Here is a 57,671-nt window from a genome sequence, read left to right on the forward strand (position 1 = left end):
ATCAGCACTTCGCCGGCCCGAGGTCCCTCAAGCTGAACCGTCATCACCTCAAGCGGCTTACCGGCCTGCACCGCGACTGCTGCTCTTACGTCCATCGAAATTCCTCCAAAATCAATAGTCTATCCGTGATATCTCGTTTGATTTATCAGCTGGCAGTTCTTGCCCACAAATCCAGTATTTCCTGCCTCATGAGCAGGGATTCCTCCCAACGATCGGTGCTGTCTTCACCGTCCCTTCCGGTGATGGCATAGGGCTTCGGTCCCAGCTCACAGGTGAAGGCAAGCGTTGCGTCCTTATCGGCCCGGTTGCGCCAGCTCTTGAAACCATAGTCCCACCAGCCGAGGAAAAGATCGACCCAGGGTCTGTGATGCGGGAAGGAGATTTCGATCTGAACCTGTTCGCGTGAGGCAACGCGGCCATGAAAGGCCCAGGAGCTATCCAGGATCCGATGAATAAGCGCATGGTTCTCCTCCGATACAGGCCAGGAAAACTCTCGCCCGACGAGGAAATGCGAGATATCGCCGAGTAGCCGCAGGTTCGGCAGCCGGTCGAGCAGATCGAGCGTGAAGAACAGGTCGGTCGTCATCCGGTCGCGGTGGGTCTCGATCCAGACATCGATGCCGGCCTCTTCCGCCAGCCGCTGCCAACCTTCCAGCAAGGGGATGCAATCTTCCAGCCGACGCAGTCGCACGTCAGGCTGCAGGCAGACGTGATGGACATTGAATTCAGCAGCGATTTCCAGCGCCGGCTTCAGATCGTCGACGGTCTTGGGGAAACATTGCCCCTCCGCCTGCAGACCATGCTGTTTCAGAAGGCCGGCAATACGGGCAACGACATCGCGGTCATACCAATGGGTGCTGATGCCATCGAAGCCGGCAGCCGCAATCTTTTCGATATTCTCCTCCAGAGAAAGCTCTGGATAACGCGCGCTGCGTCGCTCCATGGACCAAAGCGACTGGAATATGAGCAAATTCTGCATAGTTCCTCCCGTAGCAGTAGGTTGCTCAGATCACGAATTCCAAGTGTTCGCCAGCCGATGCGATGATGGGTTTTGATCATCGGTGCGTTTCATTGCAAAGCGGATGTATTCGCCCGAACACGGGCCGCCGGCATGATGGTTTTTCATCAAAATACTCCCGGACGCCAACCAGCTCCATCGGTAACTCTTTCCTAGCGGTCACTTGGGCCGTCGTTTCCTGGGAGGAGAACATGTTGAAGTTTTTAAGCGCCGGCGCGCTCGCGCTCGTGCTGTCATCGCAAGCCCATGCCGCCGATCGGATCGGTGTCTCGATGGGCTACCTGACAACCAATTTCCGAACCTTGATCGCCAATGGAATGCAGGACTACGGCAAGACCAAGGGCCTCGACCTGCAGGTGGTCGACGCCGCCAACGACGTCAACAAGCAGCTCGATCAGGTGCGCAATTTCGCGGCCGGCGGTGTGTCGGCCATCATTGTCGACCCGGTGGATTCTGACGGAACGTTGGCGATGAGCAAGATTGCGGCGGATGCCGGTATTCCGCTGATCTACGTCAACATCCAACCGACGGACCTGACGACGCTTGCAAAGAAGCAGGCCTTTGTCGGATCGAATGAAACCGAATCCGGCACGCTGCAGACGAAGGAAGTCTGTCGCATACTCGGTGGCAAGGGCGACGTCGTCGTCATGGTCGGCGATCTCAGCAGCCAGGCGGCGCGCCAGCGGACGCAGGACGTGCATGACGTCCTGAAATCGAGCGACTGCAGCGGCATCAAAGTCGTGCGCGAGCAGGTGGGCAATTGGAGCCGGGTCGATGGCGCAGATCTGGTCTCGAACTGGCTGACGTCAGGGCTGACCTTCGATGCGGTTATTGCCAACAATGATGAAATGGCGCTCGGCGCGATCTCCGCAATCAAGAATGCAGGGGGCTCGACCGACAAGACCATCGTTGCAGGTATCGACGCGACGCCCGACGCGCTGCAGGCAATGAAATCAGCCGACCTCAAAGTCACGGTATTCCAGGATGCGAAGGCACAGGGCCGCGGCGCCGTCGATACCGCACTCAAGGCCATCAAGGGCGAGCAGATCGACCGGGAAGTATGGATCCCCTTCAAACTGGTCACAAAGGAAAACATGGTGCAGTTCGAGAGCCTGAACTGACGAAACGGGCATCAGCAACGAGGAGCGCAGCTGCCGGCGCCGGGGAAGGAGGAGCCATGGCGTTCCCCTTCCCATCCCTCATTGAGGCTCGACGAACTTCTCATCGCCGTGAGCAAATTTCATCAAATCAATGCTGTCGTTTCCAGTCGACACCGCTGACACTGACTGCATCGTTTCATTCACCGGGAGGCACATCATGGACGACACGCTCTACGGCACGCGCGATAAGCGCGGCGACTGGAAGCCAAAGAAGCTTTTGCAATACCCGCCCGTCTTCATCTGGCCGGCCAAACCGATCGCATTCCTGAAATGGTTCTTTGGATACCCCGGGTATCTGATGCCCTGGAATGTCGTCTATGCCGTCGTCGCAACGCTGCTGTGGCTTTACGCGACGCCCTCCATGGAAACCATGAGGACGCTGGCGCCGGGCTGGATCGCCTATCTACTCGTGCGCAATGCCGCTCTGGTCTTCGTGTTTTTCGGCGCCTTCCACCTGCGTCTCTACATGCAGAAGAAGCAAGGCACGAGCTTCAAGTACAATAGCAAATGGCCATCGAAGGATAATTCGGCGTTCCTCTTTGGCAACCAGACCACCGACAATGTGATCTGGACCTTTGCGAGCGCCGTGCCTTTCTGGACGGCCTTCGAGGTGCTGACCCTCTGGGCCTTTGCCAATGGTATCATTCCCTATGTGGATTTTGCCGAACACCCGATCTATTGCGCGATCATCATGCTGTTGATCCCGGCCTTCCGCGATCTGCACTTCTACCTCGTGCATCGCCTGATCCACTGGCCGCCGCTCTATCATGCGGTCCACAAGCTGCATCATAACAACGTCAATCCAGGTCCGTGGTCAGGTCTGGCCATGCACCCGGTCGAGCATCTCCTGTATTTCTCAGGCGTTCTCATTCATTGGATCGTGCCGTCCAGTCCGGTCCATGCGCTGTTCCATCTGACCCATGCCGCGCTGGCGCCGGCGCCGGGCCATGCCGGCTTCGACAAGATCGTCATCGGCGAGGAAACGGGCATCGATACCCATGCCTATGATCACTATCTCCATCACAAATTCTTCGAATGCAACTATGCAGACGGTGTCATTCCGCTCGACCAATGGTTCGGCACCTTCCACGATGGTTCGAAAGAAGCGGAGGATCGGATGAACAAGCGCTTCATGGAGCGCGCCAAGAAATATGCCGAGAAACAAGCGCGCCGCTCCGGCACAGCGGGCTAGAGCAGAGCAAAATCAGAGCCGGCCGGATCACGCCGCCGGCACAATGATCTCACGCGCTTGCCGAAGTCATATTGCGCTCCATATGCGCCATTTCGGCTCTCCCCCGCCACCGGCCTTGCCGGCCGTCGATGGCGGGAAATGCCGGAGCCTGCGGCCCTCCTTCGCAGGCTCCGGCCTTGTCATTTCCGCTTTATCACCGAGCAGTGACAATCGGGGCTCCTATATTCTCCGCCGTATACGTCAGAAACGGCACCGGATCCTGACTGACGGGCACATCGATGATCCCCATTCGCAATAGAATAGTATCCAGCGCCCGCCTTGCCTGTGTCTCAGGCGCTTGATCGAGCACGAGCGTCATCAGCCCCGACGATATGAAGCGGCGGGTTTCATCATTGAGCTCGTGCCCTATCCACACGCATTCACTCCTTCTCTGCCCCTGAAAGCGCTGAAGTACCGAGCCGACACCGAGATTGGCGCCGCCGGCGTTGTAGACGCCGACAATATCGGGGCAACGTCGCAGCGCCTGTGCCAGCAACTCGGCGGATTGCACGTCATCATCACGACCGAACACCACCTCTGAAAACGTCAACTTTGAGCGGCCCTCGGCACCGAGATAATCGGAAAAGCCGCGAATACGCTCCCTGTGGATCTGATAGGCCCAACTGTGGCAGACGGCGATGATGCTACCGGTAACGTGTTGGAGCATGCGCGACATATAGAATCCGGCGGTTCGGCCCGCGGCATAATTGTCTATACCGACGAACACGTCGTCCCTGCCGGTGAGGTAGGAGACGATCTGCACCACTTCGACACCGGCTGCCCGAACCTTGCGCAAGCTCTCGCGAATTGCCGGGTGATCGACGGCGGCAACAATCAGACCATGCCGGCGAATGCTGCTGTCAGCCACATGCGCCGCAAACTTCTCGGGATCGCTCTCTTCCACGAAGGTCCGGTTGACGGTGATCGAGCTGTCCAGCGAGGCGGCAATCCGCTCGAAGGCACGATTGAGCCTGCTGAAGAACGGCGACTCCGGCCTGACCAGGATGACCTCGATGCGGATCGTGCCGCGATAGAGGCTTGGAATGTTCCCCTTGTAGCCCAGCCGCTTGGCAGCCAGCACCACTTTCTCCGCCGTCTGCGGCTTCACGCTGCCGCGTTCGTTCAGAACACGTTCCACGGTCGCAAGGCCGACACCTGCGGCCGCAGCAATGTCCACGAGACGTGCCTTCTTCATTCCGCTCCTCCTTGATGAAAAATGATCATAATCAGCGTGGAATGTGAAGGGCAATTTCGCGCATGCTTGAAACCAGTCGGGGAGAGAAAACGAAGCGCGATCAAGGCGCAACATCATATTTTCCCAACATCTGACAATGGCGTTGACGGCTTTGGCCGAATGTAATGGGAGGAAGAAATGACCAACTGGGTTGACGCGTGCGGTGCCGATGAAATCGATCAGGAAGATGTCCTTCGCTTCGATCACGCCGGGCGAACTTTTGCGATTTATCGTAGCCCTGACGACGAGTATTTCGCCACCGATGGCCTTTGCACCCACGAAAAGATCCATTTGGCCGATGGGCTCGTCATGGATGACACCATCGAATGTCCAAAGCACAATGGTCGCTTCAGCTACAAGACGGGTGAGGCGCGGGGGGCGCCGGTCTGCATCAATCTGAAAACCTATCCGGTCAAGGTGGAGGGCGATCGCGTCATGATCGGAATCGGAGCATGAGTAGCGAGCCCGGGATCATCATCGTCGGCGCCGGCGAGTGCGGCGCACGCGCAGCTTTAAGCCTGCGCGAAGGAAGCTACCTGCATCCCGTCACCATCATCGGCGAGGAGGTTCATCTGCCCTATGAGCGACCGCCACTTTCCAAAAAGATCTTGCTTAATGAAGGAGAACCTCAATCTCCAGCCGTGCTCGACGAGCTCGCGCTCCAGGAGCGGAATATCCGACATATTGGCGGAACAACGGCGACGGCTATCGACACCTCTGCAAAAAAACTGATCCTTTCGGATGGCCGGGCATTGCCTTACAGCAAATTGCTGCTGACGACGGGCGCAACGCCAAGGCGATTGCCGAACGTTCCAACCAGCAGCCGGATCGTTTACCTGCGAACGATCGACGACGCGCTTGCGCTGCGTCCCTGGATCCGCGCCGATATGCATGTCGCCGTGCTCGGCGGCGGCTTCATCGGGCTGGAGGTCGCCGCTTCGGCGCGCAGTCGCGGTGCCAAGGCAACGATCATCGAGGCGCAGGAGCGCATTCTCAAACGCGGTGTAGCCGAGCCGATCGCCGAAACAATGGCGTCTCTGCATCGCCGCAACGGCGTCACGATCCAATGCGGCGTGAGCGTCCTCGATATCGAAGCGGACGAGCAGCGCGTCGCCATTTCTCTGTCCGACAGAGAAATGATCACGGCAGACGTACTGGTCGTGGGGATCGGCGCGCAGCCCCGCATCGAGCTCGCCGCTCAGGCAGGGATTGCCGTCGATAATGGCATTACCGTCAACGAACGTCTGGAGACATCGGTTGCAGATATCTATGCCGCCGGCGACTGCTGCTCCTTTCCACATCCCCTTTATGGCGGCCGTCGGCTGCGCCTGGAGGCGTGGCGCAACGCGCAGGATCAAGGCATTCTTGCCGCCGCCAATCTCTTAGGCGCCAACCGCAGCCACGAGGCCGTCCCCTATTTCTGGTCGGATCAGTTCGATCATACGCTCCAGATCGCCGGTCTTGCCGATGAGGGCCGCTCCGTTGTTCGCAGAGACCTTGGCGAGGGCGCCTTCATCCTGTTTCATCTCGACGGCGAGCAACGGCTGGTCGCAGCAAGCGGCGTCGGGCCTGGCAACAGGGTCGCCAAGGATATCAAGTTGAGCGAGATGCTGATTGCCAAGCACCTGATTTTGCCTATCGAGGCACTGGCTGGGGGCGTAAACCTCAAGTCCCTGCTACCGCGAGCAGCCTAGCGGCAGCAAGCGATAAGGTCAGCGCTGTACAGTGCTGCTGAACCCTGCACGACCATGCGGAGCAAAGCCATACGGATAGCTACCTTGCCGATTATCTGACTGCGCCCTACCCTTGGCTCATGCAGAATCGCTTCTCCTTCCACCCAGCGACCGCTGATCGCTTGTCCGATATAGAAGCGGTCTTCGACGACTGCTCCGGCGGCAGAAACTGTCGCTGCGCCTACTGGTATCTTCCGAACGCTGACTACAAGGCGGGATGGGGCGAGGGAAATCGCGCTGGTTCCGAAATCTGATCCATTAACCACCCCCGCCGCGTGTTCTCGCCTATCAGAAGGGCGAACCGGCTGGATGGTGCGGTGTCGCGCCACGTGCAGTATTCGACCGCCTGCGGCGTTCCAAGCCCTTTGCTCCCATCGATGACAGAGTGGTGTGGTCGATCAATTGCTTCATCGTCCGCAAATCATTCCGACGGCAGGGGCTCTCGCGCCTGCTGCTGAAACATGCCGTCGAGTTTGCAATGGCTCAGGGGGCCGAATGTCTCGAGGCATATCCCGTCGATCCGTCCATTGCATCAAAATCAAGCGAACTTTATCCGGGGACGCTATCGATGTTCCTCGATGCCGGCTTCGTAGAAGTTGCAAGACGGCTGCCTTCAAGGCCAGTCGTGCGCTTGGAATACCGCCGAACACGTCGACTGGAGATCGGAGGCGGTCGCTTTGCGACGAGGCATTGTAAACCCGCGGCTGGGTTGGAGCCCGATAGGGCCGCATCCGTGAACGATCTGTGCGCAGACAATGTTGCATCGAGCACCAGATAAACCTAGCACTCGATGTCGTGGAAGCCGTTCAATTCGCAGGCGATTTGGTCAGTGACGGCCGCTTTGCCATCATTCGCGAAACGGCGCTCCATTGGTCAGAAGCACTTCAGCTATCAAAAATCCTCCCAGGCCGGGCTTGCTGCTGCCGAGGTTTTTCCGAAGGCAGAGCGAAGTCTCTCGCCCAATGCCCTTTGGCCGGAAAGCTCTGGCCCTGCCTGCGGGATTGCGGCTGGTCGAGCGGTGCCGGTGGTCATGTCGGCTGTTCTGCGTGGCGAACCGCTGATTGAAACCACTCTTCCCGCGTCCAGCTTGAATTGCCCAAGCCTTGCCGAAAGCGAGGAAACCTCGCTGGCGAGCGTATGCGTTGCCGCATTGGATTCCTCGACCATCGCAGCATTCTTCTGCGTCGCCTGATCCATCTGGTTGACCGCCGTATTGATCTCCTGAAGGCCCGTCGACTGTTCCCGGGCCGATTGCACGATCGCCTGAACGTTGCGATCGATCAGTTGGACCTCCTGAACCATAGCCTGCAGCGCCTCTCCGGTCTGGCCAACCAGGCTGACGCCTCTCTTGACCTGATCTCCGGACGAATGAATGAGAGCCTTGATTTCCTTGGCAGCCGTTGCGGAGCGCTGCGCCAACTCCCGGACCTCCTGGGCGACGACGGCAAAACCCTTGCCGGCCTCCCCCGCGCGGGCCGCCTCGACACCGGCATTGAGAGCGAGCAGGTTCGTCTGAAACGCGATATCGTCGATCACACCGATGATGTTGGAAATCGACTGAGAAGACTGCTCGATGCCGTTCATGGCTTCGACGGCACAGTGAACGATCACGCCGGACTGCTCGGCATTGCCTTTCGTGCGGCTGACCAAGGCAGCCGCCTCTTCTGCACGTGTCGTCGAATCCTTGATGGAGGTGGTGATCTGCTCAAGTGCTGCCGCCGTTTCCTCAACAGAGGCGGCCTGCTGCTCCGTACGTCTCGCAAGATCGTCTGCGCCGGTGCGGATTTCCTCCGAGCCGGATTGGATGACGGACGCATTCTCCGAGAAGGAGACTAGGGCAGCTTGAAGTTTTTCAACGGAGGTATTGAAATTGCCGCGTATTTCGTCGAGAGCCGAAGTGAATGGTTGGTCGAGCCGCACGGTCATATTTCCATCTGAAAGCTGGACCAGCCCTGCAGCAAGCTCGCTGACGGCGAACTTCACTTCCGCTTCCTGAGCATTGTTGATGCGTGCACGCTCGGCGCGCTCGGCTTCCTGCGCGGCACGGCTAGCTTCCGCCTCGGTCTCCAGGCGCACCTTGTCGCGGTTGCTTTCCAGCAGGATGTGCAGCGAGCGCGACAAGTCGCCGATTTCGTCGCGCCTCTCACGGTCCTTGAGTACAACGTCGAGATCCCCATTGGCGATACGATCTGTTTCGCCGATGACGTTCTCTATCCTGCGAACGAACCTGCGTGCGATCAGCCAGCCGGCAAGTCCCAAGAGAATGGCCGCGATCGAGGTGACTGCAATCGCATTCCTCACGACGCTATTGACCTGGGCGAAGACCGTGGCTTTCGGAACGACCACGATCGCGTACCACGAGGTGGTGTCGGTTAGTTTTACCGGTTCGGCGATTGCGAAATAAGTCCCGCCGTCAGCGCCAGTGATTTCGCGCTCAGTGCCGGGATTGGCAATCAGCTGATCCCAACCCGCGGTCTCTGCACCGCCATCCTTGATGTTCTTTCCGATAAGTGCCGCGTCAGGGTGGCTGATCATCCCGCCTGCGCCGGTAACAAGGCTCATGAAGCCCGTTCCCATCGGTCGAATGGCGGAAATGGCTTTCTGGGCATCGTCTAGAGCCATATCCAGACCTGTGACCCCCACCGGCTTCCCATCGATCATGATCGGCTTGGCGATCGAGGTCATCAGCACTTGCTTACCGTCGATCGCATAGGAATATGGCTCGATGATTACGGTCTTCCGCTGACTGAACGGAAGCTGGTAATAGTCGCCGGCGCCCGCGACGGTGTAGTCGACAAGCGGGACGTTGGTGACTTTGCTGCCGCTGCGGACCCAATAAGGAATGTAGCGGCCGGTGGCATCATTGCCGTCCTTGCCCGCGAAGTCCTTGTCCTTGCCATCGAAGGCATTCGGCTCCCAGCCTGTCCAAACACCGAGAGCGCCGGCATTGCCGTCAAGCAGGTTCTTCAGGATTGCATCGGCGGTCGTCCGGTTCGCATCATTGGCGATCCGCATGGTGGACAACACCGTCTCAAGCGAATTGACGACGGCGATTGCCGCCCCGAGGGTCTTTTCCGATCCCGCCGCGGTCGTGCTGGCGATCTGCTGCATTTCGCCGAGGCTGGATTGGCGAATATTGGTATATGCGGAATCAATCAGGATCGCGGAAGCTGCCACCGTTGCGACCACGCCGCATGCGGCGACTGAAAAAATATTGCGGCTAGTTGCAGATTTCAAAATCATATCACCACCTTGTCGGGTGGCGTTGCGATCACTCGGCGCGCCCCCACGTGCCTTTGAAAGTAACAATATTCTGCAAGCGGCAGACAACAATCAGGACCGCTCGCTCATGGGAAAGCTAGATGTTCTTGATTAAAAATGCGTGTATCGAAATATCTCCCAAGCCGTGCGCCTCACCATAACTTCTGGTCCCCAAGAAATTCTGGCAATCATTTGCAGAGAATTTATGTTTTGAACGAATAGAAGCTAAAACGGCATGTATTGCACCGCACAATTAGTGAAAAATATCACAATTCAAGCGCCCGGATCGGACCTGTCGCCACATGTCGCGTGGCGCCGACCATAAAGTCATCTGCAATGGATTGTCGCGCGACGGGATGATCATGCAAGGGATCAGCAAGCCGCCGGCAAAAGACCTCCGGATCAAGCAAATTTGTCTTGAGTATCAAAGCGTCTCCATGGCAGTGAGCGGCGGCAAATTTCGGGAGTATCCATTTTATGAAACTGTTCTACAAAGCCGGCGCCTGCTCGCTCGCACCGCATATCGTCGCGCGGGAAGCTGCCATCGATCTTGACGTTATCCAGGTCGACCTCGCCACCAAGAAGACGGAGCAAGGCGAAGACTATCTCGCCACCAACCCGAACGGCTACGTGCCGGCTCTTGTGCTGGACGGAGGCGAGTTGCTGACGGAGTCGCAGATACTCGTGCAGTATCTGGCCGACCTGAAACCCGAGAGCGGCCTGATGCCGAAAGCCGGTGAGATGGACCGCTACCGGGCGCAGCGCTGGTTGGCTTTCATTTCGAGCGAACTCCACAAGACATACGGCCCACTCTTCCGGCCCGATACGCCCGACGCGACCAAGGACACAAACCGCGCACATCTCGCAAAGCGCCTCGGCTATGTCGATGCCAGCCTCGAAGGAAAGCCCTACTTGCTCGGCGATCACTTCACCGCCCCCGACGCCTATTTGTGGACGGTGCTGGGCTGGTCCGGCCGCGTTGGCGTCGACCTGTCCGCCTACAAGAACATCAATCGCTTTATCGAAACGGTCGCAAGCCGTCCGGCCGTGCAGGCCGCCCTGAAAGCCGAGGGGCTGATCTGACGATCCGTGGAAGCTTGTTTGTCAGGCTTCCCTTCAGGCTTGGCACCTAACACACAAGGAAGCCCGCCTGCAAAGGCGGGCTTCACGCCAGCTCCTATCCTGCAGGCGTCCCGATTTTCCCGCAGCAATCCGCGCTCAATTTCTGCGCGGCGATCGCTTCCATCGTCATCACAACTGTTTGCGAACTTTGCCCACAGTCAGCCGGCCGGCGCTGCCATCGGAGAGCTTTACGGTTCCCCAGGCAGACATCAGATCTGCTGCCCTTGTGACCTCGATCCGCCCGATGCGGCCATCCGAACATTTGACCGGAAGAGTAATCGTTGGGCGCCGGTCCCTCAGATCGTCGCTGCCGGATGCGATGGTCGTGCCCTTGAAGATCTCGCCTGAATCCATTTTGGCTTTCGCTGGAAGAATGATGTCACCGCGTTTCTCGCCTTGTTGCCTCACCGGGCTAGAACCCGCAGTTCGCAGCGCACGCGCAATGCTCGGCGCCAACCCGCCTCCGCTCATGAACCTTGTATAGTCATCATAGGAAATGGCGCCTCGCGCATAGGCGGTCAACATTCGACGGCAAAATTCGCGACGCACACTCGCCTCCGGCACGCGCAAAAGCTTCGCCAGCTTCTCCTGCACATCCGGCTTGATAGCCCCGTGACTACATTCTTCTATGTTCCAGTTGAGGGCCGCCGGGTCGCTCAAACTGTTCCTGCCATAGTCATATGTGCTCTTGTTGGCGACGACCGATTGAGCTTTTGCTGCCAAGGGAAGAGCCATCATTGCAATGGCCGCCGCGATCATAAGTCTCTTCATTCCACCCCCCGTTTGTCGTCCCGAGATGGTGAAGTGCCCCATGCGGATTGGGAAGCACCCTCGCCGAAAAGTTGAAAGAGAGACCGGGATATCCACCGTTTATGGAACTTTGCCTTTAATGCTGTCACCGGGGCCCTCGAAGAGGACGACCCGCTCAGCTGCCCGGCTCGACAGAGCTTCAAAATCCGAGCGTGCGGAACCCAACCGCGCTTTTTGACGTGCCCGCTATCAAAAGTGCCGTATATCCAGATAGGCAATGGCTTACGCAATGCCGCCCTATACGTTTCGCCGACGAGGTTATAGAAGTACCTCCGCGCAACGGCTGAAGCCGACAAGCGCTCCTGGAGAGGCCAAACAGATGATCGATCTCTTTGCTGTTCGGGCCGATACGCCCGGTGTCGAACATGGCATCCACCTGAACAACGCGGGCGCCGCGCTGATGCCGCGGCCCGTCCTGGACGCCATGACAGGCCATTTGCGACGCGAAGCCGAAATCGGCGGATACGAGGCTGCGGGCGAAGCGCAGCGGGCCCTGGATGGCGTCTATGCCAGCGTTGCGAATTTGCTCGGCGCCCGAGCGGAGGAGATCGCGCTGACGGAAAATGCCACGGTGGCATGGCAAATGGCCTTCTACTCCTTCACCTTCAAGCCGGGAGATCGAATCCTCACGGCGCGCGCGGAATACGCGGCCAACTATGTGGCTTTCCTACATGCTGCAAAAACGCACGGCGTGACGATCGACGTCGTGCCAAACGACCATAACGGCGTTCTTGATCCCGAAGCGTTGGAAAGCATGATCGACGATCGTGTTCGTCTGATCGCGATGACCTGGGTTCCGACGAATGGCGGCCTGATCAATCCAGCGGCGGAAGTCGGCCGCATCGCCCGCCGCCATGATGTGCCCTATCTGCTCGACGCCTGCCAGGCGGTGGGGCAAATGCCGGTTAATGTCCAGCAACTCGGCTGTGACATGCTGACGGCTCCGGGCCGCAAATTTCTTCGCGGACCGCGCGGCACCGGCTTCCTTTATGTAAGGCAATCATTGCTCGAACATCTGCATCCGCCGGTGATCGACCACTTTGCCGCGCCCTGGGTCGAACCCGACCGGTACGAGCTACGCGCCGACGCAAGGCGTTTCGAGACCTGGGAGAACAACTATGCGGCGCGCCTGGGCCTCGGCGTTGCAATCGACTATGCGCTTTCCTTGGGGCTGGAACATATAGAGGCGCGCTGCAAGTCGCTCGGCACGCTCTTGCGCGCAGAATTGAGTCGATTGCCGGGGGTTCACGTGTATGACCTCGGGCCAACACCCGCAGCGATCATATCTTTTTCCATAGACGGCCACGAGGCCGAAACCGTCAGAAACATTCTTGCCGAGGCTGGAATTCATGTCAGCCTATCAAAGGCTTCAAGCACACTGTTGGATGCGAAGGCTCGCGCCCTGCCGACGTTGATCCGGGCTTCACCCCACTATTACAACACCGAGGAGGAGATCCTCGCACTCGTCGAACGTTGCCGCCGGCTAACCAGTTAGACCAGGCATCAGCGTTTCAGTTGGCATGCAAAAACCGCAATTTGGGGTAGCCTCGGGCCTACGGGATTTCACTCTCCGTCCGGCGAAGGCAAAAACACAACCTTCACGCCATTCACGAGCGGCAAAAACCCCGCCTGGCGTGTGAAAATGGGACAAATCGTAAGATTTTCCATCCATTTAAATCACTCACACTTCAACAATCATTGCTAAATGAACGTCTCGTAATATATTCATTTAGAGCGGTTGCCACGTTCTGGTAATTTGCGACCGCGCCCGTACGCTACATGAGGTTGCGTTGTCGACGCGCAAGCTCCGATGCGAGCGGGCCGGTTCAAACTGGACAGCGGCCACATTTTGCTGGGCCGGCTTGGGAGGGCAAGGCCATATGCCGGAAAACCGAGTGGACCGGTCGCAGCGAATTCCACACGAGCCCAAATCTGCCAACCGTTTCGAGGCGGCGGTTTCACTTTGGGATCTCGATCTCAGACTGCTCGACTCCTCCAAGGGGTTTCAGGATCATACTGCCCTCGCATCAAAAAAAGACCTGACCTTGTGGGAAGCTTATCCCGCGCTTGCCAAGCCGGTTCCTGCCGCCCTGATCAGGCAGGCGATCGACACCGGCGAACCCCGCACAATCCAGATCGACACGCCGAAACAGGGAAAATGCAATCTCCTCGTTTCCCTTATCCATACGGGGCTCCTCGTCATCGAAACCAAGGCGGCAAGTATCGGTCCGCCGTCAGAAGACAACGAGAAAGCGCAACTCATCCATCAAGCAACGCATGATGTCCTGACCGGTTTGCCGAACCGTCGTCAGTTCAGTGCGGAACTCGCGCAATTGCTTCCGGCAAGCGGCAAGATCGGGCCTGCGCTCATGCAGCTCGATCTCGACGACTTCAAGCCGGTCAACGACACTCTCGGCCATGGCGCCGGCGATATCGTCCTGAAGCTCGCGGCCGAACGGATCAAGGAAACGCTTGGCCAGGGCGGCACGGTATATCGCCTCGCCGGCGATGAGTTCGCCATCATCCAGGTCAGACCGCAGCAAGCCTTCGAAGCCGAGCAGTTGGCCGACGCGCTGGTCGCAGCCTTCAAGAAGCCGTTCATCGTCAACGGCATCTCCCTGTTCGTCGGCGTCAGCGTCGGGGTCGCGATCGCGCCGCGCGACGGCAATGAAGACGAGCAATTGATGAAGGCGGCCGACGTTGCCCTTTATGCCGCCAAGAAGGAGGGCCGCCGGCGGGCGCGAACCTTCGACCCGACCATGCTGATCGTCGTCGAGCAAAGGGAGTTGCTGCGGCGCAGTCTTCGCGTCGCACTTCAGCGCGATGAGTTCTTCATCGAGTATCAGCCTCTGATCGAACCGCCATCCACCGTCGTAGGTTTCGAGGCACTGCTGCGCTGGCGGCATCCCACCTTGGGCATCATCCCGCCGGCTGCATTCATTCCCATGGCGGAAGCCGATGGCCTTATGCGCGAGATCGGCCAGTGGATGCTGGAAGAAGCCTGCCGCGAGGCGCTTTCATGGCCGGAGCACTACACGCTTGCCGTCAACCTTTCGCCGGCTGAATTCTTGACACCTGGACTTACCGATCGCGTATCGCAGACGCTCGACATCGTCGGCTTTCCCGCCGAGCGTCTGGAGTTGGAGATCACCGAGGGCGTATTGCTGGAGCGAACCATCAATAACCTCGACACGCTGAACACACTGAACGTGCTCGGCATACAGATTTCGCTCGACGACTTCGGCACCGAATATTCCTCTCTTAGCTACCTGAAGAATTTCCCCTTCGATACGATCAAGATCGATCGCTATTTCATCAAGGACCTTATGCAGGACACGAAAAGCCAAACGATCGTACGTTCCGTCATCAGCCTCGCGCACGGCCTGGATATGCGGGTCACGGCAGAGGGCGTTGAAACGCCGCAACAGGCTGGATGGCTGTTGCAGGAAGGCTGCGACCGCCTCCAGGGCTATTGCATCAGCCCACCGATGCGGGCCGAACGGCTCGAAGAATTCATAAGACAAGGCGGACGTTCTCAATCGACGGCGACAACCTTCGATGAGATTCACATCAGGCCATAATCCTCGAAACGCTTTCCATCCAGGAGCCTCTCAAGTGGACACCACGGAAATGCAAACGGATAACGCGTCTCAGCCATTGCTCGAGCTCGAAATGGACATGGCATCCTTTGCGGCGGACTGGAGGCACTGCGATCAATGCGCCGCCTATGTAGCCCGCATGGTCAGCCATGATCGCCACGATCCCACCCGCCATGCCAATTTGCTTTCTTCCGCGTTGAACGAACTCTTCGAAATGTCGTTCCATACGCGCGAGTGCAGGGGCGCGCTGACCTGCCGTTTCTATAGGAATGGCTCGATCGAACGGATCGAGTTGACATTTCCCTGCTCGGACGAGCAACGCGGCTCCTATGAGACAATCATCGAACGCGCCAGGGTCGGCCAGGCACTTGCACATTATCTCGATGTCATTACCGATGACGCCGCACGCGCAGAGCATGCGATCCTTCTCGGTTTGCTGGTCAACTACGATGCCAGCGTCAGACTGCAGAAGCAGGATAGGGGCATGCTGACCCTTGTGGTGGACCTTGCGCTTGAAAGGCTCCTCAATTGAGCAACCATTTTCCCAATCGTTTCACCGCACAATTCGACGCCAACAATCAGGAGTTCTCCCTTTCCGGAGTGCTGAGGCCACATTCGGTCGCCGAACTTGCCGATGATCTCGCTCTCCTGCGCACCGGCGTCGAGACCGTAAACGGCATCTGCTACATCAATCTGAAGCGCGTTACGCATATGAACAACACGGCGTTTCGCGCGCTGACGCATGTCCTGCTCGATGCAACCCGCTCGAGGCCGGATCTCAAGCTGACGGTCGTCGCCTCGAGCGTCGTGACATGGGCGTCTCGGCTCTTTCGTCATTTGAGCGATCTCTCGCCGAATATCACAGTCGATATCTACGACTCCGCCTTCTATCCGGGCCAGACTTTCGTCGAAAACCAGAGCTTCATACCCATCCTCAGAACACAGACGAAGATGACGTGGCGGCACGAGCGCGAGATGCTGCCGCGCCACGGCCTTCGCGAAGGCATGAACATCGCCGATATCTGTTGCGGCATCGGTGATTTCGCGATGTTGTTGAGAAAGGACTTCAAACCGGCCCGGATCGTCGCCCTCGACCACTCCATCCCCAGCCTGGACTATGCCCGCAAGGTGGCGGAGGACTTCGACGTCCAGGATATCGAATACACCTATGGCGACGCTTCACAGATGCTGTTCGAGAGCGACCAGTTCGATTTCGTGACTTGCAGGCATTCGCTGCAGATCTTCGATCGCCCCGACGTCCTGCTTCGGGAGCTTTATCGCATATGCAAGCCTGGCGGCCGGGTCTACATCACCAACGAGAAGAACTCCCACTGCCTCGGCGAGCCGAGAGCCGAGAGCATCCAATGGACCTACACCGAAGTGGCCAAGCTATTCGCGCACTTCGATATGGATGTCGAAATGGGCCCGAAAGGCCGCCGCATGCTGCTGGATGCGGGCTTTACGGATGTGAAGATGGAAAGCTTCATGGTGACTAATCTCGATGGCGATCCGCAGGACTTCGCCGACATCATTACGGCATGGCAGAATGTCTACGCCGACGAGATGGCGGTTCGACGTGGCGACGCACCCGAATTCATAGAGAAGTTCAAGCAGGGCTTTGCCGACCACATCTTCGCCGCTCTTCACCCCCGAGGCTATGCGGGCTGGCCGATCTGGGCCACATCGGGACAGAAACCACTATGATGGAAACTTCCTTGGCCAAGAGAAAGCTGGGACTGCGCTCATTTCGCGCCAAGTTTCTGATCGTTGTCGGCGGCGCCGTTCTATTCGACTTGATGGTCAGTGGCGGCCTGGCGCTCTGGAACGTTCAGCGTCTATCGCGCAATGCGACAACCGAAGTCGGCCAAGGCCTTGAGAAGGCAAGCCAAGATTACATCCGTTCCTATGCGGATTCCACCGCCACGCAGGTCGGCCTCCTCGTCGATCAGGTCCACTCCGACGTGAAGGCGCTCGCAGGGGTATTGCAGGGCCAGATCGACAACCCCACGAGGAGCGGAGCGATCGGCTCCGCCATGGACAAGGCCTCTCCCGGCGCCGTAACGGTCACCTATGATCCGACTGGTCAGTGGGCTCAAAATGCTCCCGGGACACCATCGGTCGTCAGCGTATGGGGCTACATGCTGGACAAGGATCATCGCCCCCTGCCCCAGGTCCAGGCCGACATCGAATGGAGTGCGGTGCTCAATCTCGTTGCGCCATCCCTGCTGCACAACGGCGCATCGAAGCTGCAAATGTATTACATCGGGCCGCGGGAGCGCCCGATCTTCCGAACGGCTCCCTATACGACCCAGGCGCAGACCTTCGACCGGCTCTACCCGGGCCACAACACATCCGACTTTTGGACTTTCTTCTTTCCCGGTCTTTATGAATCCTGGCAGCAATGGGCCGCAACTCCATCATCGCGACCAGTTGCTGACTATATTACCCAAACCGCGCCCTACACCGACGCGATTACAGGCAAGCTCATCGTCAGCTTCTTTCACCCGCTATGGACGCCGGATCGGCATGGCATCGCCGGCGCTGCCGGGGCAGATATCACTCTCACCCAGCTGGCGGAGATCGTCGAGAATGTCAAAGTGGCCCAAAGCGGCTTCGGCTTCCTGACAATGTCGAACGGAAACGTCGTCGCGATCAATCCGGTCGGCGAAAAGATCATCGGCCTGCGTGCCTCGAACGATGCGGCCACCAAGGGTGTGACCGGCCTCGATCGATCATTGCGCAACAGCGTGCAAAAGGCGATCACGACACTGCCGCTCGATGCAGACGGCGCAATACAGCATATTTCCCTCGACGAACAGGGTGAGAAGGTTCCCTATCTTGTCGTCGTCAAGCAACTGCATCCGACCAATCTCTGGGTGGAAGGGCCGGTGCAGCGTGAAATCATGTCGCTTGGGATCGTGGTGCCCGAACGCGAAATCTACGCCTCGCTCATAGCAGCCAAAGAGGAGATATCGCGCGCCACCAATCGCATCCTACTCTACCAGATCATGGCGGTTCTGGTCTCGCTGATGATTGTCACGGCAGCGGTATTTGCCGCTTCGAAACGTGTCACCGGCGGGATCAGCGCGCTGGCGAGCGCCGCAAAGCGCATACAGGCAAAGGATTACTCTGTCAGGGTCGACATCTCGACCAAGGACGAAGTTGGGGAGGCCGGTATCGCCTTCAACCGCATGGCCGAGGATATCAGCTTCCATACCGAAAATCTCGAGAAGCTCGTATCCGATCGAACCAAGGAAATCGAAGCGGCGAAGGAAGAGATTTCAACCCTGAACGGCCAGCTGAAAAGCGAAAACCTGAGGCTGGGCGCAGAGCTCAATGTTGCGCGACAAATACAGCTCATGGTGCTGCCGCGCGCCAAGGAGCTCACCGCCAACAAGAACCTGGAAATCGCGGCTTACATGCGCCCGGCCGATGAAGTCGGCGGCGACTATTACGACGTTCTGCAAAATGGAAACAATCTGAAGATCGGCATCGGCGACGTCACCGGTCACGGGCTTGAGAGCGGCGTACTCATGCTGATGGTGCAATCGATCGCTCGCGCATTGCAGGAAGCCGGTGAAATGGATCCGGCAAAATTCCTGACCGACCTCAACCGCGCAATTTTCAAAAATATCGAGAGGACCAAGACGGACAAGCACCTGACCTTGTCGTTCCTCGACTATGACGGCAAGCGGCTGACGATCTCCGGCCAGCACGAAGATATGATCATCGTTCGTCAGAACGGCAAGGTTGAACGGATCGAGACCGGGGATCTCGGTCTTCCTGTCGGTCTCGAACCCGATATAGCCCCCTTTATCGATACACGCGAGATCCCCTTCGAAAGGGGCGATATGGTTGTCCTCCACACGGATGGCGTCACCGAAGCGGAGAATTCAAAAGGCGAATTGTTCGGCTTCGAGCGGCTTCTGGAAGATGCCCGCCGCCTGCATGGCGGCACGGCCGAAGAAGTGGTCAAGGGCATACTCGACGACCTCATGACCTATATCGGAACCCAGAAGATTCATGATGATATTACTCTTGTCGTGATGCGACACAGGTGAGAGATGACAACTGCAACCTTCGGCCAACAACATCTGGTTTCGTTCAATACGGCCAATGCCTTGCGAATCTGCCTGTTTGACGGGCCGCTGCATTTGGCCTGGCGCCACTCCGCCATGACTTCAGACTTCATCGCCGAAACCATGTCGCTCGGCTTCCGCTCCTCAGAGCGGCAATACAAGACGATCCGGCACGACATCGGCTATCTGACAAACGAGCTCATCGAAAACTCGATCAAGTTTCGCGCTGCAGGCGAGATCATGATCGAAGCGCTGACGGACGCTCATAGTTTCAGGATGCGCATCGCAAACCTGATCGACCACGATGCAACTGCCCGCTTCCAGGAATTGTTGCAGAAGGTGACGAATGGCGATCCCGGCGACCTCCTTATAGAACAGATCGAGACCAGTGTTCTTGCGGGCGACAATGCGTCCGGGTTAGGACTGTTGACTTTGATGAGTGATTACCAGGTTCAACTGGCCTGGCACTTCGACCAAGGCGGTCCGCACAAGCGGACAAAACTTCAAACCTATGCCGCGATGGCAATTTCATCATCGTGAACCCGCGAGAGGCCGTTTATGGAAATCAAAGAAGAAGCGTTCCGCATCTGGTCCGAAGGTAGCACCCTATATTTCGACGGGACCATGCGTTTAGCCGGTCCAGACGCCTATGCGCCGGTCTATGATCTGGCCAGACAGGTTCTTCACGGGAACGGCGGCAAGGCAACCTTCGATTTGACCGGTTTGCAGTTCCTGAACTCGTCCGGGATCAACTTGCTTGCCAAGCTGACGATCGAAGCCCGAAAGCACGCCGACATCCATCTTACGGTATGCGGATCGTCGCAAATCCCTTGGCAAATGAAGTCCCTGCCGAACCTGAAGAAGCTTCACCCACGACTGGACCTGCGCTTGACCTAGAGGCGACCGTTTGAAAGCCAAGCGAGAAGTCGTCTCTCAGACCCAAGCGTCTCACGCAGCGGAAAGCACCTAAAAGGGCTATATCGCCTAGCGCCAAATGTGGCACAGACGAGGTTTTCCGGCGCCCCCAGCACGACTTTGCCATTTATCACAGCCTTGTGGCGCAGCCGCAGCTGCGTCTGCCGGACTGAGCATGCGCTCATTTTTCAGCGTCACCCGGATTTTACGCCACAGCGGACATATACTAACCAAGAAATGGAAACAATAGATCAATCGAGTTTAAATTGAAAAGAAAATCACAAAAATACTTCAAGTACCAAAGAAAAAATCTGCAACTCAGGTTAGTTTACTGCAAGTATATCAGTCCATTGAGTACATATAAAAATGGACAGAATGCAAAGTTTCCGCATTCTCTGCTAACGACAGCATAGTTAAATATTAGTAAACTATAATCTCAAGTTGCAGCAATGACCTCTAATTGTAATCGCATCTAACAAGGACAGAAATTCTGTTTTCCTTGAACACTCGGCTTTGTGTCTAATTTCCGGGAGGGTTTGATGGGCATAGCGTTCAAATCTGCGAGTATATCTCCAACAAATACGAAAAAGCGGACAGTTCTTGTTGCCGGCGGCGCCGGATTTCTTGGTTCACATCTGTGCGACCGGCTTCTGCAGAGTGGTCATGAGGTCATCTGCGTGGATGATTTCTCAACTGGGCGGATAGATAACATCAGACATCTGCTTCGTTATGATACATTCAGCTTCGTCCGCCACGACGTCATTGCATCGCTCGATATCCCCGTCAATGAAATCTACAATCTAGCCTGTCCGGCATCGCCGCCCCACTATCAGGCGGACCCCATTCATACGATGAAGACATGTGTCTTCGGCTCGCTCAATCTTCTGGAGCTCGCCACACGTCACCAGGCACGTATCTTCCAGGCGTCTACCTCGGAAATCTATGGAGACCCGCAGGTACATCCGCAACCGGAGAACTACTGGGGCAACGTCAACTCCTTCGGTCCCCGCTCCTGCTATGATGAAGGCAAGCGCTCCGCCGAAACGCTCTTCCGGGATTTTCACGCCCAGTACGGCGTCGACATCAGGATTGCGCGAATATTCAACACCTATGGCCCACGCATGCGTCCCGATGACGGCCGGGTCGTTTCCAACTTTATTGTGCAAGCCCTCAAAGGCCAGGATATCACCGTCTATGGTGATGGATCCCAAACGCGATCCTTCTGCTACGTTGCTGATCTGATCGAAGGCTTCATCCGCCTGATGGGCAACGAAACGACCATTCACACGCCCGTCAATCTCGGCAATCCGGCGGAATTTACCGTACGCGAGCTCGCCGAAAAGGTCATCACCATGACCGGCTCGTCGTCGCATGTCGTCTACCAGCCTCTGCCGATCGACGACCCGCGCCAGCGGCGGCCCGATATTACCGTTGCCAAACACGAACTTGGATGGGAACCATCCGTCGCTCTGGCAGATGGCCTGGAATCCACCATTGCCTACTTCGAGCGCCAGCTTGTGCGTCCCAACAGCGAGCTTTTCGAGGTTGCGTGATGTCCAGGCAAACAATACTCGTCGTGGGTGGCGCCGGCTTCATCGGCAGCCATACCGCCAAGCACCTCCATAACCAAGGCTTCCAGCCGGTCGTCTATGACAATCTGTCGACCGGCCACCCCTCCTCGGTGCGTTGGGGGCCTTTGGTGGAGGGAGATATCCTCAACATGTGGCGGCTGGCGGAAACGATCCTCCAGTACAAGCCCGCAGCGATCATCCATTTCGCCGCATCGGCCTATGTCGGCGAATCCGTAGAAAATCCCGCGAAGTACTATGCGAACAATGTGAACGGCACGCTGTCAGTGCTGGAGGCATGCCGCCGTGCGAATGCGGACAAGCTGATTTTTTCGTCGAGCTGCGCAATCTACGGAATTCCGGATCACCTGCCGATCCGCGAAACCGAGACACCGCGCCCCATCAATCCCTATGGCAGAACGAAGCTGATCGCCGAACATATGCTCGCCGACTATTCGTCTGCCTATGGGCTCAACTATGTGGCCCTGCGCTACTTCAACGCCTCAGGCGCCGATCCGGAGCGCGAACTCGGTGAGTGGCACAATCCGGAAACGCATCTCATTCCCCGCGCCTTGCTGGCAACAGGCGGGGCGCTTGAGACACTGGATGTTTTTGGCAGCGACTATGATACGCCCGATGGCACATGCGTCCGCGACTACATCCATGTAACCGACCTTGCCAGAGCGCATGTCCTGGCGGTGGAATATCTTCTGTCTGGCGGAAACAACCTTGCCGTCAATCTCGGAACCGGACGCGGCACATCGATCAAGGAGATCATCCGTGCGATCGAACACGTCTGCGGCCGCCCGGTTCCCGTCGCCATGCGCATGCGCCGTGCCGGCGATCCGCCTGCCCTTTACGCAGCTTCGGATCTTGCTGCCGAAAAACTCGGCTTCCGCGCGCTTCATTCGGACATCGAAACGATCATCCGCACAGCAGCCCCTTTCTTCGGATTGGAGGTGCGGGCATGACCTCGATCCGGACACGTGCTCTTGCCACCCAAGACCAGCGATTGATGACCCGAATTCTGCAAGGTCCTCAGCGCCTGGAGTATATTGCTTGCGCCACACTGTGGCTCGCCGCGCTCGGATATTTCTGGAGCTGGTGGCTTATACCGACTCACCATGTCGACGCGATAGGGTCTGTTCTGCTTACACTGGTGCTAGCCTGGGTGACGATCATTCCGACCTATTTCATAGCCGTCTTCTTTCGCGCCAAGAAGCCTATGGGGCAATTGCAATTGCCTGCGGGGAGCCGCATCGCAATGGTGGTTACCAAGGCGCCCTCCGAGCCGTTTACCGTCGTCGCACGGACGCTGAACGCGATGCTGATGCAGGACGTCCCTCACGATACCTGGCTTGCCGACGAGGACCCATCGCCGTCGACGCTTGACTGGTGCCGCAAACACGACGTCCAGGTTTCCACTCGCAGAGGGCGCGAGGACTACCATCGCAAGAGCTGGCCGCGGCGCACCCGCTGCAAGGAAGGCAATCTTGCCTTCTTCTATGATCAATACGGCTACGAGCGGTATGACTTCGTGGCACAGCTCGATGCCGATCACGTGCCGGAGCAAGGCTATCTCTTCCAGATGCTTCGTCCCTTTGCGGATCCGGCGATCGGTTATGTGTCTGCGCCAAGTATCTGCGATCAGAATGCGCAGGAAAGCTGGTCAGCCCGTGGCCGCCTCTACGCCGAAGCCAGCATGCACGGGTCACTTCAGGCCGGATTCAATTGCGGTCTTGCGCCGCTCTGCATCGGCTCGCACTATGCCGTTCGCACCAAGGCCCTGCGCAGCATCGGTGGGCTGGGGCCGGAACTGGCCGAGGATCATTCCACCACGCTGATGATGAATGCGCATGGCTGGCGCGGCGTCCATGCACTCGACGCCATCGCTCATGGCGACGGGCCGCGGACGTTTGCCGATCTCATCACCCAGGAGTTTCAATGGTCGCGCAGCCTGATGATGATCCTGCTGCAATATTCGCCAAGCTTGCTCGGGCGGCTGCCGCTGCGCCTCAAGATCCAGTTTCTGTTTTCGCAGCTCTGGTATCCGCTGTTCTCACTCTTCATGGCGCTGATGTTCGTCTTGCCGGTGATCGCGCTCGCTCGAGGGAAGACCTTCGTCGCGGTCTCCTACCCCGATTTCCTGCTGCATTTCGCACCGCAATCACTTCTGCTGATCCTGTTTGCCTATCGCTGGCGCAGCACCGGCACGTTCCGGTCAATCGACGCCAAGATATTGAGTTGGGAGATGACACTGTTCCTGTTTGCCCGCTGGCCTTGGGCGCTGGCAGGAACGCTCGCCGCCATCCGTGATCGCGCGACCGGATCTTTCGTGGATTTCCGCGTAACGCCGAAAGGCACCTCCGAGGTAGACCCGATACCTTTCAGGATTCTTGCGCCTTATTGCATCCTGGCTCTGGTCTCTGTCCTGCCGGTACTGCTCGTTGGCACGGCAGGCGAAGCCGGCGGCTTCTACATCTTTGCGAGCATGAATGCCGCCATCTACACGCTGCTGCTGGTGGTCATCGTCCGTCAGCACGCCCGCGAAAACTCCGTCAGCACGGAACGCAGGCACTTCTATCGCCCAGCACTCGCCAGCGGCTTGCTTGCATTGACTGCGCTACCGCTCGTCGGCCTCGTTGAACGCGGCCACGATGGGGTGCAATCGCTGGCCTGGAACGCTGATGGCTACACGCTGTTCGAAGAGCGCTCTTCCGTGGCAGGCGCAGGGGTCGGAGGACGCGGACTACACCGGTTGGTGTTCAATCCGCACTGGCAAGTAAACAACGCGGGTAACTGAGGTTCAAGACGGGAAGGACGCCCTCGGCGGGAGGCCAGATGAAAATGGTTGTCGATGGTATCGGACATGCAGGCTTGATCGGCGGCGGATGCTTTGCCGAGCACACGATTGCCGGCTTCCAAAATCGGCGGCCGGCCGCTCGGACAGCAACGACAAAGCCGCATTCCAATCAGACCATGGGAGAAATGATATGAAGCCATTGAAAAATATAGCCTCTCTCATCCCCGCGACATCGCTCGCATTTGCGATCGTTCTTGGGGTCGCCGCGGAGAGCAGCACTGTTCAAGCCGCGGCAACCATGACATTGCCGGACGGCGCAAGGCCGATGACGGCAGTCGAATTATACACGCTTTATCACGACAAGAGCTGGCGCTGGCCCGACGGCGCGGGCCGAATGGAGAACATCGACAGGCGGTTTTCCGCCTGGGTCGACGGAACGGGAGGGCAATCCTGGGCCGAGGGTCGATGGGCCGTGACGGACAACGGCCGCCTATGTCTTGACGCAACCTGGCATGCCACAAATGGCCAGTTTCCCGCCAAGACCTGCTTCGTTCATCGCATACTCGATGGAACGATCTATCAAAAGAGAGAGACTGGCGGGACATGGTTCGTGTTTCGCCATCCCGTCACCAAACAAACCGATGAGGCGACAAAGTTGATCGCCGATGATCTGGTCTCACAGCGACTGGAAGCCATGAAGGCCGCCCTGACCGTTCACAAAACCGACTGAGGGAAGGAGGCAATGCGATGAAAACCCTATCGAAACTGACAACTGCTTTGCTTGCGACCGGCGTCCTTTGCGGAGGGGTATACGCCGCCAGCGGAGGTCTGGAGGCAAGAGCCGATACCCGGCCGCTGTTCAACGACAAGAGGCCGATTCTCACACCGCAATCGCTACCGGGAGGTGCCTACGATCCGAACGGCGACTTCTCCAATGATCCGAACCCGAAGATCGAGCATCTCTTTCTGCCTTGGGAAGATGTCGATCTGTCGACCTTGAAGACGGCGGATGACTATGCGCACCAACGCGGCCGTTCGTTGCTGATCACCATCGAGCCATGGTCTTGGGCGCGCAATTGGCGTGTCACACCGACCGATCTGCTCAATGGGATTCTGGCCGGTCACTACGATGCCAACATGACGGCGATCTGCTCGGAGGCCGCCAAGCTCAAGACGCCTGTTACCATTCGCTGGGCCCACGAAATGGACGAGAAGAATGGGCAATTCACCTGGGCGTACTGGAAAGCGGAGGACTATGTAAAGGCTTACAGACACGCTGTAACCGTGTGCCGCAAGAGCCTACCGACGGCGAAATACATGTGGTCTCCGATGGGTAAAGAAGGGCTCGAAGCCTATTATCCCGGCGATTCATTCGTGGATGTCGTCGGCTTGTCGGTCTTCGGCTATCAGCCGTTCGATCAGCGCACGCTGGGCCGGGATTCGACCTTCGTTGAGGCAACCAAACCCGGATACGATCGCGTCAAGCGTTTCAAGAAGCCCATCGTCATCGCCGAACTGGGCTATCAGGGGAATGAGGCCTACACGCGCGGTTGGGCCGAAGAAGCGAACAAACCCCATAGCCAGTTCCCTGACCTGCAAGCTGTCGTCTACTTCAACGACCGCGAAGTCTATCCTTGGCCCTATGGCCTTGGCCGACCGGACTGGCGCGTTGCCAGCCCGCTGTTGAACTGATCGTTGCGATGAAAGGTTGAGGAGAAGCAAATGTCTTCAGTCCGCTTCACCATCATCAATGTGTTGCTGTCGATGCTGGTTTCCGCCGGCATCGCAGATGCCGCAACGCAGCGACAGGTCGACAGAATGACGACGCGAGCGGCTATTAAGGCCGCTCCGATGAGCGCCGCGGAGCTTAGAAAGCTCTACTCGGGGCGCTCCTGGATATGGAAGGAAGGTGCTGGTTATTTCTCTCGTCACCATAGCCGTTTTACGGCTTGGTCACACACCGGCTCCCGAAGATCTTACGCAAAAGGTACCTGGTATGCGACAGATCGTGGAAGGCTCTGCATGAGTGCTGTCTGGTATAGCAAGACAAGCGCTGCACCCAATGTTTCCTGCTTCCTGCATCGCGAGAAAGCCGGGATCATCTATCAGAAACGAGCATCAGGCGGGAAATGGTACGTGTTCCGTCATAACCCAACAAAACATGATGACGAGGTTCTGAAACTGCGGTTGGGCGATTATGTCCGCAAACATCTGCCCAATTGAAGTCTAATGTCTGATAGGGGCTATTGCATCCGATAGCGGTGCGGCCTGCGTCTCACCTGTTCAGTCGAGCCGCCATCCATGCAATGCCCCTATTCTTTTTCAGGAATAATGCGCGACATAACCCTGCTCATCTCAGAACAGGCTGCGGTTGCGGCAATGCGAGGTCTGTCCGAAACCGCTTGGCGTGCAAATGTAAGGAGAGCCCTTGAAGTAATCCTCCGAAGAAACCGTAGTCGTCTTGGAAATCGAATTTCCACTATAGAAGACAACATTGTTCTTCTCATACTTCTTCATATACAGCTGAACAGTCTTGTTCTTTGCATGAGTGGCTTCAGCAGAATTTGCACTCATGGGAGAAGATATTGAAGCCACAACTGCAAATATTGCAGATGCAACAAATCCAATTCGGTGATTTTTAAGGCAAATTTTCCGGGATTTTTGGGTAAAACCCATAAGACTAGTCTCCTTTATGACTTTGTGTTGCGGAGTCTGGAAGAAAATGTTTAAGCGCCTTCTATAAATATCTTGAAAATATTAACGAAAGCGGCATAATTTCCCCTCCAGAATACTGGCGGGGATCTGCAACAATGTTGTCTGCAGAGCAGTTAGTTTGTCGCGATATTATAGAATTGCCTAGAGCCCTCGGCCAGGCATCCACAGACTTCTTTGGCCTATTCGCTAACCCACCCCTCAAACAACAATTCGCTTTTCAAGATACGATACAGTGGCTTCCTTTACGCCTATCCACCAGTCTCCGGGCGGTCGGATGGACGCAAAATCGGGCTGTTTTGCGACTTTTCGCGTATATGCGCGATATTAGAGACCGACATTATCCGTTCAAGGTAGGCTTTCGAACCTCTTTGCCGGAGCTGAGGGAACCCGCACCGGGAGAGATTTTGTCCGGCATTTGCGTCGCACGAGCATCCCGCCAACCATCGACCCTGAATGCCCCGTCGAAAGGCCAACGCGATGACGCGGACTAAAATCGAGTCTGCTTCCGAACAATCAAACTTTGTCGAAAGACGCCGATGGCCGAGAACGGTGCAAGCCCCATTCTATGAAACGATCGCAGACAGAGAGGAGCTGGCCTCACTGTCGTTTTGCACCTCCCATGCAGCGCCGGCTCATCAATTTTCGGCCTGGAGAGAGCATATAGCGCCGCTGGTGGATGCGCGTCTGCCCGAGACGGCCCGGTCCGGTGATGGCTTTACAGCAAAGCAAACCATCTGGAATCTTGAGGGGGTCCTGCTCATACAGCAGGAAGCAGCTCCTTTCCGCTATGAACGCTCAGCCGGTAAAGTGCGCTTCAGCGCCATAGATCATTGGCAAGTCACATTCCTGCGTACCGGCAAGACGTGGACCAGCGTCAACGGGTATGTCGTCGAAAACGAACCCGGCATGATGGAAATCCGCGCGCTTGGCTGCCCCTTCTATGGTCGAACCCTAGGCGCGAAATCGGTCACGCTCATAATGCCCTGCGATCTTTTTGCCGACCATGGCGGCTTGCCCGGCACCAGCAACAACATTGTGCTCGGCGGTGCGCGCGTCAAGCTCGTCTCCAACTACGTTTCATTTCTTGAGGCCAATCTCAGCCGGTTGACGAAAGATGATTTGCATGGCGTGCGCCAACAGCTTGAAGAAATGATCTTCCATAGCGTGGCGCCGCTGGTGAATGGCCACATGAACGGCGATCGCAGTTCCGAAATCGGCCTGATGGCCAAGGCTCGCCGCTTCATCCAGAGCAGCATTGGATCGTCGGACCTCACTCCCGAGGCGGTAAGCCGCGAACTGGCAATCTCTAGAACCAAGCTCTACGAGCTGTTCCAAGCATCGGGCGGCGTCTTGAACTATATACGCAGGAGACGGCTCCTGGCGGCGCGCGCCGCACTTGCCGACATGAGCAACGGCCACAAGATTGCGGATATCGCCAAAGACCTCGGTTTCGAATCAGCAGCCAATTTCAGCAGGGCTTTCACCCACGAATTCGGTTACAGCCCCAGTGAGGTCCGCAGACACTCAGGAGAGTGCAAGACGGAACATCTAAGATCGATGACGGAGACGCCCACCTTTGACAGCTGGCTCAACACGCTCGGCCTTTGACGCAAGCCACGACCTGCTCCGTATCGCAAGGCAATGCATCCTGCCGCGATAAGAGAGTGGATCTGACGGGACCATAGCCGCTGGCCGTCTGCTTCTACGCTCCAGACAGAGCTCTCCGCGCATCCATCCATCGGCGGTACTGCCTTGTGCGGCATTTCGCCTTCGCTTGCGACAGAACAAGCGCCCAACCCGGGAAAACGCCGGGGGCTGTACGGCGCTGTCGGCTGAGACGCACGAGTTGATATTTGACGGCGGCCATATGTGCCGAGGCGGCAAGAGGCTTGTTCTTCCAGGTGATCGGCCTGAGTTGCGGAACCCCTTGCAGGCCACGCTGCCAATTGCGAGGCAGATCGGGCTCGATTGCAAGCCCCGTAGCAATGCCCGCCATTGCAATGCCGCTGTCAACGACATGCTCGGCCACCTCACGTCGCCTTATGCCACCTGTCACCATCAGCGGCATGGCGGCAACGCTCAGGATATCGCGCGCAAATTCGAGGAAATAAGCCTCCCTGGCAAGCGTCCGCTCGTCTCGTGCCGACCCCATCATTGCCGGCGCTTCATAGCTGCCGCCGGAAAGCTCGACCATGTCGACACCAAGAGCGCCAAGCATCGCGACAACGGACCGTGCATCATCTGGCGAAAAGCCTCCGCGCTGGAAATCGGCGGAGTTGAGCTTAACCGCCACGACAAATCCCGGCGCAACCGCGGCCCGCACCGCGCTGACAATATCGAGCAGCAACCGCGCTCGGTTCTCCAGGCTCCCGCCCCATCGATCCGTGCGACGATTGGACAGTGGCGAGAGAAATTGGCTGACGAGATATCCATGCGCGGCATGTATCTCGACCCCGGTAAAGCCGGCCCGCTCCGCCAAAAGAGCCGTCCGGACGAAACGATCTTCCACGTCAGCTATATCGGCAACCGTCATGGCGCGCGGCATCGGAAACTGCCTCGACAGGGCGCCGATATCCAGGGAGATCGCCGAGGGTGCCAAGGTCTCCTGTCCGAGCGCCGCCGGCATCTGTCGTCCCGGATGATTGATCTGCATCCACATCTGCGCGCCATGGGAGCGTCCTACCGCGGCCCAGGCATTGAAGCGCTCGAGATACCGATCGTCTTCAAGCACGACACCACCAGGCCCGGTCATCGCCCGAGCATCGACCATAACGTTTCCGGTAATGATCAATCCGGCGCCTCCTTTCGCCCATGCCCGATAAAGGCTCAGCAGTTCTGTGGACGGCGCATGGTCGTTGTCGGCCATGTTCTCCTCCATGGCAGCCTTCGCGATACGGTTTGGGACAATGGCGCCATTGGGCAGCGCCAACGGTGAAAACAGGGACATGAGTGTGCTCCTAAAACCATTTGCGCACAGCATAACCTTTGAGTTAACTTTAAGGTCAATGCCAAATTTCACGAGGATTTGCATGAATATCGGAGAACTGGCGAAACGTACCGGTCTTACTGCGTCGCGGATCCGCTTCTACGAAAGTGCCGGCCTGCTGAAGGTTGTCGAACGCAGACCGAATGGCTACCGGAGTTATCCGCCGGAAGCGGCCTTGATGCTTGAGTTGATCACGACGGCGCAGAGGGCGGGTTTCAGCCTTGATGAAATCCGGCTGCTTCTGCCACCAGATCTCAAGCAGCGGAATCACGAGGCTCTTCTGGAGGCGCTTCAGCGTAAGATAACTGATATCGAGGCGCTCGAAGTGAAGCTCGCCCAAACCAAGACGCAGCTCGTTGCGCTCATCGGCGATATCAAAGCGAAACCGGGAGACATCGACTGTGCCGCCAATGCGCAAAGGGTCTTGTCGGGTGTCCTTGGCCGTGAGGTCGAGGTGCCCATCGCAATCACCCACGGCACCAAGCGCTTCGGCAAGACCAGTCAGCGACCGTCAACCAAAGAACGCTAGACGCGCATTTGCGCACGCCTTTGGATGGCGCAACCACTCAGTCCTCTCGATTATCGTGTTTCCCCGCAAATTTCGGACAGAGAGCCGATAGGCCTCCCCCGGGAAGGCCTCCACCACACCATTTCAACGTCGCCCCCTACCTTGCGACACCTTCATCGCTCGAAATGAGGACACGACGGGAGTGATGTACTTCGAGGGATGCAAAACACTCACGCTTCATTTTCGATATTGACAGCATACTGTCAATTAAGCATTGTGATGCCACACTTTTTAAGGAGGCCGCCATGCATGCTAACGCTTTGATATCGAGAGAAAAGATCGCAGGTCCGCAGGGAGAACTTGCAGTTTACCGATCTGGCGCAGGCCCCCGCGTCCTTTTTCTCCATGCGGATTGCGGCCGCTCCGATCAATGGCGCGAAGTCATCGATCTGATTTCCCCTGAATTCGAAACATGCGCACTCGATTTTCGGGGGCATGGCCATTCGGCAGCGGCTGCAAACCGGGATTATAGTTTCCCGGCGCGCGCCGAGGATGCGCTTGCCGTGGCCGACACGCTTGGATGGGATCGCTTCCTCATCGTCGCGCACAGTGGCGGCGGTGCGGCAGCACTGGCTTTTGCCGGCTCTCATCCGGAGCGCGTGCGAGGGCTACTTCTCATCGATCCCGTAACGGACCCAAGTGGCGTCCCTCAAGAGGTAATGGCGGCAATAGTCGCGGGCCTAAGCGGCCCGGACAGCCTTGCGTTCCTCAAACAATACTATTCAACCATTACCGGTGCCGACGAAGCAGTTCGAGTGCGAGTTCTTGCTGATGCAGATGCAACGACGCCGGAATCGCGAGCGGGCGTTGGCAAGGCGGTGGCCGAATGGCATGCTGGAGAGGCACTTGATGCCTATCGGGGGCCGTTATTCATCGTGGGTGCCGATGCAACCGATGGTCCGAGCGCGCTCTATGCGCTCCGCCCTCGCATTCCCCATGTGGTAGCCCACGGCACGGGCCATTGGCTCCAGATCGAACGACCCGAGCTGGTCGCCGACAGCCTCAGGAAATTGGCGAAGCGGTCGGAAGCTTGAGAGGACGAAATGCGAACACCTGAAGGCGACGCGCTTACGGAACTGGTTCTGGCTGTCTTCCGCCTTAACGGAAATTTCCTGAAAGCGGCTGAACGTATCGCTGTCCCGGTGGGGCTGACAGCGGCCCGATGGCAGGTCATCGGCGCCGTGATCGAGGGACCAGGCACGGTCGCGGACATTGCTCGGAAAATGGGCTTGGCCCGTCAAAGCGTGCAGCGACTGGCCGATGTTCTCGTCGCCGACGGCACGTTGGAGTACCGCGACAATCCGGCTCACAAACGCGCGAAATTGATCGAGATCACCGAACGGGGACAATCTGCAATCGCACGCATCGCTCCTCGGCAGCACCGATGGGCCGATGAGACAAGCGAGGGCCTTTCACGAGAGCGGCTGCTTGACGCGCTGGAGTTGATGCGCGATGTGTCCGAGCGCATCGAAGCTATGGACTCAGACGAACCCTAATTTTCGCAGCACAATCCTGGAGAGCATGCGCGCTTGTGTATTCCGCGCCGATCCCGTCGACCATCTTACGATGCTTAAAACCAGCCGGCCGCTTGCCGATAATGATACCCGACTTCTCGACGGCCGACACGCCGGCGTGAAGTCAAAAGATTATGATACTCCACTCGTTCCACCTTCACTGATCATTGGTCGAAATGAATTATCTGATTGAACTGACTTCCATACATGCCGCCGCAACCCGGCTAGGCAGAGAGATCATTCGAACCGCCACCATTCTGAGCCCCGGCCTGTCTGCCAAAATCCAGCGGCCGATCTATCTGAAACTGGAGAACACCCAGATCGGCGGCTCATTCAAGGCGCGCGGAGTCCTGAACAAGTTCGCAAGCCTCCAGGCAGAGTTATCTTTGAAGCGCTTTGTCGCGGTCAGCGGCGGTAATTTCGGGATCGCGGTCGCAGAGGCCTCCAGCAAGCTCGGCGCCGATGTTACGATCGTCATGCCCCAGTCGGCGCCTGCCTCGTCGATTGCGAAAATTCGCTCGCTAGGCGTCTCGGTCATCGTGACGAACAATGTGAACGAAGCGTTTGCACAGGCGGAAGACTTGGCAAGGCAGGGATATGTCGTGCTCGACGACTGCGCCGACACCACGATCGCAGAAGGGCACGGCACCCTCGCGCTGGAATTTATCGAAGACTGCCCGCAACTGACCGATGTGTTCGTTGCCGTCGGTGGCGGTGCGATGCTGGCAGGGGTTGCTACCGCTTTGAAAAAACAAAGGCCGCATATTCGCATCTGGGGCGTGGAGACCGCCGGAGCGAATTCAATGGATCAAGCCCTGCGGCTTGGAAAGCCGGCGGAGATCGAAGTCAGTTCCATTATCTCTACTCTCGGAGTTCCGATGGTGAGCGAGCTGATGCTTCGCCACGCGCAAGCCTATGTCGAAGAAATGGTTGTGGTCTCCGATCGGGACGCCGTCGAAGGGATGGTTTCATTTGGAGAGGATGGCAAGCAATGGGTCGAGCTCGCTTCGGGCGCCCTTGTCGCCGCTGCCCAGAAGATTGCGCCGCAGCTTCCACCGGACGCGACCATTGGGCTGATCGTCTGTGGAGGGAACATTTCCTCTGAAGACAGGCAGAAATGGATCGCTTCCTTGCACCAGCAATGATCACGAAAATTGGGCATGACGGCGAAATGCTTCGTTTGTGACGTTCGACCCGGTCGATGAGGGACAGCGCCGGGCGAACGGTTTGCGGCGGAGGTGCGCTTGACGCGCACGGCACGAGGACTCGAGGGCAATATCCAGCCCGAGGAGAAATCGGTCGTCCTGGAATGACTGAGTTAAGTAGGGCGTAAAGCAGTAGTCGATTTAGGAAACTCATTCCGGCATGGTCTGAGACAAGACGGCAGCGGCGCTTACTCGCTGGTCAGGCGCGCAAAATGTCACCTACTTCTGCATCCCCAATGAGGCGTTGATGTCGTGGACGTCCCCGGCAGAAGCAGATGTCCATATATCTTAGGTATAAGAAAGGGTTTGGCGTTGGAACGGCGCCGACGATCGCTTGGCTCGATCTGTCGAATTTGCCAGTCTCACCCGCACGAGATCGGTAAGATCCTTTCGCGTTTTCTTAGAAACACTGCTTGAATTTTCGGCATGGAACCCAGAAGGGGATCGCCCCCGGTCATTCCTAAACGTCAAGATGTCTGACGAAACCATCGATATGGGTGCACAAATCCAGGCGCTAACGTCGGCGGTATTGTCATTGGGGAATGAAACTAATGTTGAACGATCCGCGCTCCCACGGCCTTTGGGAACTTACGGCGCCCGCCGCCCCCGAAACAGGTCAACTTGCCGGCGACTTGACCGCCGACGTCGTGGTTGTCGGCGCAGGCTTTTGTGGTCTGTCCACCGCACTCCATCTTGCTGAGCGCGGCGTCGATGTGGCGGTGATGGAGGCGACCGAAGTCGGCTTCGGAGCTGCAGGGCGAAATGTCGGTCTGGTCAATGGCGGCATGTGGGTCATGCCTGACGACATTCCGAAGGTCTTGGGTGCGCAACATGGAGAGCGCGCATTGCGGCTTCTCGGCGATGCGCCCCTCCTCGTTCGGGACGTCGTCGACAAATATGAGATCGACTGTGAACTGGAAAGGAACGGGACTCTTCATCTGGCGGTCGGCGATGCAGGCGTCAGCGAACTTCGCGAACGCCATCGCCAATGGACGGCACGCGGTGCTCCTTTGGAGCTGCTCGACGTCAAGGAGACGCAGCAGCGCGTCGGCTCCCCGGCCTATGCAGCCTCATTGTTCGACCCAAGGGCAGGCACCATCCAGCCACTTGCCTATGTGAGAGGCCTGGCAAAGGCTGCCATCCAAAACCACGTGCGCATCTTCACCAGCAGCCCCGCTCTTCGGACCGAACGGAGAGGCGCGAGCTGGAAGATCTCATCCAAACGCGGCTCCTTGAGCGGAAAATGGGTCATTGTTGCAACCGACGCCTATTCGGTCGGCCCATGGGCGTCCGTCCGGCGAGAGCAAGTCCACTTGCCCTATTTCAACCTCGCAACTCCGCCATTGCCTGCCAATCTTCGGGCATCGATCCTGCCGGGTCTGGAAGGATGCTGGGATACCAAGGAAATCCTGACGTCGTTCCGCATGGACCGAAAGGGTCGGCTGGTTTTCGGAAGTGTCGGCGCGCTGCGCAATGGCGGCCATGCCGTCCACACCGCATGGGCCAAACGCGCGATGTCGCGCATTTTCCCGCAGCTTGCCAATATCGAGTTCGAGGCAGCATGGTTTGGCAAGATCGGCATGACTTCGGACGCAGTGCCCCGCTTTCACGAATTCGACGAGAACATCGTTGGCTTCTCGGGCTTCAACGGTCGCGGCATCGCACCGGGAACAACCTTTGGAAAGACGCTGGCAGCTTTTGTTTCCGGCGATATCGGCCTGGAGAACATGCCGCTTCCGTCGTCGACGCTGGAAACCTCACGCATCAGAGTGTTACAGGAATCCTACTACGAAGCCGGGGCGCAGATTGCGCATCTTGCCACGGAACGGTTCTGACAAGGGCGGAGCCGGTCCGGCAACGTCTTTTTGAAGGAGCCATAGCCCATGCAAGTGCCGCGCCGCTTTCTTCCCTCGCTGTCACTCCTCGCGGCATTCGAGGCTGCAGCAAGGACCGGAAGCGTGACCGCAGCGGCCAAGGAGCTGGATCTTACGCAGAGCGCCGTCAGCCGGCAGATCAAGGCTCTCGAGGAGCAACTCGGCGTCGAGTTGTTCCATCGGGAGCGCCAGACCATCCGCCTCACTGTCGGCGGCGACGCCTATGTTCGCGAAATCCGCGATGCGTTGCGCAAGATAAGCACGGCATCGCTCAATCTGAGGGCAAACCCGCATGGCGGAATGCTGACGCTAGCCATTCTGCCGACCTTCGGAACACGCTGGCTCGCGCCGCGGCTGCCGCGTTTCCTTTCGACCAACCCGGGAATTACCGTCAATCTTGTGACCCGGTTCAGCATATTCGACTTCCGACTGGAACCGGTCGACGCAGCGATCCACTTCGGAGCAGCCCACTGGCCGGGCGGCGAATTGGCCCTGCTGCGAGACGAGACGGTTATTCCGGCTTGCAGTCCGCAGATGCGCGACGAGTATCGCTTCGGCGAAGCCGCCGATATCCGCAAGGCACCCCTGCTCCACCTCACCACCCGCCCCGACGCCTGGGAAAGATGGATGGAACTCAACGGTGTTCCCTCCGATGCCGTCCACGGCATGCTCTTCGATCAGTTTGCCACGGCCACACAGGCCGCAATGGTTGGCCTGGGTGTCGCCCTGCTGCCGGAATTCCTGATCGAAGAGGAACTCGCCACGGGTCGCCTCGTCGCCGCAATCGACCTCCCCATGAAAAGCTCGGAATCCTACTATCTCGCATGGCCGAAGGATCGCGAAACCCATCCTCCGCTCGCCGCTTTTCGACGGTGGCTGCTCGAAGAATGCGGGCGCTGAACTAGCCTTGTCTAATCAATCTGCTGAACGGCAGATGGCGAACGAACGAATGCTCCGTCTATATGCTAGGTATCTACATACGTGCTGGCATGACGCGAAGGCTGGCAATAAACGTGATGAACACTCTACCACGTAACCAAGCACGGCATCATCGCCTTCGATGTCATGAGTAGACGCATGGAAAACGACATCCCCACGAACGACCGCCCTGATCCGCACGAATAGAACAAAGCGCCAGAAGCGCCTGCCATCTCTTGGCTGAAAACGCGTCTCGGATCACCACATTGGATGGGTAGCAACGATGGATCGGATAGATGGGACGCAGCGCGAAACCTCACCAAAGCCATGACCGACCTGAGCATGCCCGGCTCTCCATCAAAACGGCCCTGGATATATCAGGACCGAGGCTAGCGACGCCCCAAAGCGCCTCCACATTACAAAATTGTTAGGGTGCTATTCATTTTCGATTAAGCCGGATTCGGGCATCAAAGTCATGCGCAAACACGCAGCGTCACCCCCAATGCTTACGAGGCTCAACATGAAAAACCTGTTTCTCGCTTCCGCCATCGCTCTGGCTTCGATCGTCGCCGTCAGCACGCCGTCTCAGGCGTCTCCGTTCCATCGCCACCACCATCACCGCAACAACTGCGTCGTGAAGACGGTAAAGCACAAGGTTCACGGCCACTGGGTCGTCCGCAAGGAGCGCGTCTGCCGCTAACACCTTATCTGCATTTTTTCCGTTGATCGCATTTTGACGGCACGGCACGGCCATAGCTGAGATAATCGGCTATGGCCGTATCTTTTCCATCGAAAACTCGCCTAGCCCCAGGCTCTTCGCCAGGGTGCCTCGCAAGCATCGCTTCATGCGCGGGATTTTGGCCAAGTGCCGGGTCTTGCCAGTCGAGCGAACTGCTTACCCCGGCAAATCAGCCCAACATCTGCATCGTGCCCAAGCCTAAAATATCGTTCAGCAAAGCAACTCCGACCCCTACGGCAACAAAGACCAGGCCGATCAGAAACAGCCGCCGCGAACGGTCGTATTTTGCTGCGATCAGCGAGTCGCGCGCAAGCAGATCAGCCATCACCTTGACCTGAATGGAGATGCCGACCGTCAGCAATATCATCGGGATAATGTCGATGCGGCTCCAATCGTTTGGGTTGGATAGCCAGCGGCCGATGAAGTTTAGCGAGAAGCCGAGAATGATCCCGGCGGCCGTCAACGAGCCATTGCGGAAGGTCGAGTCGATCTTCTCCTCTAGGTCGGGGTCGGGTTCACTCATCGTCTTTCTCCGGATGGCATCCCGCAAAGAAAGGCAGAAGTGACAGAAACAGGCAAGGCCCCTGCCTTCTGCTTTCCCGCGGGATTGCGTCGGAGGGCTCGCTCTATGAAAAGCCCTGCAATCACCATCGTCGTCGCCGATATGGTGTTAGCTTTCGAAGGCAAAATGCCTATGCCGGAGATCGGGGAGAAGAGCGATGCCTGTCTCCCCGACACATTGCTCCACACCTGAAGTCACTGAGACTTCAGGGGCAGGAAGCCTCGTCGTTCATGTCGCGGCGCCGACGGCCGAGCCCCGAGCGCTGGCGCGGAGCACATAGTAAACCGCCCCGCCGATGCCGACGCCGAAGAACCAGCCATAGGTCGCCCACCAACTCGGCAGGATCGAGGTGAATGTCGGCAGGATCGAGGAAAACAGCGCTCCGATGATGAGCGCGATGAAAGCACTTCTATGCCAGCCGTTCTGGAACCGAAACTCGCCATTTTCCTGGTAGAGCACCGCGACATTCAGCTCGCCCTTCCGGATCAGATAGTAATCGACCATCATGATCCCGAAGATCGGCCCCATGCTCGAGCCGATGAAGTTGACGAAATGCGCAGCACTCGTCTCCCATGGTGCAAAGGGGTAGAGCACCAGCGCAATCAGAGCCGCAATGTAGCCACCGCGCTTGAAGCTAATCTGCCGGGGAAAGACATTCGAGAAATCGAATGCCGGCGAGACGAAATTTGCGACAACGTTGATACCAAGTGTTGCGACCGCGAAGGTCAATGCAGCCAGAAGCGCCAGAAACCAGCTGTCGAATTTCGCCGAAATCGCCTCCGGATGCAGGAGTACCTCGCCATAGACGGTGAAGGCAGCCGTTGTCGTCACGCCCGCGACGAGGCAGAAGGCCAGCAGGTTGATCGGCAATCCCCAGAGATTGCCTTTTCGCAAGGTCTTGGTGTCCTTGGCGTAACGCGAGAAATCGCAGAAATTCAGGTAGAGCGCTGCGAAATATGTAATCCACGTCGCAGCCACGGCTGCGAGCGCCGGAAAGGTTCCTGGCTCACCGGGGACACCCGCATCCTTGGTCTTTTCCAACAGCACTTCGCGCGGGATTTCGCTGCCGAAGGAGAAACTGCCCGCCTTGACCACCAGATAGATGGCAAGCACCAGCATCATGATCCACACGGCAGGACCGGCCAGATCCTGAAACTTGCGCACCGTCTCCATACCGCGCTGGATGATCAGGAGCTGCAGCGCCCAGACAACGATGTAGCAAATAACCTCAAGCGTCGAATGGCCGAGCATATGGCTGTTCTGATGGAAGGCGAGAATGCTCTCATTGCGGATGAGCAAGGCGACAATCGCGCCTGAAGCCGCCGCGGTCTGTGCGCCGTACCAGAAGCAGGCGACGACGGCGCGTACCAGCGCGGGAACATTCGCGCCGAAGGTGCCGAACGAGGCGCGGGCAAGAACGGGGAATGGCACACCCGTTTTCACGCCGGCATTGCCGACCAAACTCATGAGAACGAATATGACCAGCGAGCCGATACCGATCGCGATCACGAAGTTGATGAAGCTGCCGCATAGCAGGAACAGACTGGCGGCGAGATAATAGCCCCACAGGCTATGAACGTCGGATGTCCACACATTGAAAATACTGAACGCGCCCCACTTCCTCTCCTCCGCGGGTGCTAGATCTTCATTGTGCAATGAAGGCGATGGATTTTGTATTGTCATTTCCCCTCTCCCCATGTGCGCGAGTCTATCGGACTCATTCATCAGCATGCTCCCAAACTACCCCTGTAGCAATTGCAATATGGTGCGGCCCGGCGCTCGCCTCGCTAGCAATCAGGCAGAGGGGTTTTCTCTTTGCTGAAGGCGGTTTGCGCGGAAACCCGCAGAAAGGACTTCCGGTCGGATTTGAGCCTGGGCTCTCTGCGATGGAACGCATAGCGACAGGAACGGTCGTCTTGTTTTGATCAACCTCGGCAGACGCAAATCGATAACGAATAATCACATGGGCGTAGCGGCAGCACCGTCCCGCCCACGCGCTGTAACGGCCAAAATCCGCCTAGCGTTTTGCCGCCGTAAGCGCCTGTTCCAGATCGGCAATGATGTCACTTGCCGCATGCAGACCGACATTCAGGCGGATCGTACGGTCGCTGACGCCGAAGCGCGCAAAGACATTGGTCTCCGGTGAAATGCTGAGCGCTGCCTTCGCCGGGACCACGAGGCTTTCGGGGCCGCCCCAGCTGACGCCGATGCGGATGAGGCGCAACGCGTCGACAAAACCGGCCACCTCGATGCGATCGGAAACCTCGAAGGAAAACAGACCGCCAAAGCCGCTGAAGCTGCGCTTTCCGGGATGATCGCCGAATGCGGGATGCATGACGCCACCCACATCCTCATGTCTCTGCAGCCAGGAGGCAACCTCAAGACCGGCCTCATGATGATGGCGCATGCGGAACGGCAGGGTCTCCAGATTGCGAAGGACGAGCCATGCCTCGAAAGGCGCGAGCTTGGCACCGGTATAGGGATAGATTTCACTATTGATGCGATCGATATGCACCTTCGAACCGGCGACGAGACCCGCCACCGTATCGCTCTGCCCACCAAGATATTTCGAGGCGGCATGGATGACGATATCGATGCCGAGGGCAAGCGGGCTCTGAAAGAGCGGTGTCGCCCAGGAATTGTCGACCACCGTCACGACGCCGTGACGGCGCGCAGTGTCCGCGATGACGCTCAGATCTTGCACCTCGAACACCATGGAGGTGGGGTTTTCGAGATAGGCGAGCTTGGCGCCGGGAAGTGCCGCTATCATCGCCTCCGTATTGGTACCGTCCACGTAGTCGACGGCAACGCCAAAACGCTTCAGCACTTTTTCGAAGAAACGGAAGGCGTCGCTATAGACGTGCCTGACGGTGACGATGCGGTCGCCCGGTCCCACGAAAGCCAGGACAGCTGCCGCAATTGCACCCATGCCGCTCGAAAAGGCGCGCGCCGCTTCTGCACCTTCCATCTCGGCGATCTTGCGCTCCAGAATGCGAACGGTCGGATTGTCGCCGCGCGAATAGATCGGCTTCTTCGATCGGCCGGCAAAAACATCCTCCAGCTCCCTGTAGCTATCGAACAAAAATAGCGATGTTTGATAGATAGGCGGTACTGCCGCATCGAAAGGGTCATCACGATGCGGCATTAGCGCATCGGGGATGGCAGCGCGGTAGGCATCGAATCTCGGTGTCTCGTTCATGGCATACCTCATTGTTCAGGGGTGAATGGTCGATTGGCGAGCGAGCTGGCACGGTGCATCAACGGATCCGTTTCGCCGCGCCGCGAAACAGCCGAGGGTGGCAACAAAACCGTCTGCAATGCGCGGATCGTTCCTAGCGACGGCTGCTTTCGTCACGCGCCGGATCGCGGCAGCGAGCCGAGGACAGGCTGGTCATTTTCATCGGAAAGGCCCGTCAGATCGGGCGACAGCAGCCGGTCCATGAAGAAGCGCTCGCGCAGCAGCATGACCAGAAGCGCCTTCTTGTGCGGAAACTGGATATGCTTGACCTTGGCAAAGCCGGAACGGTCGAGATTGCGGATCTGCTGGGCGTGATGATGAATAGGCTCACCGACGATCCGGCGCGTACGCGCATCCGCCAGGAACATGTAATGCATCAACGACGGCAGCCAGGCGCTGACAAAGGCCTTGCCGCGGAAACCGTCCTCGCCGATCGCCACATGCCAGCCGCGATCGAAGCCATCGGCTTCGTAATGCGGCCCGATCCGGTCTTCCTTCGCCCAATAGAGCTCGAAATAGCCAAAGGGCACACCATCGAATGTTCCGATCAGCGGGAGTGTACGCGGGTCGGTCAGACGACTCGCAATGAAGTCGCGGTGATAGCAAAGATCGCCGCTATCCTCCCATATGGCCGCCACATGCGGGTCGTTCATCCAGCGATGAAAGTGCTCGAGATCGGAATCAAGATCGGCGACATGGAAGCCGAGCTGCGTATTCAGCCAGGGAATGAAGCGGCTATAAACACGGCCAACGGGTTTCGGCGGCCTCTGCGGATGATGGATGCCGTTGGTCAGGACCGGCACCTCGGGATAGGCGGGGCGCGTGCTTCCAAGCCAGGGCTTCGACTGCTGGAAAAGGGACTCGGGGCGCACGATCAGGCGGTCTTCACGCCGCTCGATGGCACCTGCTTCCAAAAGGCGCCTTGCCAGATCGTCTTCAGCAAGCTCGACCTCGAAGGAGGCCAGTTGTGGATTGCATGCCAGAACAGCTTCCGACACGGCGTTGACGATATCCTCGTCCGAAGCTGGAGAGACAGAAATCGATATACCATCGAAAACCAACAGCTTATTGGTTGATCCTGAGAAATAACCTGAGGCTACTTCAGCCCCGTGATAGGAGACACGAAAGCTGTCTGCTGCCTGTCCTGAAGATACGATAAGCGGTCGCCCAAAGACGAGAGCATGGCTCGCAAAGCCCGAGACCGGCAAACGCAGATCAGACAATCCCGCCACCATCGCCGCGCTCTTCAACGCCAAGGAAACATCCATCTTTTTCTCCCAATCTTGAAAGTCGCGCCATATCGGGACCAGAGGATCGTACTCGGCGCTAATTCCGCAGTGACGAATGGCCTCCTGCGAAATTCAAAATATTGCTGGGAATTCTTTTTCAATTTTCGGCTGAATTTCCGATATCTTCGTTCGTCATGCAAACAAATCGACAAAATATCCGATGAATACGGATAGATCGATAGCTAAAAATGGAAATATTCGACCAGTTTAACTCAATATCACCAGCGGATATTGATAGGTATACATTATTGTATTTACAGCAACTGGCGATTTCCTGACGAATTATAGGGAGATTTGCAAAGCAATGACTGTTCATGATTGGAACGCCAAGGCAGCAAATCACTCCAACTACATCGGCAAATGCTCGCTATCGCCTACCCAATCGCGAATCTGGCTCTTGTCGGAGACCGGCAATGAGATCGTCTATGGGCGACAAATACTTGCCGTTACCTTTCCTTCGATCTCCACCGCTGTCGCGCGCGCGGCTCTTGCGGCCCTTTCACGACAACACCCGCTCATCACATCGCAATTCGAGGCGCGAGCCGGCGGTGCGGTCCAACAAATCCTGAAGAGCGATGCAGCGGTCGAGATCATTGAGACGGAGCTGGCAACCAGCGACAGTCTTGATGATGCATTGGCCGCAGCCGCGGCCGCAGAACGGGCTCGCGCGGTCGATCTGACGAACGGCAATCCCGCCCGCTTCACCCTGTTCACGCAGAGCAGACAGGCGATCGGCGCGATATTTTCCGCGCATGCCATCCTTGCCGACGCGGCAACGCTCGACCTGCTGGCAACAGACTTCCTCCGCAATCTCGATGACGGCGGACCAGCAACCCCCACCGAGACAGCGCTGGCCGATGCCGCCGTGTGGATGGCCGGCAACGGCGCACCGCGGGGCGAGGCGCCCGAGTTAGTCGACTTCTGGTTCAATCGGCTGATCGCACAGGACAGTATCGCATCCCTGCTGCCGCAGACATCGACGGGTAGGAGCATTGTCGACGAAGGCTGGCAGGAGCATGTACTTGAAGTTTTCATGCCTGATCGATTGATCTCCATGTCATCGACCCGGGACGTTTCACGCGACCTTCTCGCCGCTCTTGCGATCGTCCTGCGCCGCCATTCGGGCCATGGCACGCAGAGGATCGGGTTGGTGACGCGACCGGAGACACAAACGATTGCAGCACGCAGCGAGGATGTGTTGGTCCTGACGACCGAGCTCGACGGCGCCATGACATTGGATGATGTCCGGCAAGCCATCGTTGAGGAAGTCGAAGTCGCCGGACGACATGCCCTGCGCTTCGAAGCACTTGCCGATGCTCTTCTCCGACGCGACGAGTCTTTCGACACGACTGGTCTCGTCAAGACGCTGCTCGATGTACGCCCGCCCCTGCGCCTTCTGGAAGCTGCCTCCAACATACACGGCGTCCACACCCCCATAGAGCCGCAGGCTCGCCGCGATGCCGAGCTGGTCATTACCGTTTTCCCGGCGTTCGGCGACAAGCTTCGTCTGAGCTTCGGCTTCGACCCGCAAAAATATGAACCTGGACAGATTGGCCGCCTGGCCAATGATTTCGCTGTCGTGCTCGCAAGACTCAGCAGCAATCCAAGTGAGCAGATCAAACATGTTCCATTCGTTTCGGCGGGGGAACTCGACAGGCTTTCCGCACCTTATCCCGATGCGCCGGAGCCCGATGACGGCACGCCCATCCACAAGGTCATCTCCGCGCAGGCGACACGACGGCCCAACGCCTTTGCAGTGGCGCAGGGCGAGAAATCGGTCACGCATGGCGAACTGGAAGCCGCCGCCAATGAGCTCGCACATCGTCTGATCGCCCTTGGGATCGGCCCGGAAAAGCGCGTCGCGATCGCGCTTGAAAAGTCGATCGATGCGATCATTGCCATTCTGGCGGTGCTGAAGTCCGGCGGAGCCTTTACCCCGGTCGAGCCGGATCATCCGGAAGCGCGCAATCGCCATATCCTGACGGCTCCCGATCTCTCGCTTGTCATTTCCAAGACAAAGCACATCGCGAACCTGCCGAGCGATATTGCAACGCCCTTCCTCAACCTCGACAAGGTCGACCTTTCGACGGAAAGCAGCCAAGCGCCCGCAATCGCCATCGCCTCGCAGCAGCTGGCCTATGTGATCTATACCTCTGGCTCGACGGGCGTTCCAAAGGGCGTGGCGGTCGAACATGGTCCGCTTGCCCATCATTGCAAGGCAACGCTGCGCATCTATGAGATGAGCGAGCAGTCCTGCGAATATCCCGTTCTCCCATTCACCTCAGATGGCGGCCATGAACGCTGGATGGTGCCGCTGATGGCCGGCGGCGGCGTGGTGCTGACGCAGGACAAGCTCGCAACGCCCGAAGACGCCTTCGCAACGATGAAGCGCCATGGCGTCAACAATGCGAGCCTGCCCACCAGCTACGTGCGCGGCCTCGCCGAATATGCGGGCGAGAACGGCGACATACCGCGGCTGCGGCTCTATTCCTTCGGCGGCGAGGCCTTGTCGCGGGCGGTATTCGACATGATCACCGAAAACCTGAAGGCGCAGCTGCTGATCAACGGCTACGGGCCGACGGAGACCATCATGACGCCGATGATCTGGAAGATCCCGGCCGGAACCCGTTTTGAGGGGACAGTAGCACCGATCGGCCGCGGCGTGGGCGACCGGCGCATCTATGTCCTCGACGCCGACCTTGCGCCTGTTCCGGTGGGCGTGATCGGCGAAATCCATATCGGCGGCAGCGGCCTCGCCCGGGGCTATCTTGGCCAGCCGGAGCTAACGGCAGATCGCTTCATTCCGGATCCTTTCACGCCGGGAGGCCGACTGTATAAGTCCGGCGACCTCGGTCGCTGGAGGGATGACGGCATCGTCGAATTTGCCGGCCGCGTCGATCATCAGATCAAGCTGCGCGGCTTCCGCATAGAGCCGGGTGAGATCGAGGCCGTGCTGCGATCGGACCAGCGCGTCGCCGAAGCGGTTGTCCTACTGCGCAATGAAGGTGGTCGCAGCTCTCTGGTCGCCTATGTGGTGCCGCAGGAGGGGGAAAGCCTTGGTATCACCGAGTTGCGCCGTGCCGCCATAACCGCCCTGCCCGATTACATGGTGCCGCAGACGATCATGCTGATCGACAGGCTACCGATGGGACCGAACAGCAAGCTTGACCGCGCCGGGCTGCCGGCTCCGCGCATGGAGCGCGAGATGACCCCTCCTGCTGATGACAAGGAGAGAGCGATCCTCCAAACCTGGAAAGAGATCCTCGATATCGGCGATATCGGTGTCACCGAGAATTTTTTCGATATTGGCGGGCAGTCGTTGGCGGCGGTGCGCATCGTATCTCGCCTGAAGATGCGTCATCCCGAATGGCCGCTCTCCATCGCCGACATGTTCAATCATCCCACAGTGCGGGATCTCGCGCTCGCCATCGACGGCAATCGCGACGAGGCCGGCGTCGACGTCGTCTATCTCCGCCGCAACGGCGATCGGCCAGTGCTCTATTGCTTCCCCGGTCTCCTCGTCAGCACGCGCGAATATATGCGGCTCGTCGATTATCTCGGGCCGGAGCAGCCGGCGACGGGATTCATCTGCTATTCCCTAACGGAAACCAAGACGCTCAGCACCCGCGTCGAGGACATCACCGCGCGCTATGCCGAGGCGGTGCGCAGACAAGCCAAGGGCCGACCCTGCGCCTTCCTCGGCTGGTCCTGGGGCGGATTGCTTGCCTATGAGGCCGCACGGCAAATCGGCAACGACATCGACTTGCGCATGATCGGCATGGTCGACGTTTGCGATATGGACGAGGAATTCACGGTCGGCGTCACACCACACTTCGACGACGGCGTCCGGGACAGCACCCATGCCGCCGTCCAAAACTGGCTCGCCCGCACGCCAATGCGCGAGGACTGGAAGCGGCTTCTCGCCGCCATGCACGCGGAAGTCTACGAGCAATTCCTGCATCATATCGTCAAACACAATGTCAAACTGCCGACGGACGGTCCGGATATCGGCTCGGAAGAGCACACATTCTGGATCCTCATCGACAATGGGATGATCTTCCGCAACTACCGTCTGGAAAGATCCGATTTCCGCATCCACTCCTTTGCGGCCGAGGATTCCCTGACCCGTTCGCTCAACGTCATCGACTGGCGCCGATATTCGCCGAATGCCACGGCATCGGAAATCGTTACCGGCACCAACCATCTGACGATCATCGGCAAGACGCCCTTCCATCAGCGTTTTGCGCGGCGGCTCGATCACGCATTTGCGCTGGACTCACTGTCCGCGGGCACCGTCAAGTAACCCCCTCTTACGACATCATTCTGGAGCTGCATCATGACATCGCACGTGCTCGACCTCGCCGGGGCCGGAATCGGTCCGTTCAACCTCAGCCTTGCCGCCCAGCTCGATTCCGTACCGCAGCTTTCCGTCCGCTTCTTCGAACGCCGCCCATCTTTCGCCTGGCACCCTGGAATGATGCTGCCGGGCGCCGAGATGCAGACCTCCATCCTCAAGGATCTGGTGACGGCGACGAATCCGACAAGTCGCTGGAGCTTTCTCTCCTATCTCGTTGCTCATAAACGCTTTTACCAATTCATTAATGCGGAATACGAGGCAGTGCCGCGCAAAGAGTTCGCCGATTATCTTGGCTGGGTTGCCAGCGGCCTGGCATCGCTTCGCTTCGGGTCGCGGGTACGCGAGATCCATGCCAATGACGGCTTTTTCTCCGTGACAACCGATCACGGCGTGATCGGCGCCCGTAATCTCTCCGTCGGCATCGGAAAGGTCCCGGCTCGCCCAGCATGGAGCGAACAGCTCGCGAAATCGATGACCTTCCACAGCAGCGAGGCGGCGCAGCGGCTTGGAGACGTCAAAGCCCCGCGCATAGCCGTCATCGGTGGCGGGCAAAGCGGCGCGGAGATCGTCGATGCACTTCTGGACCGGAACAGTACCTCGACCATCCATTGGATCAGCCGCCGTCCGAATTTCGAGCCGCTTGATGCCACGCCCTTTACCAATGAACTTTTCACACCGAGCTACATGGAGCGCTTCCACGGGTTGCCCGAAGAGTTGCGGCTTACCCATACCCGTCGGCAGGTCCTTGCCAGCGACGGCGTCTCCGCCTCGACCTTGAAGAAGCTCTACCGTCGTCTCTATGAGCGCAAGCTTGAAACGCCGAGCGCGGTGGACCAGGGCATATCGCTCCGGCCCTTCCGTAACGTCATCGCAGCCGTTCAAGACGGTTCCGAGGTCACGCTGACGACGCGCAACGGTTTCGACGACAGCATGGAAACGCTTACCATCGACTTGATCGTTCTTGCTACCGGCTATCGTTTTGTTCTTCCCGATTTCCTGCATTCGCTGGAAAACCGCATCGAACTAAATTCCGTCGGCGAGCCGGCGCTGAGAAGCGACTTCTCACTGGTATGGGACGGCCCAGATGAGAACCGCATCTTCGTCCTGAATGCCGGCCGGCACAGCCATGGCATTGCCGAACCGCAGCTCAGCCTCACTGCCTGGCGAAGCGCCGTCATCGCCAACTCGCTGCTCGGTCACGAGCACTTCGACCTCGGTCAACTCGATCCCATCATTCGCTGGGAGACCCAAACTTCACCCTCGAATTATTCCTCGTCCGTGGGGCTGGCGGCGGAATAAAGTGAGCGCTTTGCGAGCGAGAAATGTGATGGCGCAGGTCGAGCTTCATTGCCTGCGTGTGCGCAACGGATTTCGTGTGCCTGACCTGCTGTTAAGCGAGCCGGAGCGGCATCGAGCAGCGGCGTTTCGCTCGATCGAAGCGCGGCGGCTCTTTGTGGCGGGGCGGTTTCTGTGCCGTCACATCCTCGGGAGCAGGCTCGGTTGCGCCCCGCAGGCTTTGTCGATTGCGATGACGCCGTCGGGCAGACCCTACCTGCCCGACCATCCAGATATAGACTTCAATATCTCTCATACTAGGGATCGAGTCGCGCTAGCAATCAACCATGGCGGCGGTATCGGCATCGATATCGAGCGGCTCGATGCGTTTTCGGAAGAGGATACGGTTGAGATCATGCCGATGATCCTTTCCGAGGATGAGCTCAATCAAGTTCGTCAATCGGAGCCGCAATATCGCCGCGATGTCGTTCTGGCCTGCTGGGTCCGCAAGGAGGCTGCGCTCAAATGTCTTGGTCTCGGCTTCCGCATCGACCCGAAAGCCGTGGCTATCACGCCGGACGGCGCAACTTCCAGCATAGGACATCGCGAGTCGAAAGCTTCGACACTCATTCATTCCGGCCGGTTCGGCGACGCAGAATCCGGTATTTTCGAATGGGCGATCATGACATCGAAGCCAGTCTCACGACCAACTTGGCACCACCATGGGGCCTGAGACTCATTTAGCAGGACTTCTAATAATATGCAATGAAATCATATTGATACGCTATGGATTAGAAGATGTGACACTTTTCCAATTCGCTATCTTGACTCATTTAATCATGTTTTATAGGGTCTCCTTCTAAAAAGAGGGGCAAACCGGAATGCAACTTTGGATTTCAGCGAGAGCCCAACATGATTGCCAACCATTCGCCGTCGACGTCCAATGAGCAACTTCAAGCGGCACTCCATGCCTATCCGAAACTTCTCTCCGTCGCGCGCCGGGTCACCGGCTGCGTGACCTTGGCCGAGGATGTCGTGCAGGAGGTTCTGCTCCAACTGGTCTCCAAGCCGTTACGGGAAGGCATAGAAGCACCCACGCCCTATGTGATGCGCATGGTGCGCAATCTTGCGACCGACCATATGCGGCGCCTTCAATATGAACGCGGTTTGTTCGTCGGTGAGGAAGTCGGCGGCAATGCCTCCGCCTATGGGAGTCCTGAAGAACATCTCCACGAGGCGGAGGCCTACAAGGCCTTCCGCTGCACGGTCGAAGCCATGCCCGCCAGAACCCGGAAGTTCTACGAGGAGCATTATTTCGACGACATCCCTCAAAACATCATCGCCAAGGAGGCCGGCGTGTCTTGCGCGCTCGTTTGCGGTCTTCTTCGGGAAGCCCATTCGCGCTGCCTTGCCGCCATCTCGCTCGAAGCGAGTCAGGATTGTGCCAGCGCTCGCGGGCAGAGGCGCAGCCGGCCAGCACGTGTTCGGGAGATGCGGGCGTGAAAAAGGCACTCTGTGCCAGGGATCCCGCCACCCAGGCGACAGCCAGCATGTCAGAAAGCCACAGCGCTGCAGCAGGAACGAAAATGAAAGACGAAATGCCCGCAGGGAACGATCGGCAACAAACCGCGGTTTTTACGACCGAAGCCGTGCGCTTCGAGGTGGACGGTAAGACCACTCTTCACCCGCTCGATATCAGCTTCAATGCCGGCGAGATTTCCGGCCTGATCGGCCATAACGGCTCAGGTAAATCCACGCTGATCAAGTTGCTGGCCCGACAAATTCAACCGACCGGCGGGCGTATCCTGTTCGACGGCATTGCAGCCGGGTCCTATGACATGCGCGCTTTCGCCCGCGCCGTGGCCTACCTGCCGCAGGATACGTCATCGGCCGGCGGCATGACGGTCGAAGAGCTTGTTGCCTGCGGGCGCTATCCCTGGCACGGAGCGCTCGGCCGCTTCACCGATCTCGATCGGGAAAAGGTGGAGACGGCAATGAAGCTCGCCCATGTCGATACCCTGGCGGGCCGGATGGTGGAGACGCTGTCCGGCGGCGAGCGTCAGAGGGTCTGGATCGCCATGCTGGTTGCCCAGGACAGCCGTTGCCTGCTCCTCGATGAACCGACATCGGCACTCGATATTGCGCACCAGATGGAAATCCTCGGGCTCGTGCGTGAGCTTTGCCGAACGAAGGACCTGAGTGTCATTCTCGTCCTGCACGACATCAATATCGCAGCGCATTTCTGCGACCATCTGCATGCGCTGAAGCACGGGCATCTGATTGCCAAGGGAGCTTCGCAAAGCCTTATGAAGGAAGAGACGTTGCATATGATCTACGGCGCCAATATGGGCGTCACCGCGCATCCCGTGCATGGAACGCCGCTTGCCTATGTCATCTGAACGCATCCTCGACAATCTTAAGCTGTCGCGCCGCACGCTTCTGGCAGCTGCGGCGCTTTTTGCGGTTCCTCGTGTCGGAACGGCCGCCGAGCCCATATCCGGCCCCATCGTCTCGCTCGATTACGGCTTGGCTTCAACACTGCTTGCGCTTGGTGTTGCGCCCGCTGCCATCGCTTCGCTTGCCGATTGGGACCTGTGGGTCGTCGAGCCGAAAATGCCGCATGGTGTCGTCGATCTCGGTACCACCAGCGAAATCAATCTCGAGGTGCTGGCGAGCATCAAGCCGGCATTGATCCTGACCACGCCCTATCTCGCTCCAATGAAGCCTCAGCTCGAAGCGATTTCACCGGTCTTGGAGCTGACCGTTTATGCCGAAGGCGGCAATGCGCTGCCGCGCTCCATCGAGGCGACACGGCTGCTCGGAGACGCAATCGGCCGCAGGTCGCAGGCCGATGCGTTCCTGGCGCGGTCCGAGCGCTTCTTCGATGATTGTGCGGAGCGCGTGAAGAAACTTAAACCACCGCCGCTGGCGTTGATCAACTTCGTCGACCAACGCCACGCGCGCATTTATTGCGGGGCAGGCCTCTACCAGAATGTCATGACCAGGATCGGCCTCGAAAATGCCTGGACCGGCACTGGCGACTATTGGGGTTTCGAAACGATTGGTCTCGAGCAATTGGCGACGCTCGACCAGAGCCTCCGGTTGATTGCCTTCGAGCCGCTTCTGCCGCCCAACGTCCTCGACAATCTGCAGGACAGCCCTCTTTGGACCAGCCTCCCCTTCGTTCAGGCCGGACGCGTCTCCGTGCTGCCGGGCACCTTGATGTTCGGCATGGTGCAGGAAGCCGAGCGCTTCGCACGTATCCTGCTCGATCACCTGGAAAAATTGGCATGACCGGCGTCGAAACAAGTAAGAGCTACGGCGCTCCTGTCGTGGCGCTGACGTTGCTGGCGCTCGCCGGCCTGCTCGCGTGGCACCAGCTGGCCCCTGATTGGTCACGATTGCTTCAACAGCAAGCCGGTTACGATCCGCAGCGCCTGCTGCTGCTTTATTCAACCCTGCCGAGGATCGCCACCGCGTTGCTGGCCGGTGCCGCCCTTTCGCTATCGGGAAGCCTGTTGCAGCAAGTGCTGCGCAATCCGCTGGCCTCGCCGTCGACGCTCGGCATTTCCGCCGGCGCCAACTTGGCGCTGGTTGTCGTCATGCTTGCCTTTCCCGCCCTTCAGGGGCTCAGCCGCGATGTGGTTGCCCTGTTCGGCAGCGCGGCGGCGGCAAGCGTCGTTTTCCTCATCGGCGCGAGGCGCGGTTTTTCACCATTGGCGCTGGTGCTTGCCGGGTTGATTGTCGGCGTCTGGTGCGGCGCACTTGTCGCCATTCTGGTCCTCATGAACGAACGCTATCTGTCCGGACTGTTCATCTGGGGCGCCGGATCGCTGGCTCAGCAAAGCTGGACCATTCCCCTTTCTCTTCTGCCGAAAATCACCACTCTTGCGGTCGCGGCCTTGCTGATGGCGCGGCCGTTGTCGCTCATGGAACTTGGCGATAGCGGCGCGAGCGGACTTGGTCTTTCGGTCAAGCGCACCCGTATCGCCGCCGTCTGCATCGCGATTGCACTTGCAGCAATCGTCACCAGCGCAGTCGGCATCATCGGCTTTATTGGCTTGATCGCTCCGCGTGTCGCCCAGCTTGCCGGCGCCCGACACATGAAAAGCCAGCTCATCTGGTCACCGCTTATCGGTGCAGGCCTCCTGCTGCTGACGGACGAGGCGCTCCTGCTCCTTTCCGGAGCGTCTTCCACATTCCTTCCGACAGGAGCCATTACCGCTCTGATCGGAGCCCCGCTGCTCTTATTGATGCTGCCGCGTCTGAAAGCGATGCGAGGCAACGCTCCGAACTCGATGCAGAATGCGGCCAACGCCGTGCACGTTTCGAGGACACTGCTACTTGCATCGATCGCCGTGCTCGTTCTTCTCCTGATCGGTGCGGTCTTCTTCGGCCGCGCACCCGAGGGCGCATGGACGTTGCTGAGCCTTCGGCACTGGCCCGACGTACTGCCCTATCGCCTGCCGCGCATCGCCGGTGCCTTCGCTGCCGGTACGATGCTCGGGGTTGTCGGCGCCGTCCTGCAACGCCTTTCCGGCAACGAGATGGCAAGCCCCGAAGTGCTGGGGATTTCGGCTGGCGCCACCCTTGGCGTCACCGCCGCACTATTCATCCTGCCCGCCCCTGGCATGGCCGCACAGCTCGGTTTCGGCGGTCTTGGCGCATTTGCGGTTCTCATCGCCATGTTCCTATTCGGCATCCGATCCGGTTTTGCGCCGGAGCGCGTACTTCTGACGGGCATCGCGCTCGGCGCTATGCTGGATGCCTTCATCAGCGTGCTTGCCGCGGGCGGCGATCCGCGCGCGATGATCGTCATGCAATGGATGAGCGGCTCGACCTATCTCGTCGACGCACCCAAGGCAATTGCGGCAACGACTGCTGCGGCGATAGGCCTTGCGCTTGCCTTTCTGGCCCATCGTTGGCTCGACCTGCTGCCGCTCGGCCCACAGGCTGCCCAGGCGATCGGCATCCGCGTCAATCAGGCCCGCGCCAGCCTCTTTGCTCTTGCCGCAGCCATGACAGCCGCCGCGACCCTGGTCGTCGGCCCCCTGAGCTTTATCGGCCTCATGGGTCCACATCTTGCCCGGGAACTCGGATTGCGCCGCGCCGCGCCGCAGCTTACCGGTTCAGCGATTGCCGGCGGCGGCCTGATGGTGCTAGCTGACTGGTTCGGCAGGACGATTGCCTTTCCTTACCAGATGCCCGCAGGCCTGGTGTCCGCTCTCGTCGGTGCGCCGTTGCTGTTGCTCCTATTGATGAAGCGACACAAAGCAACCTAGGGCGCGGTCTCATTAGCACGCAGCCAAATTCGGATTGATGCGAGTTTGACGAACGCCAGATAGTTGGCTGCGAGCTTGTCATATCGGGCTGCAACGCGCCGACATTGCTTGATCTTGTTGGAGAACCGTTTGATCAAGTTGCGCGCGCGATACAGATACACGCTGAAGCAGATTGGGTCTTTGCGATTTCGTTTTGGCGGAATGTTCGCCCATGCTCCTTGCTGGCGGGCAAGCTCCCTGATCGAATCCGCGTCGTATCCGCGATCCGCGAGTAACATCGTCTATGGAAGCAAAGCGCTCAGGAGAACCGAACACAACCGATTGTCGTACGCCTCACCGGGCGTGAGTGCGAGATGGACCGACAAGCCATTGGCGTCCATCACCGCGTGAATCTTGGTGGTCGGGCCCCCTCGCGAGCGACCCATATCTTGATGACTGTTGTCGGCGATGCAAGCTCAGCGCTGGTGCGCGCGGACGACCGAGGTATCGATCATTTGCATCGCCGCTTCACGACCGGCGGGCCAGTCCATCCATGATCCGGTCCCAGACGCCAGCCCGCCGCCACCGAACGAAGCGATCATAACAAGTGGTGCGGGGACCGTAGTTCTTCGGCAGGTCGCGCCGTGGCGCACCAGAACGCAGTACAAAAAAAGATGCCATCGAGCACACGACAGTCATTTACGCGCCAAACGCCGCACGGCTTGTTCGGCAGCATCGGTTTGATGGCGGTCCATTCTTGATCGCTGAGTTCGTAGCGCATGATTCGTGACTCCGGTTTCAGAGTTTGAATCACGTCTCGGGCCGCGCCATCAACCGGCCGCGCCCTGCGGCTGTGCCACTAATGCTCTGAATTTACTTCCGCTTTCGGCGACATAGCGGACTTGGCCGGACTTGCTACTGGCGCAACCCGGTCGCGAACGACCCGACTCCGACATTGGCTGTTTATTCTTGAGCCCATGTGAGCGTCGCTTCCGCTCGCTAATGTGGTAGACTTTATCCTCGGCCTGAGGACGCATAGCTCGGAAGAGAGTCTCGTGCGGTCGAACGAGGGAAACCGCCCATGCCCACTTTGCAGCCCGTGGATCGGTTGGAATTTCAGATCCTGATCGACAACCTGACCGATAGCTTGTCCACGGCCCCGCCGAACGTCACGCTTGAGTGGACAGCACTTATGCGGGCGGGCATGCGACAATTGTCCGGCCGCTGCCAATGTTGTGCGAATCACGGCTTGTCAGTCGTCGTCAAAGCGTTTCGCGGCGCGGCGAGCCGCGTTGTTCTGTTCTATGCCGGTCCGGTGGAGTTCGCAGTCGAATACAATGGGACCCGGCTGGGCATCGACTTCGCCAGCATCGATGCTGTGGTGCTCTCGCACGGGCACTGGGACCACGCCGGCGGGCTGCCGATTGCGTTTGACCTCATCACCAAAGCAAATGGCGGCCGCCCGATTCCCTGCTATTTGCACCCCGGCATGTTCCGCCAGCGCGCCTTGCCGCTCACGGGCGGCGGATTACTTCCCATCCGCGAGATCCCCTCGCCGAACGATCTCGTTGCGAAGGGAGCCGTTCCGGTCGTCACGACTGAGGCGCAAGTCCTGCTCGACGATATGTTTCTAGTCAGCGGCGAGATTCCCCGCATGACGAGCTACGAGAAGGGGTTCCCCGGCCACAAGCGGCGGAGCGAGGACGGCCAATCTTGGGAAGATGATCCGCTCATCATGGACGAGCGCTTTCTGGCCGTTCACGTGGGCGGCAAAGGCATTGTCGTGCTCACGGCCTGCTCGCACGCAGGTATCATCAACGTTCTCAAACATGCGCAGTCCAGTTTCCCGGCGATCCCTCTCTATGCTGTTGCTGGCGGCTTCCACTTGGCCGGCGGCAACGAGAAGATCATTGCCGAATCCGTGCGCGACATCGGAACGTTCGGTCTTACCTTGATCGCGCCGGGCCATTGCACGGGCTGGCGGGCGGTGAATGCTCTCGCGAACGCCTATGGTGACAGCACCGTGGCGCCCTTGGCCGTCGGAAAGATATTCGCAATCTGACGCGCGTGCATTCCAAACGTGAGGCCTCGACTTCAGCTCCTGGCCCTTCGCGTCATTCAGCTGCGCGGTGCATAGCGGATTCTGGCAAGCAGTCCGCCCGGCAGATTTATGGGTTCACGGCCTGGTGCGGCCAAACGTGGCCCGACCACCAAAGGCACTACAGTAATCGATGAGAAGATGACGGAGGCTCGCCATCGGCCGGAGGGGGGCGGGCCGGCCACGGCTCGTGGCATTAGACAGAACGTCGCGTGCTCCCGTGCCCGGTTTCCAAGCAGGCCCTGACGGAAGAGACTATAGAGCCGAATTAGAAAAGAAGCTGGATGGGAGGTTTCGAGGCCGAACTTCGCCGCTTGGCAAGTACTCGATGAGGGGACGCAGGCGCCGTGCAGAGACGGCGCCTGCCAGGAACTTACCAGCGATACTTCAAGGAAGCCGTGACGTTTCGGCCCTGCCCGAGATAGCAATAGCCTTCGTTGCAGACCGTGAGGCGGCGGTTGGCGATGTTGCGGACATCGACGGATGCGGTAAGCCCCTTGTACTTCCGATCGATCGCGCCGAAGTCGTAAGACATAGCGGCATCGAGATAGAAGCTCGCATCATTCTTGGCTGTGTTTGCCGTGCTGGTATAGGTCTCACCCGTGTAGCGGATGCCGGCACCGACGGTCAGACCCTTGGCAGCCGAATCCTCCTGGAAAGTATAGTTCGACCATAGGCTGGCAATGTTCTGCGGCGTCACGGACGGAGCATTGCCCGCATTGTCGCCGCGCGTGATTTCGGAATGGTTATAGGCATAGGCGGCAACCACATCCCAACCGTCGGCGATATTGGCTCTTGCCTCCAGTTCGATACCCTTGTTGGTCACTTCGCCAAGGGAGGCATAGATACCCGTCAGCGGGTCGACCAGCACCGGCTTGTTCTTCTCGACGAGATGATAGGCGACGGCCGAGAGGAGGATGTCGGTCCCTGGCGGCTGATACTTCACGCCAAGCTCATACTGTTCACCCTTTGCGGGATTGAGCACACTACCGGATGCGGATCGCTGCGTGACCGGATTGAAAGAGGTCGAGTAGCTGGCGAATGGCGCAATCCCATTGTCGAAGAGATAAAGCGCACCAGCCTGCATTGAAAACGCGCTTTTGTTGAGACTGCTGTCCGTCGTCGTATTCGACGAGACAACCGTTGTATCGGTCGACTGCTTGACCCAGGTCTGGCGCCCGCCAAGCGTGAAGCGCCACTTGTCTAGTTCGATCTGGTCAAGCGCATAGGCGCCAAACTGCTGGAGGCTCGCGTTGACCCGGCTGAAGTTGTAGCTCGGTGTCGGACCGGACACCCCATAGGTCGGGTTGGTGATATCGAAGTCATAGGCCGGGCTGGACGTCGCATCCATGCCATAGGCGAAGGAATCGCTCATCCGGGTATAATCCAGGCCGAACAGCATCGTATGCGCAGCCGGACCGGTGTTGAATTTGGACTCGAGCTGGTTGTCGACCTGGAAGACATTCATCCTGTCGCCGATTGCCGTAGCCCCGCGATTGGCAACGTTTCCTGTCCAGCCGAGTGTACTGAGGTACCGCGCCTTCAGATCGAGGTGAGAGAAGCGAAGGTTCTGACGAAAGGTGAAACCACCGTCGAACTCATGCTCGAACTGATAGCCGATCTGCTGCTGCTTGGTCTTTTGATAGTCGTAGTCCGGATCGCTGTCCCGAAAATTGAGAACATTGCCATCGGGGCCGATCATTGCACCGACATTGGCATCCGCCGTTGTCGATTGCGCCGAGCCGTAGATCGTGAACTTCGTTGCCTCGTCAGGCTTCCAGGTGAAGGACGGTTGGATGAGATAGCGGTCATCGGCTATGTCGAAATTCGTATTGCCCTTCCGTGCGAGGCCGGTGATGCGATAGAGCATGCTATCGTCGTCCTTGCTGACCGGTCCGCTAAAATCGAACATCGTCTGGGCGCGATCCGATGTTCCGTAGAGGATACCGACCTCTCTGATCGTCTCCTCCGTCGGCAGCTTCGATACCTTATTGACGATACCGCCCGGAGAACCAGCACCGTAGAGCACGGATACCGGTCCCTTGATGATCTCGACTCGATCGAGCGCATAGGGATCGGTTCTGAACATCGCATAGTTCATATAGGGCTGCCGCAGCCCATCGCGATAGTCCCCGTCTGTCGTGACGTCGTTGCCACGAATATAGATCTGGTCGAAACGCGGATCAAAGCCGTAGGAGCCGGTCTGAACACCGGCGGAGTAGCGCACAGCCTCGACGATATCCTGAACACCGCGCTCCTCCAGCTCTTTTCGGGTAACCACGGATACGGAGCGAGGCGTTTCGATCACCGGCGTGTTGATCTTGGTGGCACCGCCGCTCTTCTTTGCGGCCACCGTCGCATTGTCACTTGCATCACCCGACTGGCCACCGACGATGATCGGTGCGAGTTGGGTAGCGTTTGCGTTGTTGACCTTGCCGGGCGCGTCCTGCGCAAAGGAGGTTCCGCTCAAGGCAAACACCGTAGCAAGTGCCGTGGCGCCACCTGCAAAATATAGCCGCTTACGCGGCAAGCAATTGAT

Annotated in this window: 46 protein-coding genes and 3 pseudogenes (1 of these 49 running past the window's edge); 36 read left to right on the forward strand and 13 right to left on the reverse strand. The window is 58.4% G+C overall.

The genetic code is table 11. The features are described 5' to 3' along the window. Together GGD46_RS31265 and GGD46_RS31270 are read right to left on the reverse strand one after the other, a co-directional pair. Positions 1-95, reverse strand: a pseudogene (locus GGD46_RS31265) (GNAT family N-acetyltransferase); the annotation flags it as partial. A 50-nt stretch (positions 96-145) separates the two neighbouring features. Further along, complete coding sequence (locus GGD46_RS31270) at positions 146-979, reverse strand: sugar phosphate isomerase/epimerase (protein WP_184711048.1); 834 nt, start codon at positions 977-979, stop codon at positions 146-148. Positions 980-1,209: 230 nt separating this feature from the next. Here GGD46_RS31270 and GGD46_RS31275 point away from each other — a divergent pair, with 230 nt between their 5' ends. Both GGD46_RS31275 and GGD46_RS31280 read left to right on the forward strand, forming a co-directional pair. Further along, complete coding sequence (locus GGD46_RS31275; protein WP_184711050.1) at positions 1,210-2,139, forward strand: sugar ABC transporter substrate-binding protein; 930 nt, start codon at positions 1,210-1,212, stop codon at positions 2,137-2,139. Positions 2,140-2,335: 196 nt separating this feature from the next. After that, entirely contained in the window at positions 2,336-3,370 is a 1,035-nt protein-coding gene (locus GGD46_RS31280; RefSeq protein WP_184711052.1) for a sterol desaturase family protein, read from the forward strand. A gap of 193 nt (positions 3,371-3,563) precedes the next feature. Here GGD46_RS31280 and GGD46_RS31285 read toward each other — a convergent pair whose 3' ends face one another. Then, on the reverse strand, positions 3,564-4,604 hold the full coding sequence (locus tag GGD46_RS31285; protein WP_184711054.1) for a LacI family DNA-binding transcriptional regulator: 1,041 nt from the start codon (positions 4,602-4,604) through the stop codon (positions 3,564-3,566). Between the two features lie 177 nt (positions 4,605-4,781). Here GGD46_RS31285 and GGD46_RS31290 point away from each other — a divergent pair, with 177 nt between their 5' ends. From GGD46_RS31290 to GGD46_RS31300, 3 genes and pseudogenes are all read left to right on the forward strand, one after another. Beyond that, positions 4,782-5,099, forward strand: a complete 318-nt coding sequence (locus GGD46_RS31290) for a MocE family 2Fe-2S type ferredoxin (RefSeq protein WP_184711056.1) — start codon at positions 4,782-4,784, stop codon at positions 5,097-5,099. Next, positions 5,096-6,337, forward strand: coding sequence for an NAD(P)/FAD-dependent oxidoreductase (locus GGD46_RS31295; protein WP_184711058.1), 1,242 nt, complete (start codon positions 5,096-5,098; stop codon positions 6,335-6,337). The genes GGD46_RS31290 and GGD46_RS31295 overlap by 4 nt, the downstream gene beginning before the upstream one ends. Positions 6,338-6,456: 119 nt before the next feature. Beyond that, positions 6,457-7,019: pseudogene (locus GGD46_RS31300) on the forward strand (N-acetyltransferase family protein); the annotation flags it as partial. Between the two features lie 248 nt (positions 7,020-7,267). On the opposite strand, the gene GGD46_RS31305 reads toward GGD46_RS31300, so the two are convergent. After that, positions 7,268-9,619, reverse strand: a complete 2,352-nt coding sequence (locus GGD46_RS31305) for a methyl-accepting chemotaxis protein (protein WP_184711061.1) — start codon at positions 9,617-9,619, stop codon at positions 7,268-7,270. A gap of 495 nt (positions 9,620-10,114) precedes the next feature. Between GGD46_RS31305 and gstA the strand changes: the two genes are divergently transcribed. Then, complete coding sequence (gene gstA, locus GGD46_RS31310; RefSeq protein ID WP_184711063.1) at positions 10,115-10,720, forward strand: glutathione transferase GstA; 606 nt, start codon at positions 10,115-10,117, stop codon at positions 10,718-10,720. A gap of 168 nt (positions 10,721-10,888) precedes the next feature. On the opposite strand, the gene GGD46_RS31315 is transcribed toward gstA, so the two are convergent. Beyond that, on the reverse strand, positions 10,889-11,530 hold the full coding sequence (locus tag GGD46_RS31315) for a hypothetical protein (RefSeq protein ID WP_184711065.1): 642 nt from the start codon (positions 11,528-11,530) through the stop codon (positions 10,889-10,891). A gap of 358 nt (positions 11,531-11,888) precedes the next feature. Between GGD46_RS31315 and GGD46_RS31320 the strand changes: the two genes are divergently transcribed. The 13 genes from GGD46_RS31320 to GGD46_RS31380 all read left to right on the forward strand — a co-directional run bounded on the left by GGD46_RS31320 (position 11,889) and on the right by GGD46_RS31380 (position 26,756). Continuing rightward, positions 11,889-13,064, forward strand: coding sequence for an aminotransferase class V-fold PLP-dependent enzyme (locus GGD46_RS31320; RefSeq protein WP_184711067.1), 1,176 nt, complete (start codon positions 11,889-11,891; stop codon positions 13,062-13,064). 385 nt (positions 13,065-13,449) lie between these two features. After that, positions 13,450-15,150, forward strand: coding sequence for a putative bifunctional diguanylate cyclase/phosphodiesterase (locus tag GGD46_RS31325; RefSeq protein WP_184711069.1), 1,701 nt, complete (start codon positions 13,450-13,452; stop codon positions 15,148-15,150). Positions 15,151-15,184: 34 nt separating this feature from the next. After that, positions 15,185-15,700, forward strand: coding sequence for a ubiquinone biosynthesis methyltransferase UbiE (locus tag GGD46_RS31330; protein ID WP_313206348.1), 516 nt, complete (start codon positions 15,185-15,187; stop codon positions 15,698-15,700). Next, positions 15,697-16,872, forward strand: coding sequence for a class I SAM-dependent methyltransferase (locus tag GGD46_RS31335; protein ID WP_184711071.1), 1,176 nt, complete (start codon positions 15,697-15,699; stop codon positions 16,870-16,872). The genes GGD46_RS31330 and GGD46_RS31335 overlap by 4 nt, the downstream gene beginning before the upstream one ends. A gap of 92 nt (positions 16,873-16,964) precedes the next feature. After that, positions 16,965-19,229, forward strand: coding sequence for a SpoIIE family protein phosphatase (locus GGD46_RS31340; protein WP_409527726.1), 2,265 nt, complete (start codon positions 16,965-16,967; stop codon positions 19,227-19,229). A gap of 3 nt (positions 19,230-19,232) precedes the next feature. Further along, positions 19,233-19,787 (forward strand): slr1658 superfamily regulator, encoded by a 555-nt coding sequence (locus GGD46_RS31345; RefSeq protein WP_184711075.1) that lies wholly within the window; start codon positions 19,233-19,235, stop codon positions 19,785-19,787. Positions 19,788-19,805: 18 nt separating this feature from the next. Continuing rightward, a complete protein-coding gene (locus GGD46_RS31350; protein WP_184711077.1) occupies positions 19,806-20,144 on the forward strand; it encodes a slr1659 superfamily regulator in 339 nt (112 codons plus the stop codon). A gap of 557 nt (positions 20,145-20,701) precedes the next feature. Further along, a complete protein-coding gene (locus GGD46_RS31355; protein ID WP_184711079.1) occupies positions 20,702-21,715 on the forward strand; it encodes a UDP-glucuronic acid decarboxylase family protein in 1,014 nt (337 codons plus the stop codon). Further along, positions 21,715-22,701: a UDP-glucose 4-epimerase GalE gene (galE, locus tag GGD46_RS31360; RefSeq protein ID WP_184711081.1), complete on the forward strand. Its 987-nt coding sequence runs from the start codon at positions 21,715-21,717 to the stop codon at positions 22,699-22,701. Before GGD46_RS31355 ends, galE begins: the two co-directional genes overlap by 1 nt. Positions 22,702-22,745: 44 nt before the next feature. Then, the gene (locus GGD46_RS31365) at positions 22,746-24,533 is read left to right on the forward strand and encodes a glycosyltransferase family 2 protein (RefSeq protein WP_246806518.1); all 1,788 of its coding nucleotides are present in this window, start codon (positions 22,746-22,748) and stop codon (positions 24,531-24,533) included. 190 nt (positions 24,534-24,723) lie between these two features. Then, the gene (locus GGD46_RS31370) at positions 24,724-25,263 is read left to right on the forward strand and encodes a DUF995 domain-containing protein (protein WP_184711085.1); all 540 of its coding nucleotides are present in this window, start codon (positions 24,724-24,726) and stop codon (positions 25,261-25,263) included. 17 nt (positions 25,264-25,280) lie between these two features. Next, on the forward strand, positions 25,281-26,225 hold the full coding sequence (locus GGD46_RS31375; protein ID WP_184711087.1) for a glycoside hydrolase family 26 protein: 945 nt from the start codon (positions 25,281-25,283) through the stop codon (positions 26,223-26,225). Positions 26,226-26,255: 30 nt separating this feature from the next. Continuing rightward, positions 26,256-26,756, forward strand: coding sequence for a DUF995 domain-containing protein (locus tag GGD46_RS31380; RefSeq protein ID WP_184711089.1), 501 nt, complete (start codon positions 26,256-26,258; stop codon positions 26,754-26,756). Positions 26,757-26,888: 132 nt separating this feature from the next. Here the strand turns inward: GGD46_RS31380 and GGD46_RS31385 are convergent, their stop codons facing one another. Further along, a complete protein-coding gene (locus GGD46_RS31385) occupies positions 26,889-27,209 on the reverse strand; it encodes a hypothetical protein (protein ID WP_184711090.1) in 321 nt (106 codons plus the stop codon). Positions 27,210-27,725: 516 nt separating this feature from the next. On the opposite strand from GGD46_RS31385, the gene GGD46_RS31390 reads away from it, so the two are divergent. Further along, positions 27,726-28,856 carry a helix-turn-helix domain-containing protein gene (locus GGD46_RS31390; protein WP_184711155.1) on the forward strand — a complete coding sequence of 377 codons (1,131 nt, stop codon included), beginning with the start codon at positions 27,726-27,728 and terminating at the stop codon, positions 28,854-28,856. Positions 28,857-28,950: 94 nt separating this feature from the next. On the opposite strand, the gene GGD46_RS31395 is transcribed toward GGD46_RS31390, so the two are convergent. Beyond that, entirely contained in the window at positions 28,951-30,195 is a 1,245-nt protein-coding gene (locus GGD46_RS31395) for an NADH:flavin oxidoreductase/NADH oxidase family protein (RefSeq protein ID WP_184711092.1), read from the reverse strand. 82 nt (positions 30,196-30,277) lie between these two features. Between GGD46_RS31395 and GGD46_RS31400 the strand changes: the two genes are divergently transcribed. From GGD46_RS31400 to GGD46_RS31430, 7 genes are all read left to right on the forward strand, one after another. Beyond that, positions 30,278-30,763, forward strand: a complete 486-nt coding sequence (locus GGD46_RS31400) for a MerR family transcriptional regulator (protein ID WP_184711094.1) — start codon at positions 30,278-30,280, stop codon at positions 30,761-30,763. Between the two features lie 284 nt (positions 30,764-31,047). After that, a complete protein-coding gene (locus tag GGD46_RS31405) occupies positions 31,048-31,836 on the forward strand; it encodes an alpha/beta fold hydrolase (protein ID WP_184711096.1) in 789 nt (262 codons plus the stop codon). 9 nt (positions 31,837-31,845) lie between these two features. Next, positions 31,846-32,298: a MarR family winged helix-turn-helix transcriptional regulator gene (locus GGD46_RS31410; protein WP_184711099.1), complete on the forward strand. Its 453-nt coding sequence runs from the start codon at positions 31,846-31,848 to the stop codon at positions 32,296-32,298. A gap of 194 nt (positions 32,299-32,492) precedes the next feature. Next, positions 32,493-33,461: a threonine/serine dehydratase gene (locus tag GGD46_RS31415; RefSeq protein WP_184711157.1), complete on the forward strand. Its 969-nt coding sequence runs from the start codon at positions 32,493-32,495 to the stop codon at positions 33,459-33,461. 611 nt (positions 33,462-34,072) lie between these two features. Then, positions 34,073-35,356 carry an FAD-binding oxidoreductase gene (locus tag GGD46_RS31420; RefSeq protein WP_184711101.1) on the forward strand — a complete coding sequence of 428 codons (1,284 nt, stop codon included), beginning with the start codon at positions 34,073-34,075 and terminating at the stop codon, positions 35,354-35,356. A 48-nt stretch (positions 35,357-35,404) separates the two neighbouring features. After that, a complete protein-coding gene (locus GGD46_RS31425) occupies positions 35,405-36,295 on the forward strand; it encodes a LysR family transcriptional regulator (protein ID WP_184711103.1) in 891 nt (296 codons plus the stop codon). A 538-nt stretch (positions 36,296-36,833) separates the two neighbouring features. Next, positions 36,834-37,013 carry a hypothetical protein gene (locus GGD46_RS31430; protein WP_184711105.1) on the forward strand — a complete coding sequence of 60 codons (180 nt, stop codon included), beginning with the start codon at positions 36,834-36,836 and terminating at the stop codon, positions 37,011-37,013. A 208-nt stretch (positions 37,014-37,221) separates the two neighbouring features. Here the strand turns inward: GGD46_RS31430 and GGD46_RS31435 are convergent, their stop codons facing one another. Beyond that, positions 37,222-37,575 carry a hypothetical protein gene (locus GGD46_RS31435; RefSeq protein WP_184711107.1) on the reverse strand — a complete coding sequence of 118 codons (354 nt, stop codon included), beginning with the start codon at positions 37,573-37,575 and terminating at the stop codon, positions 37,222-37,224. Positions 37,576-37,680: 105 nt separating this feature from the next. On the opposite strand from GGD46_RS31435, the gene GGD46_RS34355 reads away from it, so the two are divergent. After that, a complete protein-coding gene (locus tag GGD46_RS34355) occupies positions 37,681-37,806 on the forward strand; it encodes a hypothetical protein (RefSeq protein WP_281414776.1) in 126 nt (41 codons plus the stop codon). Positions 37,807-37,842: 36 nt separating this feature from the next. On the opposite strand, the gene GGD46_RS31440 is transcribed toward GGD46_RS34355, so the two are convergent. The 3 genes from GGD46_RS31440 to GGD46_RS31450 form a co-directional block, all read right to left on the reverse strand. Beyond that, positions 37,843-39,297, reverse strand: a complete 1,455-nt coding sequence (locus GGD46_RS31440) for an NCS1 family nucleobase:cation symporter-1 (RefSeq protein ID WP_184711109.1) — start codon at positions 39,295-39,297, stop codon at positions 37,843-37,845. A 334-nt stretch (positions 39,298-39,631) separates the two neighbouring features. Further along, the gene (locus GGD46_RS31445) at positions 39,632-40,813 is read right to left on the reverse strand and encodes a PLP-dependent transferase (protein ID WP_184711112.1); all 1,182 of its coding nucleotides are present in this window, start codon (positions 40,811-40,813) and stop codon (positions 39,632-39,634) included. A 152-nt stretch (positions 40,814-40,965) separates the two neighbouring features. Beyond that, entirely contained in the window at positions 40,966-42,120 is a 1,155-nt protein-coding gene (locus GGD46_RS31450) for a GNAT family N-acetyltransferase (protein ID WP_184711114.1), read from the reverse strand. 325 nt (positions 42,121-42,445) lie between these two features. Here GGD46_RS31450 and GGD46_RS31455 point away from each other — a divergent pair, with 325 nt between their 5' ends. The 7 genes from GGD46_RS31455 (at position 42,446) to fhuB (ending at position 53,055) form a co-directional block, all read left to right on the forward strand. Continuing rightward, positions 42,446-46,444, forward strand: coding sequence for a non-ribosomal peptide synthetase (locus tag GGD46_RS31455; protein ID WP_184711116.1), 3,999 nt, complete (start codon positions 42,446-42,448; stop codon positions 46,442-46,444). 33 nt (positions 46,445-46,477) lie between these two features. Continuing rightward, positions 46,478-47,797, forward strand: a complete 1,320-nt coding sequence (locus GGD46_RS31460; protein ID WP_184711118.1) for a lysine N(6)-hydroxylase/L-ornithine N(5)-oxygenase family protein — start codon at positions 46,478-46,480, stop codon at positions 47,795-47,797. A gap of 28 nt (positions 47,798-47,825) precedes the next feature. Beyond that, positions 47,826-48,506 (forward strand): 4'-phosphopantetheinyl transferase family protein, encoded by a 681-nt coding sequence (locus tag GGD46_RS31465; RefSeq protein ID WP_184711120.1) that lies wholly within the window; start codon positions 47,826-47,828, stop codon positions 48,504-48,506. A 179-nt stretch (positions 48,507-48,685) separates the two neighbouring features. Beyond that, on the forward strand, positions 48,686-49,276 hold the full coding sequence (locus tag GGD46_RS31470; RefSeq protein WP_184711122.1) for a sigma-70 family RNA polymerase sigma factor: 591 nt from the start codon (positions 48,686-48,688) through the stop codon (positions 49,274-49,276). A gap of 83 nt (positions 49,277-49,359) precedes the next feature. After that, the gene (locus GGD46_RS31475; RefSeq protein WP_184711124.1) at positions 49,360-50,172 is read left to right on the forward strand and encodes an ATP-binding cassette domain-containing protein; all 813 of its coding nucleotides are present in this window, start codon (positions 49,360-49,362) and stop codon (positions 50,170-50,172) included. Then, entirely contained in the window at positions 50,162-51,067 is a 906-nt protein-coding gene (locus GGD46_RS31480; RefSeq protein ID WP_184711127.1) for an iron-siderophore ABC transporter substrate-binding protein, read from the forward strand. Before GGD46_RS31475 ends, GGD46_RS31480 begins: the two co-directional genes overlap by 11 nt. Continuing rightward, positions 51,064-53,055, forward strand: a complete 1,992-nt coding sequence (gene fhuB, locus GGD46_RS31485) for a Fe(3+)-hydroxamate ABC transporter permease FhuB (RefSeq protein ID WP_184711129.1) — start codon at positions 51,064-51,066, stop codon at positions 53,053-53,055. The genes GGD46_RS31480 and fhuB overlap by 4 nt, the downstream gene beginning before the upstream one ends. On the opposite strand, the pseudogene GGD46_RS31490 reads toward fhuB, so the two are convergent. Next, a pseudogene (locus GGD46_RS31490) lies at positions 53,052-53,815 on the reverse strand (IS5 family transposase). The gene fhuB and the pseudogene GGD46_RS31490 sit on opposite strands and share 4 nt — an antisense overlap. A gap of 300 nt (positions 53,816-54,115) precedes the next feature. Here GGD46_RS31490 and GGD46_RS31495 point away from each other — a divergent pair. Beyond that, a complete protein-coding gene (locus tag GGD46_RS31495; protein WP_184711131.1) occupies positions 54,116-55,096 on the forward strand; it encodes an MBL fold metallo-hydrolase in 981 nt (326 codons plus the stop codon). Between the two features lie 409 nt (positions 55,097-55,505). On the opposite strand, the gene GGD46_RS31500 is transcribed toward GGD46_RS31495, so the two are convergent. Beyond that, positions 55,506-57,671: the 3' portion of a TonB-dependent siderophore receptor gene (locus tag GGD46_RS31500; RefSeq protein ID WP_184711134.1), read on the reverse strand. The gene runs 24 nt beyond the window's last position; the window shows 2,166 of its 2,190 coding nt (coding positions 25-2,190); its start codon lies off the right edge, out of view; the stop codon is at positions 55,506-55,508.

Origin of the sequence: Martinezella lusitana (assembly GCF_014207095.1) — a bacterium.
Taxonomy (GTDB): Bacteria; Pseudomonadota; Alphaproteobacteria; order Rhizobiales; family Rhizobiaceae; genus Rhizobium; species Rhizobium lusitanum_B.

Coding starts and splice junctions, on each gene's coding strand:
- GGD46_RS31270 (WP_184711048.1), bottom strand. CDS start 979: ATGCAGAATTTGCTCATATTCCAGTCGCTTTGGTCCATGGAGCGACGC.
- GGD46_RS31275 (WP_184711050.1), top strand. CDS start 1,210: ATGTTGAAGTTTTTAAGCGCCGGCGCGCTCGCGCTCGTGCTGTCATCG.
- GGD46_RS31280 (WP_184711052.1), top strand. CDS start 2,336: ATGGACGACACGCTCTACGGCACGCGCGATAAGCGCGGCGACTGGAAG.
- GGD46_RS31285 (WP_184711054.1), bottom strand. CDS start 4,604: ATGAAGAAGGCACGTCTCGTGGACATTGCTGCGGCCGCAGGTGTCGGC.
- GGD46_RS31290 (WP_184711056.1), top strand. CDS start 4,782: ATGACCAACTGGGTTGACGCGTGCGGTGCCGATGAAATCGATCAGGAA.
- GGD46_RS31295 (WP_184711058.1), top strand. CDS start 5,096: ATGAGTAGCGAGCCCGGGATCATCATCGTCGGCGCCGGCGAGTGCGGC.
- GGD46_RS31305 (WP_184711061.1), bottom strand. CDS start 9,619: ATGATTTTGAAATCTGCAACTAGCCGCAATATTTTTTCAGTCGCCGCA.
- gstA (WP_184711063.1), top strand. CDS start 10,115: ATGAAACTGTTCTACAAAGCCGGCGCCTGCTCGCTCGCACCGCATATC.
- GGD46_RS31315 (WP_184711065.1), bottom strand. CDS start 11,530: ATGAAGAGACTTATGATCGCGGCGGCCATTGCAATGATGGCTCTTCCC.
- GGD46_RS31320 (WP_184711067.1), top strand. CDS start 11,889: ATGATCGATCTCTTTGCTGTTCGGGCCGATACGCCCGGTGTCGAACAT.
- GGD46_RS31325 (WP_184711069.1), top strand. CDS start 13,450: ATGCCGGAAAACCGAGTGGACCGGTCGCAGCGAATTCCACACGAGCCC.
- GGD46_RS31340 (WP_409527726.1), top strand. CDS start 16,965: ATGGTCAGTGGCGGCCTGGCGCTCTGGAACGTTCAGCGTCTATCGCGC.
- GGD46_RS31345 (WP_184711075.1), top strand. CDS start 19,233: ATGACAACTGCAACCTTCGGCCAACAACATCTGGTTTCGTTCAATACG.
- GGD46_RS31350 (WP_184711077.1), top strand. CDS start 19,806: ATGGAAATCAAAGAAGAAGCGTTCCGCATCTGGTCCGAAGGTAGCACC.
- GGD46_RS31355 (WP_184711079.1), top strand. CDS start 20,702: ATGGGCATAGCGTTCAAATCTGCGAGTATATCTCCAACAAATACGAAA.
- galE (WP_184711081.1), top strand. CDS start 21,715: ATGTCCAGGCAAACAATACTCGTCGTGGGTGGCGCCGGCTTCATCGGC.
- GGD46_RS31365 (WP_246806518.1), top strand. CDS start 22,746: ATGACCCGAATTCTGCAAGGTCCTCAGCGCCTGGAGTATATTGCTTGC.
- GGD46_RS31370 (WP_184711085.1), top strand. CDS start 24,724: ATGAAGCCATTGAAAAATATAGCCTCTCTCATCCCCGCGACATCGCTC.
- GGD46_RS31375 (WP_184711087.1), top strand. CDS start 25,281: ATGAAAACCCTATCGAAACTGACAACTGCTTTGCTTGCGACCGGCGTC.
- GGD46_RS31380 (WP_184711089.1), top strand. CDS start 26,256: ATGTCTTCAGTCCGCTTCACCATCATCAATGTGTTGCTGTCGATGCTG.
- GGD46_RS31385 (WP_184711090.1), bottom strand. CDS start 27,209: ATGGGTTTTACCCAAAAATCCCGGAAAATTTGCCTTAAAAATCACCGA.
- GGD46_RS31390 (WP_184711155.1), top strand. CDS start 27,726: ATGACGCGGACTAAAATCGAGTCTGCTTCCGAACAATCAAACTTTGTC.
- GGD46_RS31395 (WP_184711092.1), bottom strand. CDS start 30,195: ATGTCCCTGTTTTCACCGTTGGCGCTGCCCAATGGCGCCATTGTCCCA.
- GGD46_RS31400 (WP_184711094.1), top strand. CDS start 30,278: ATGAATATCGGAGAACTGGCGAAACGTACCGGTCTTACTGCGTCGCGG.
- GGD46_RS31405 (WP_184711096.1), top strand. CDS start 31,048: ATGCATGCTAACGCTTTGATATCGAGAGAAAAGATCGCAGGTCCGCAG.
- GGD46_RS31410 (WP_184711099.1), top strand. CDS start 31,846: ATGCGAACACCTGAAGGCGACGCGCTTACGGAACTGGTTCTGGCTGTC.
- GGD46_RS31415 (WP_184711157.1), top strand. CDS start 32,493: ATGAATTATCTGATTGAACTGACTTCCATACATGCCGCCGCAACCCGG.
- GGD46_RS31420 (WP_184711101.1), top strand. CDS start 34,073: ATGTTGAACGATCCGCGCTCCCACGGCCTTTGGGAACTTACGGCGCCC.
- GGD46_RS31425 (WP_184711103.1), top strand. CDS start 35,405: ATGCAAGTGCCGCGCCGCTTTCTTCCCTCGCTGTCACTCCTCGCGGCA.
- GGD46_RS31430 (WP_184711105.1), top strand. CDS start 36,834: ATGAAAAACCTGTTTCTCGCTTCCGCCATCGCTCTGGCTTCGATCGTC.
- GGD46_RS31435 (WP_184711107.1), bottom strand. CDS start 37,575: ATGAGTGAACCCGACCCCGACCTAGAGGAGAAGATCGACTCGACCTTC.
- GGD46_RS34355 (WP_281414776.1), top strand. CDS start 37,681: ATGAAAAGCCCTGCAATCACCATCGTCGTCGCCGATATGGTGTTAGCT.
- GGD46_RS31440 (WP_184711109.1), bottom strand. CDS start 39,297: ATGACAATACAAAATCCATCGCCTTCATTGCACAATGAAGATCTAGCA.
- GGD46_RS31445 (WP_184711112.1), bottom strand. CDS start 40,813: ATGAACGAGACACCGAGATTCGATGCCTACCGCGCTGCCATCCCCGAT.
- GGD46_RS31450 (WP_184711114.1), bottom strand. CDS start 42,120: ATGGATGTTTCCTTGGCGTTGAAGAGCGCGGCGATGGTGGCGGGATTG.
- GGD46_RS31455 (WP_184711116.1), top strand. CDS start 42,446: ATGACTGTTCATGATTGGAACGCCAAGGCAGCAAATCACTCCAACTAC.
- GGD46_RS31460 (WP_184711118.1), top strand. CDS start 46,478: ATGACATCGCACGTGCTCGACCTCGCCGGGGCCGGAATCGGTCCGTTC.
- GGD46_RS31465 (WP_184711120.1), top strand. CDS start 47,826: ATGGCGCAGGTCGAGCTTCATTGCCTGCGTGTGCGCAACGGATTTCGT.
- GGD46_RS31470 (WP_184711122.1), top strand. CDS start 48,686: ATGATTGCCAACCATTCGCCGTCGACGTCCAATGAGCAACTTCAAGCG.
- GGD46_RS31475 (WP_184711124.1), top strand. CDS start 49,360: ATGAAAGACGAAATGCCCGCAGGGAACGATCGGCAACAAACCGCGGTT.
- GGD46_RS31480 (WP_184711127.1), top strand. CDS start 50,162: ATGTCATCTGAACGCATCCTCGACAATCTTAAGCTGTCGCGCCGCACG.
- fhuB (WP_184711129.1), top strand. CDS start 51,064: ATGACCGGCGTCGAAACAAGTAAGAGCTACGGCGCTCCTGTCGTGGCG.
- GGD46_RS31495 (WP_184711131.1), top strand. CDS start 54,116: ATGCCCACTTTGCAGCCCGTGGATCGGTTGGAATTTCAGATCCTGATC.